Genomic DNA, 56,408 nt, shown 5'->3' with positions numbered 1-56,408 from the left:
GAACTACGGCCAGCTCACCTTCCCCTTCCGTCGCTTCCAGATCGGCAAGGTCTACCGGGGAGAGCGGGCCCAGCGGGGCCGCTTCCGGGAGTTCTATCAGGCGGACATCGACGTCATCGGAGACGGCGCCCTGGACATCAGCAACGAGGCGGAGATCCCCTCCATCATCTATCGGGCCTTCACCGCCCTGGGGCTGAAGCGCTTCCAGATCCGGGTGAACAACCGGAAGATCCTCAACGGCTTTTACGCCATGCTGGGTCTTTCCCAGCAGTCCGGCGAGATCATGCGCACGGTGGACAAGCTGGACAAGATCGGCCCGGACAAGGTGGCCGAGCTGCTGGTGCAGTCCGGCCTCTCTCCGGAGCAGGCCCGGGAGATCCTCAGCTTTACCTCCATCACTGGCACCAACGAGGAGGTCCTGACCGCCCTGGAGGGCTACCGGGGCCGGAACGAGGTCTTTGACCTGGGCCTGGATGAGCTGAACGCGGTGACAAAATATCTGGCTGCCTTCGGCGTGCCTGAGACTCACTTCGCCGTGGACCTGACCATCGCCCGGGGACTGGACTACTACACCGGCACCGTCTATGAGACCACCATGCTGGACCATCCGGAGATCGGCTCCATCTGTTCCGGCGGCCGTTATGACAACTTAGCGGAATATTACACGAATAAACAACTCCCTGGAGTGGGCATTTCCATCGGTTTGACCCGCCTGTTCTTCGTTCTGGAGGACCAGGGCTATCTCAACGACGCCCTGAACACCGCCCCCGCCGACGCCCTTATCCTCCCCATGACCGAGGACCTGGCCCCTGCCATCTCCCTGGCCACCCAGCTGCGCCAGGCAGGCATCCGCACCCAGATCCAGGCGGAGCGGAAGAAGTTCAAGCAGAAGCTCTCCTATGCGGACAAGCTCCGCATCCCCTACGCCGTCATCCTGGGAGAGGACGAGATCCGGGAGGGCCTCGCCGCCGTCAAGGACCTGGCCACCGGGGAGCAGGTGAAGCTTGCTCCCGGCCAAGCTGCCGCCCACATCCTGGCCGGGCTGGACAGGCTGAACCAGGGGACGCCGATCCTGGACAGGGTGTAAGTCCGATTTCCCATCCATGCTTTGGCTGTGCAGGAGCCGATATCCCCACCGGGCCGTCCCACGCCGTATAGATGGAATTCCCGGGCCAGCTGTCTCTGATATAGAAAGAGAAAAGCTCATGAAGAAAAATGCCAAACGCTTTTTACTGCTTTTAATCGTTTGTCTTTTGGTGTGGACGGTATTTCCCCGGCCCTTTGCCTGGATCATTCCTCAGCGGATGGTAAATGTCTCAGGAGAAAGACCGGAAATCTGCGCCGAGACAGAATTCACCGCTTCTCTCAGCTTTGGCATTGACCAAGAAGCCTTGGATGCCTTTTATGATCTCCATAGTGAGATGGAAGGCGTCCGGTTCCTGGCCGATCCCCTCTCCCTCCTGCCTTTCCTCCACCAGCCCCGGGAGCCGGTCAAGGTGAAAATCGATTACTTCCAGGAGGGCTGTTCTTCCACTGGCGACTGCCAGACCACCCTGCTGTGGGATGGTACAACCCTGTGGGTGAACTGGCTGGGCGGCCACTACCTGGGTTATCGGCCCACCGATCCCGCCGGATTTGAGGCAGCCATCCAACGGCTGGCCCTGGAATACGGCGGAACTGCAATCGTCACCTCGTAGGGACGGCACATCTGGTCCGCCTGTCCTTCCCAGAATAATAAGCCTCTAAAAATTTGACAACACGCAAAGCGGCTTTCCCTTTGACCGCGCGGCTACTATGACCATGTCATCCGCAACCAACAGGACCTTGACGAGACCGCCGGGTACATCCTTGGCAATCCCGCCCGGCGGCTGGAGCGGGAGGGATCCTTGTGAAGAAAAAATTGAGCTTTTGTCTGGTCGTTTTGGTGCTCCTGGCCGTCGGGGTGCTGCACTATTGGGCGGCCCCCACCTTCGACCATGCCTTCCAGTGCAACGGCATAGGTCCGCCCGCAAAACCCGGAGGTTCCTTTCAGGTGCTGCGCGAGGGCACCTATCCCGGCCTCAGTGACGCTCCTGTCACCTTTGATGAGGGGCGGACTTACCGTGAGCTGCTGGCCGCCCTCCGGGGGCAGAGGTATCTCCGCCTCCCCGCCCTGCTGGGGGCCCCCGACGGCGGGACCGCCTTCTATACCGCATCCGGCTGTACCCCCGAGTGCATGGCCTACTGGGACGGCACCTTTCTCTGGCTGGCCTCGAACTCCTCTCATTGGCGCCGCTTTCTCCCCCTTCCCCCCGGCCGCCTGGGGGAGAAGCTGGAGCTCATTTTTATGGACGAGCCGGAGGAAAACATTTACTACCCTTCCTCTTAGGCGCAGGTCCTTTGACCCGCCCTGCCGGTAAAAAGCAAGGAGGTGCGCCCCATGAAAAAAAGAGCCCTGCTCTCCCTGGCCTTGATTTTAGCCCTTCTGGCCGCTCTATACCTGTGGTACACCCGGCCTATTTCTTTAAGACAAGCGCTCCCACAACTGGATTGGAACCAGATTACCGCCTGCTATACTGTCCTTGTGCCCACCAATACCAACAACACAATTGAAGATGTGGAAATCCCGCTGGACGGAAGCGGCTATTCCCAACTGTGGGACCTCCTGAACAACGAGAAATTTTCTCGCCAAGTGGGTCCAGTTTCTGATGCCCAGCGCATTACCCTGGAGCCTCAGTACGCCCACCTCTCCTTCCGACAGAGTGAGACTCTAATTACCCTCACCTTTTACGGCCCTCAGGTGATAGCGGAGGTAAGCACCCCGACCGGGAGCCGAGGTATGGCCCTTCGCCCCCAGGGCGGAGAAGAATTTCAGGCCTCGGTGGTAGATCTGTTGGCCTCCCTCGCCCCCGGCGCAAAGGCGTGAGCAGCGGGACATCAAACCGGTTCCGAACCAGAAGGAGGAATGTTAGTGAAAAAGAAAATTGCTATTGGTGCGGTCTTGATTGCCCTTCTTCTGGCAGGCGGTGTTCTGTGGTACACCCGGCCCCGGAGCTTTTTGGCGATCACTGGGACCTCAGAGAACGCCGTCTGCTCCGCCGCCCTGCTTCTGTTAGAGCCCTGGGTGGATGACGGCCAAGCAGGACAGGATACCTGGGAGCTTCAGGACCTTTCCCCCGGCACCCCCGCCTTTGATGTCCTCCTTCCCCTCCTGGAAAAAAGCCGCTGGCGGGCCAGTCTGAAAAACCTGTTGGGGCTGGATGCTGGTTCTTTCAGCGGCTTCTCCAGCAGCCTTCAGGGCGTCCTGGGACTGGAGGGGAACGAGGGGGTCTTTTTCACCGCTGTGGACACAGGGCAGCTCCGTCTCTCCCTCCCCAGCTCCCCCCACTCCCTTCTGTTTACCGCCGCTGATGGATCGACCTATCAGGCGCTGGCGGAATATTTGAAGGAGTATGGGACCTTTCGGGAATGACAACAGCCCAAGTTTTTAATACTAATCACTATAATTAGATAAAATAGTACAAAATGGAGTTGATTTTATGGACAATCTGAAAAATTTCCGCCGCACCAACTACTGCGGTGACCTGCGTCTGGGCGACACGGGCAAGACGGTCTCTCTGTGCGGCTGGGTCCAGCGCCAGCGTGACCTGGGCGGTCTGATCTTCGTGGACCTGCGGGACCGTACCGGCCTCATCCAGCTCTCCTTCGACGACGGCACCGACCAGGCCGTCTTTGAAAAGGCGTCCTCTCTCCGCTCGGAATACGTCATTGCTGCCACCGGCACCGTGCGGGAGCGGGAGTCCAAGACGGACAAGATCGCCACCGGCGCCATCGAGGTATATGTCACCGAGCTGCGCCTGCTGGCCAAGGCGGAGACCCCCCCCTTCGAGATCGTGGAGCACTCCAAGGCCAACGATATGCTGCGCCTGAAGTACCGCTATCTGGACCTGCGCCGCCCCGACATGCAGAAGATGATCGCCACCCGCCACAAGGTCACGAAAATCGCCCGGGACTACTTCGACGAGCAGGGCTTCTACGAGATCGAGACCCCCATGCTCACCAAGTCCACCCCCGAGGGCGCCCGGGACTATCTGGTCCCCTCCCGGGTCCACCCCGGCAAGTTCTACGCCCTGCCCCAGTCCCCTCAGCAGTATAAGCAGCTGCTGATGCTCTCCGGCTTTGACCGCTATATGCAGATCGCCCGCTGCTTCCGGGATGAGGACCTGCGAGCAGACCGCCAGCCCGAGTTCACCCAGATCGACCTGGAGATGTCCTTTGTCAACGAGGACGACGTGATGGACATACAGGAGGGCTTCCTGAAGCGGGTGTTCAAAGAGGTGCTGGATGTGGACGTCCAGACCCCCTTCCTCCGCCTGCCCTGGCGGGAGGCTATGGACCGCTTCGGCTCCGACAAGCCAGACATGCGCTTCGGCTTTGAACTGAAGGATATCAGCGACATTGTGAAGGACTGCTCCTTCCAGGTCTTCTCCGCTCCTGTGGCGGCGGGGGGCTCCGTGCGCCTCATCAACGTGGAGGGCGGCGGCGAGCACTTCCCCCGGAAGAAGATCGATAAGCTGGCCGAGTTCGTCAAGACCTACAAGGCCAAGGGGCTGGCCTGGACCCGCCTGCACGGCGGGGAGGTCACCAGTTCCTATCAGAAGTTCCTCACCGAGGAGGAGAACCGGGCCATCCTGGAGCGGGCCGGGGCAAAGGACGGCGACCTGGTCCTCATCGTGGGTGATGCCAAGGACGAGGTGGTCTTTGCCGCCCTGGGCGCCCTGCGGTGTGAGTGCGCCAAGCAGCTGGGCATCCTGGACCCCATGGACTTCAAGTTCCTGTGGGTGACGGAGTTCCCCATGTTCGAGTACAGCGAGGAGGAGGGCCGCTATGTGGCCATGCACCACCCCTTCACCGCGCCTATGGACGAGGACTTCGACAAGCTGGAGACCGACAAGAAAAACTGTCGGGCCAAGGCCTACGACATCGTGCTCAACGGCACTGAGCTGGGCGGCGGCTCCATCCGCATCTCCGTCCCTGAGACCCAGGAGGCCATGTTCCGGGCCCTGGGCTTCTCCGACGAGGATGCCATGGAGCGCTTTGGCCACCTCATCAACGCTTTCAAGTTCGGCGCTCCCCCTCACGGCGGCTTGGCCTACGGCCTGGACCGGCTGGTCATGCTCATGGCCGGGGCCGACTCCATCCGGGACGTCATCGCTTTCCCCAAGGTTCAGAACGCCAGCGAGCCCATGACCCAGTGCCCGGACTTCGTGGACGATAAACAGTTGGACGAGCTCTCCATCAATGTCACCAGAAAAGAAGCGCCCGAAGAGAACGCCTGATCCCACGCCGTTCAGACAGAAATACAGAGGCACCCGCTGAAGCGGGTGCCTGAGACGGTCGAAAAAGTGGCTTTTCCACTTTTTCGAGAAAGCTGCAGTCTGCCGCGCGCGGGTTTTGTCGGCCGCAGGCGGACAAAACCCACACTTACAGCCTGAGAAGTGTTTTCCCCGACGCGCATGCCGCCGGGGAAAACGGATCAGAACTGGATTCGCGCCTGCGGGCGCGAACTCTGCGAGGCTTTTTTGACAAACAGAGAGGCACCCGCTGAAGCGGGTGCCTCTCTGCGTTGCCGATCACGGACGGATGATATTCTCTGAGATCTCACTCAGAGCCTTGGCCGCCTCCATGTCAAAAGCCTGACACTTCGCCAGGTCGCCCAGGGACACGATCCCCACAATCTTCCCGCCCTCTGTGACTGGCAGACGCCGGACCTGCTGGGCCGCCATCACTCGGGTGGCTTCTCTGCAGTCATCCCCCGGGGAGACCGTGGCGCAGTTGCGGGTCATGATATCCCGCACCGGCACCTGGGCCGGGTCCTCCTCCGCCGCTACACACCGCAGCACGATATCCCGGTCCGTCACGATCCCCCGCAGACGTCCGTCCCCGCCGCACACAGGAAGAGCTCCCACATTGTGCCGGCTGATCAGCCGGGCTGCCAGGGCCGCCGAGGAGCTGGGCTCCACTGTCACCACAGCGGGGTTCATCAATTCACGCACTTGCACACCAAAAACCGCCTTTCTGTCAAAGCTCTTGTATGCTCCAGTTTTCCCCAAAACAGGCGGTTTTATTCGAAAGCCCGGAGCGCAGAGCGCACTCCGGGGCTTTTTTACGGGTTTTCTTCATTTTCCAGGAAATAAGACGCCTCCATGTCCGCTGTGGCCAAGGCGAAGGCGAGCGGATATTTTTGAAACGCCTGCCCCACAGTGCGGGCGTCCTCCGGGCCGGAGAAGCCCATGTGCCAGCGGATCGCCATGGCCTCCTCCCGGGTCAGCCGGATGAAGCCGTTGGCGATGTACACGCTCTTTTCCCCGTGTCCATAGGGCAGAGGGTCATCAAAAGTAAAGGTGGGGACCCGCTCCCACTGTCCAGTGGCATCGTTCTTCACGTTCCGAAAGCTCTTTTTATAGCAGCCCACCTTGCACAGATCATGGAGCAGGGCCACCACTGCCACACTCTCCTCACTGTACTCCAGGCCATACAGCTCCTGGACCCGTTCCCGGGCCAGATAGTCCACCAGACAGTGGTAGACATTCAGGCTGTGGTCACACAGCCCGCCCGCATAGGCCCCGTGGTATCGGGCGGAGGCGGGGGCGGTAAAAAAGTCGCTCTTGTTCTCCAGATAGTCCAGCAGGGCGTCTGCCCCTGGGCGAGTGATCTTCTCTCGAAAGATCTCGATAAATTCCTCTTTGCCTGACATCATATCCCTCCATCTGCCTAACTGAACTGCCCGGCAGCCCAGCACATTTTTAACAGTAAAGCACATTGTAGCATAGAGGTGAAAAAAAAGCCATAGTAGATAGATCTCTATCTCTACTTACAAAAATTTTTATCATCCAATAAATGTAATTAAATCCAAAAAATCCACAAAAAATCTGCCGTCTATTTGTGAATTCTGAGGAATTTTTGAAAATATGTTGCATTGAACGGATTGATCGCACATAATAGGCCCATAGGAACTCAACCAGTTCCCCCGGGCACCTGTATGAGGGTTCTTAGCGGGGCATAGGAAAAGAAGGACATTATGGAGAATGGAAATGCAAAAGAGCGCCGTATCGCTCAAGAACTGGAACTTCTAAAGCAATATCAACGGGTCTCTGTAAAAGATTTGGCCGCTACACTCGAAGTCTCTGAGATGACCATCCGACGGGATCTGGATCTCCTGCGGAAAAACCATGTATTGGAACGGAGCTATGGCTATGCGACTCTCGCCAAAGGCGGCGATGGCTATGCCTATGATGGAGAAGTTTATGACCTTCGTCTGGCCCGAATTCAAAACCTCAGCGAAAAAGACCGTATTGCCAAATACGCCGCCACGCTGATTGAGCCAGGAGACTGGATTTTTTTGGATAATGGCACCACTGTGGGGCGCATTACCTCATATCTCCCCACAGATTTTGAATTTACAGTCTTATGTTATAATTTTACGATCCTCGCGGAACTGCTTAAGCGTCCAAATATCAAAATCATTTTTCCCGGCGGCTATTACCATCCGGAGGATTACAATTTTACCTCTCCGGAAGCTGTGGATTTTATTCGCCGGCACCGTGCCAACAAATCCTTTATTTCTGTCTCAGGGATCCATCGCAGTCTGGGCATTACCTGTATCAATGCTCATATTGTGGATAGTAAAAGAGCATTGATCGATTCTTCCGCACAAAATATCATGCTGGCAGATTCCAGTAAATTTGATTTGGTAAAAGCCAATCATTTTGCTGAACTTCATGATATGGATATGCTGATTACAGATAATAAACTCTCTCTGGATTGGCGGGATTTCTTAAACAACGCCCAAATAAACTTAAAATTGGTGTAGTTACATATTGTGAAAGAAGATCTCCGGCAAAGTACCACATGAGTTGGTATTTTGCTCGGAGATTTTTTGTTTGATCAAACATATATTTTGTGAAATTATTTTGCTAAATGAACAAAAATAGCTAAATTGAACTAGATAATACGCCAAAAAAGTGTTTAATATATTGACTTCGCACATTTTAGGTAGTATTATCAAACAAAAACAAAGATTATTTCTTCTTATTTATGTTCAAATAAACGTTTTAAAGGGAGAAGGAACACCATGCGCTTTACAGAAATCACAGATGATCTGACAGGTGCGGCCGACTCCGGCAGCTACTTCACTGCCCGGGGGCAGCAGCTGAAAATCTGTACCTCAGGAGAAAGCAGTTTAAACAGATCAGATAATGAACTTCTATCTGTCAATCTGTGTTCTCGAAACGTGGAAGGCGAAGTGGCCCGCAGAGTCCACAGTGCGCTGTTGAAAAGACTTTCAAAAGAGACTGGCCATATTTATATGAAAAAAATCGGCACTGGTTTTCGAGGCAACGATTCCTATGAGCTGGAAGGACTTCTGCAGGCCTGGCCCGACTACCTCGTCTTTCTCATTGACAACGCGCCGGATCTGGGTACCTTTACCCTCTATGGGCATCAGTACTGCGAGGGAGAGATCCTCCCCAAATCCCTGTATGCTAAGGATCCCATTTTCCCTCCCAAGGAATCCTATATTCCAGATATTCTTTCCCACGGGACAAAGCTCCCCATTGGGCTTGTGGACATTGATACTGTGAAAGGCGGCGATCTTGCGGGCGCTGTTCAGCAGCAGATAAGTAGGGGCTGCCGGATCCTGGTCTTTGACGCCATTACCAAACGGGACACGCTGCATATTATTCGTACGCTACAGCCTCTCTATCCAAAGGTCTTTTGGACCGGTTCTCTCGGGCTTGCGGATGGTCTGGCCGAATATCTCTATGGGCCGGAACAGCCCCTCCCTCCGGCCGCAGTCCGCCAAGTGCGCTGCCTCGGCTTCTGTGCCTCTGCATATGAAATTGCGAAAAAACAGCTTGCGTATTCTCAGTCCCGGGGGCTTACAGTGGTTCCTGTGGAAATAGACGCCTATATAGAGGGAGATCAAACTGTCCCCCATCGGGCGGCGGCAGCGGCTCTGGATGCTTTGGCGCACGGCAACGTGATCCTTGCCCCTGCGGTTGAGCGGTACTCCTATCAGCCTGGTACCAGTGTCAGGATCATGGAGTGTTTCGGAACTCTCGCCCCCCTTGTCTGCGAATCGGCTGTATTTGACCGGCTCATCATTGTAGGCGGTGAGACCTCCCAGGCCATCTTTCGCCACCTGCATGTAAATCATCTGGAACTAGGTCGGGCCTTGGAGCCCGGCGTTGCTCAAGGCAGGATTCTGGACGGCGCTCTCACTGGCAGAGAATTTGCCCTGAAGGGCGGCAGTATGGGCAGTGTTCCGGTTCTTGAAAAAATGATGTGCCGCTGGGAGGACGTCCAATGAGCTGGAAGGAATCTTACTCCGATCAAATAGAAAATCTGATCTCCTACTCCAAACTGATCTATCAGCGCGGACTGGTCAGCGCTGCCGGCGGAAACATCAGCGCCCGGTGCGGCCGACATGTGCTGATCACGGGAAGCAATATCCCTCTGCGTGCTGTTACGCCGGAGGGGCTGGTGCTCTGTGATGAAAACGGCACTGTTCTGGATGCCCCCCCTCATCTGCGTCCCTCCAAGGAGTCTGCTTTTCATCTTGGCATCTACCGAATCCGCCCCTCTGCACAATATGTTCTGCATGCTCACCCTGTGTTTTCCACGATTTGGTCCATGCAAAATCAGGAGCTTCCTCTCTACACAGAATCCGCCAAATTAAAACTTGTCCATGTCCCCCTAATCCCAGATGGACAACCGGGGTCTGCTGATCTGGCGGAGAAGGTGCTCACAGCGGTCTCTCACACCTCGGAAGATACCACAGCTTTTCTGATGGAAGCTCATGGCGTTCTGATCCTTGGAGAAACTATGGAGAACTGCTTTCATCAGGCTGAACTGCTGGAGGACAGCGCCAAAATTGCCGTCTTTCAGAAACTACTCCACCCCTAAGCGCTGTTCACCGCTCACAGGCAGAGCGGGTCAGATAAGAAGAGTAAAATGAACACACTGAAAGGAGAACCAGAAATGAAACAATTCAAAAAACTTGCCGCTCCTCTGCTTGCCGCCGCCCTTCTGATGGGTACCGCCGCCTGCGGCGGTGGAGGCGCCACATCTTCCGCAGGCACATCTTCGCCTGACTCCTCCTCCCCTTCTGCAGACGCTGTAACCTTTACTGTTACGGCAGATGTCACCGGGGACCGGGCTCCCTATGTGGAGCGCTTTGCTCAGCTGGTTGAAGAAAAAACGGAAGGCCGTTACACTGCTTCCATTATTGCAGCTGGTTCTCTGGGCACTGGCTCTGATATGGCCCAGATGCTTCAGATGGGCACGCTGGATGTGCTGATGAGCGATGACATGACCATGGACGGTGTACTGGACGGTGCGCTGGGCTTTGCTTGGCTCCCCGGACTGGTGGCGGATTATGAGGAAGCTGACGCCTACTATAATAATGGCTGGATTGCGGACAAGGTAGCGGAGATTATGGCGGAGAACGGCCTGATTCGAATCTCCTCCTTCTGCAACGGCTTCCGCCAGGTAGGCAACATTGTCCGCCCGGTCACTGAAATGTCCGATCTGGCGGGACTGAAAATCCGCACCCCCTCCGTAGAATCTGTGGTGGAATTTTACGAGAAGTGCGGTGCCCTGCCTGTGATGATCTCCGGCTCTGAGGTGCTGAATGCCCTGCAGACCGGTACAGTGGACGGGCTGGATAACGCCGTGTTTAACTACACCAACCAAGGCATCACTGATGTGATCACCCACATCACTGAGCTGAATTACTGCTATTCCGGCGGCTGCTTTATCGCCGGTTCCCCCTTCTGGGACAAGCTCAGCGATGAGGACAAGGCCATTTTTGCGGAATGTGCTCAACTCGCTTCTGATGAGTTTACCACCTTCTTCCGGGAAAAGACGGAGTCCATGACTCAGGAGGGCCTGGAAAGCGGTCAATGGACCGTGGATCAGCCTTCTGACGATATGAAGGCTGCCATGCAGGAGATTTCCGAGGAAATCTGGGAGGAGAGCCGGGAGAAATATGGTGATGAAATCATGGATGTCATCATCAGCGGCGAGTATAGAACACTGTCTGAAAGTTGATTTTCTATAATCCTGGATTGATACACTAAAACGGAGCCTGAGGTTTTCTGCGGGAGAGCTTCAGGCTCCCTCTTCCAATAACTTTTCAACTGCAAAGGAGGGAGTTTCCCCATGAAATCACAAAGCACCCTGTTTCAGGGAGCCAAGCGGCTCAACAATGTTCTGCTGGGGATTGAGACCTTTTTTATGGCCCTCATCACCATCGCATTGGTGGCGGCAATTTTTATTGAGGTAATCTGCCGTTACTTTCTGTTTATCTCCGCTGCTTGGGCTGAGGAACTCACCCGGTATCTGTTTATCTGGCTCACCTATATTGGCTCTGCCTATGCGGTCTATGAGGGCAGCCATACAGAAATTGATGTCCTCAAGCAGGTAGTTGCAAATTTCAAAGAACCCGCCCGAAGGCAGGGGCTCAGGCTGCTGGAGTTGTTTGCCATTTTGTCCACCTTTCTTTTCCTTTTGGTGTTTGGCAAGCTGTTTTTTGATTACATGATGACCATTTGGGCCACGACCCAGACCTCCCCCACCATGAGGATCCCCATGGGCCTGGTCTATCTGCCTGTATTTATCGGCGTAGTGCTTTGTGCTCTTCATGAGGTCTATCTGTTTATGGAGTGGATGGTCCGGGACCGTGAGGGCGGTGAGCCCCAGGCCACCGCACAATGACTTGAAAGAGGTGAAATTATGTCTGCCCTTACCGCACTTCTCGTCTTTCTGATTTCTTTCGCACTGGTCGCGGTGTTGTTCCGAATGCCGGTATCCTTTGCTCTGGGCACCTCTTCCCTGCTGGTTCTGGCCTATGCCGGCTTCCAGCTGGTCACGGTCCCCCAGTTTGCTTTCTCCGGTCTCGACAGCTTCGCGCTTCTGGCGATTCCCTTCTACATTTTTGCCGGTGTTATCATGGAATACAGTGGCATCTCCAAAATGCTGATCGACTGGGTAAAGTCCTTTGTAGGCCGGGTCCGGGGTGCCACTGGCATTATTACGACCTGTGCCTGCATGGCCTTTGGCGTTCTTACTGGCTCAGCTATGGCCACCATCAGCGCCATTGGAAAAATGATGGTGCCTGAACTGGAGAAAGAGGGGTATCCCCACGGCTATTCCTCTGCTCTGCTGGCCGCTACCTGTTTTCTTGGGATCCTGATTCCCCCCAGTGTCCCCGGAATCATGTATGCGCTGGCCTCCGGAGCCAAGATCACCCCCGTATGGATGTCCACCATCGGCCCTGCTTTTATTTTTGCCATTGGCTATTTTATCATCAACTATTTCCGAATCGGCCGCCACCAAGCCAGGCCGGAAAAAGTTGAATTTCATCCCACAGCCAAACTGCTGGAGATTGGAAAGTCCACTATTTACGCCATCCCCGCTCTGCTGATGCCCATTATCATCTACGGCTGTATTTACGGCGGGCTGTGCACGGTTACCGAAGCTGGTGCTGTCAGCTGCGTCTATGGAATCTTATATTTCTTTGTTCTGAAGATTATCGATAAAAAGAAAATCCAAATTACCTTCTGGCGCTGCTGTGCCATTGCCGGCGCCTCCACTGCCGTGATCGGTCTGCTGAACGCCTTCTCTGCTGTCGCAGGCAAAGTAATGACTTTGGCGGGCATTTCCAACTTTCTCTCCAACCTGATTACCGAAAATATCAGCAGCCGCGTTGGTTTTCTTTTGATGATCAATGTCATCTTCCTGTTCATGGGAACCTTTATGGATATCAATGCCACCATCCTGATTATGACCCCTCTTCTGCTGCCAGTGGCACAGACCTATGGAATTGACCCCATCCACTTTGGTGCCATCATGCTGGTGAATATGTGCGTCGGCTTTCTGACTCCTCCCTTTGCTGTTGGAATCTTTGTCAGCACTAAAATTGCTCATTCTACATTTGGAGATACTGTGCGGGAGGCAGTTCCTTTCATCGGTGTCGGCTTAATTGCCATTGTTATTACCACCTTCTGTCCTGAATATATAAATTTCTTTGTCAACCTATTTTCATAACTGTTCGTTAAGCTCTGTAGTCAAAAGAAAAGAGGAAATTCTTTATGATTGGAAAGGAAATACGCCTGAAGCGCCTGATTCCAGGCACGGATGGAAAATATTTTGGTTTAACTGTGGACCACGCCATTGCCCGCGGTGTCATGCCTGGCCTTGATACGATAGATGACACCCTGAGCAAGATGGTCGCCGGAGGTCCCAATGCCATCACTATGCATAAGGGCATTGCAGAAAAATGCTTTGCGCCCTATGCGGGCAAGGTCGCCCTCGTGCTGAAGCTCACCACCTTCGGCGTGTATCACTTTGACGAAGATGTCCAGGTAGCCGATGTGGAGGAGGGACTTCTCATGGGGGCCGATGCGGTCTCTGCCGGCTGCATTGTGGGCGGTGACAATCAGGACCAGCAGCTCAGAATGCTCGGCCGCATCAGCAAAGAGGCCCTGAGAGCGGAAATGCCTCTGATCTGTCATATCTATCCCAGAGGAAATCATATCACTGGGGCTGACCAGTACAGTGTGGAAAATGTCACCTATGCGGCCCGGGCTGCCGCGGAACTCGGAGTAGATCTGATCAAGACCAACTATACCGGTGACTTGGACAGTTTTGCCAAAGTGGTCCAGGCGGTTCCGGCCCGCGTCGCCATTGCAGGCGGATTGAAGTGTGAAACCGTAAAGGAATATTTGCAGATGACCCGAAATGTTATGGACGCAGGGGCTGCAGGGGTTACATATGGCCGGTTTGTCTTCCGCTACCGGGACATAACCGCGTTGGTCAAGACCTTGAGCCAGGTAATTCATAACGGCATCTCTGTTCAAGAGGGGCTGGAGCTGCTGGAATATTTGGAGCGGGAACATCAGAAGGGTGGGGAACCATGTACCTGAACATTGATTCCGGAAAGTTGCGGGATGTGGTCGCATTTGGGCGTGCCACCATCGACCTCTACGCCAATGAGATTGGGCCCATGGAGGACGCGGTCACTTTCCATAAATATGTGGGCGGCTCTCCGGCCAATACCGCTGTGGCCATGTCCAGGCTCGGCCTTTCTGTCGGATACATCGGTAAAGTTTCTGATGACCAGTTTGGACGATTTATTACCCGCTATCTGGCAAAACAGGGGGTGGATGTCTCCCATATCGCGCTGGCTGGCCCCGGCATTCGTTCTGGGGTGACCATGGGTGAAATTCTGCCTGACCGGTGCAGCTACCTGATGTACCGAACAAACTGCGCGGATCTGCACATCGACTGCGCCCAACTGGACGAGTCCTATCTCGCCAGCCACAAGCTGCTTCTGATCTCTGGCACATCTCTCTCCCATTCCCCGGCACGGGAGGCAGTGTTTCACGCCATCTCTTTGGCACGGCGCAATCATGTGGCAGTAGCCTTTGATCTGGATTACCGGGAGGATACCTGGGACACCGTTGAGGAAGCCAGCCTCTATCTCTCCCTTGCCGCAGAAAAAGCCGATCTGGTCCTGGGAACCCGGGATGAATTTGATGTAATGGAGCATCTTCTCCACACCGGAAATCAGGACGACGCCAAAAGCGCTGCTTGGCTTCTGGAAAAAGGCGTGTCTGTGGTCTCCATTAAAAAAGGAAAAAAAGGTTCCCATGTTTTTACGAAGGAAGGAAAAACCGTGGGTGGCATCTATCCAGCACAGGTGTTGAAAACCTTTGGCGCCGGTGACTCCTATTCCTCCGCCTTCTTATTTGGTCTGCTTCACAATATGGAGTTGAAGGATTCTCTGCGCTACGCCGCCGCCGCTTCCTCCATCACCATCTCAGGCCACAGCTGTTCTGACTCCATGCCTACTTTGGAACAGGTAGAGGACTATATTGCCCACCACGAATATGTCCTGCCGGATACACCTTAAAAAGTCCGGCTATAAACCAGAGCCACAGTGCCCTGCCGGACGGCTTTTCAGAAAAAAGGAGCCTGATATTATGACAGTTCAGGAGAAACGAGCCAATTTTAAGTCCCAGATGATGGATTCCTCCCGGATGAAGGTGCTCTGCGGAGCCTTCGACGGCATTACAGCCCGGGCCGCCCAGGCGGCTGACTTTTTTGACGGCTGTTACATGGGCGGTCAGGCAGCAGCAGCCAGCCTGCTGGGTGTGCCGGATCTGGGTCTTGTCTGCGGATGTGAACAGACAAAGCACGCCCAGGACCTTGCCTCCTGTGTGGATCTGCCCTTTCTTATCGACGCGGACACAGGCTATGGGAATGAGCTGAATGTCCGCCGCACTATGCGGGACCTGGAGGCCGCCGGAATCTGCGGCGCGCATTTCGAGGACCAGGTCACGCCAAAGCGATGCGGCGGCATGAAGGGCGTCCAAATTGAAACTGCCCAAGTCTTTATTCGAAAAATAGAGACCGCTCTGACCTTTCGGAGAGATCCCAACTTTTTAGTTATTGCCCGCTCTGATGCCGCCGAGGTAGAAGGAGAGGATGAGGCTATCCGGCGTCTCAATCTGGCAGCAGAGGCCGGAGCAGACATGGGTTTTCTTTTCTCCTCAAAGGGGGTCTTTGAGACTCTGGATTCTGTCAAACGGGCCTGCGATCAAATAAAGGTTCCCATTCTGTACTGCCTGATGGAATTTTGCCCTGAGGTCTGTTTTACTCTGGAAGAGCTGCGTCAGGCAGGGGTTCGGGCCGTCATATGGCCAAATGGTCTTCTGATGCGCTGGTGCAAAGCCGCCTCCGACCTGATTCAGCAGTTTAAGGAGACAGGGGACTGCAAAACCTTTTTTGATCAGCTCATGCCTATTGACCAGTGCAATCAGCTGCTGGGGATTCGGGACTGGAACCCGTCCGGTATGTTTTGATTTCTCCTCAGACACCAGGCCAGCGCCGTATTTGGCGCTGACCTGGTGTTTTTTTCTGATCGTCCTTATTTTCTACCGCCGCACTCTCCGGTTGTCAAATTATCTTTTTTTCTTGTTCCTTCCATTCGAACCAGGTATGATAGTTCCAGCCGCCTGGGCCATGACAGAGGGATTCCCGGATTGAAGCTGTCCCAAATTTCATATAATCTTAAGGAAATTTTTTATTTCCTTTAAAACGCCCCTGATAGGATAGTACCATCAAGAATTGGGAGGAATCACCATGCGCTTTGCCAAGACCGTTACCGCTCTCGCTCTGGCCTGTTCTCTGGCCCTGGCCATTCCCACTTTTGCCGCCCCTGCGGCGGAGGAGCAGGCTGGCAGGCAGGAAGACCTGGAGCTGCTCTATCAGACCATCCGGGATCGCCACCCCGGCCCCTTCACCAATACGCCGGAGCAGGAGTTCCTTGCCCGCATCGCTCAGATCGAGGCCCGGATAGACACAGAGGACAGCATGAGTTTTGGGCTGGATCTCCAGTCTCTGGCAGCCCTCATTGGGGATTCCCACACCACCACAAATCTTAACTCTATTCTCAGCAGCGGACATATGTTTCCCGTGTCTGTGAAGTGGATGGACGGGGACTGGGTGCTCTACCAGGTGGACGCCTCCCACCAGGGTGCTCTTGGCCAGCAGGTGACCTCCGTCAACGGCTTCTCCATGGATCAGGTACAGGAGAAGATGGCCCCTCTGATCTCCGCGGACAACGAGATCAAGCTGCGCCGGCAGCTCTCCCAGGTGTTCGGCCATCAGGAAATCATGGTCTACTGCGGACTGATCAAGCCCGAGGAGGATCTGACCCTCACCTTGGAAAACGGCACGTCTATCACCCTCTCCCCTCTCTCCATGCAGGACCAGTCCGGCTGGCCGGAGATCAATGGCCTGTCCCAGCAGCGCCAGGGCAGCGCCCCCACTGATTACCAGAAGGGGACCTACTATTTCTCTCTGCCCCTGGACAGCCGCACCTACTATATCCAATACAACCAGTGCATGGAGGACCCGGAGCTGCCCATGGAGACCTTCACTGCTCAGGTCATGGCCGACCTGGAGCAGGGGAGCTATTCCGTCCTTCTTTTGGATCTGCGGAACAACGGCGGCGGCTCCGACGGGGTCATCATCCCCCTGCTGATGGAGCTGGCCCCCCTGGTCCGCAGCGGGGAGCTGGAGCTGTGGGGGCTGGTGGGGGAGGCCACCTTCTCCTCCGCCAGCATCAACGCCCTGGAGATCCGGGAGATGGGCGGCGGGCTGGCCGGTGAGCCCACCAGCGGCAGCGTGGACCACTTCGGCTCCACCGGCTCCTTCACCCTCCCCAACACGGGGGTCCGGGTGTCCATGTCCACCAAATTTATTGACACAGGCACCCTTCTGGAGTGCGCCGCCGGGCTGGGAGTGGAGCCCATCCAGCCCGACGTGACCGTCTATCAGACTCTGGAAGACTACCTGGCGGGCCAGGATACCTTGGTGGACGCCCTGTGCGCCCGCACAGAGCCCTTCCAGCCCCAGGAGCGGCCCGATGCCCCGCTCAGCCGGGGCCGGCTGACCGAGCTGCTCCGGCAGGCTGCGGAACAGGCCGGCCTGGACACCCAGGCCCCCATGCAGAGTCTGTCTGATCTGCTCCCCTGTGCCTGGTATGCCCCGGGCGTCTGCTGGGCTCTCTCCTCGGGGGTGGCCTCCGGCACCGGGGAGGCCATGTTCCAAGCCTCCCGTCCGGTCACCCGCCAGGAGGGAGCTGCCATGGTCTGGCAGACCGCCCGGCTCCTGGGGATGTCCCCCTCCGGCACCGCCGAGCTGACGGACGCCGGCTCCATCGCCTCCTGGGCGCTGGATGCCGCCCAATGGGCGGTATCCGCTGGCGGCCTGGACACTCAAAACGGCGCCTTTCATCCCCAGGATACCCTGACCCGGGCGGAGGGGGAGGCCCTTCTCTCTCTTCTCCCCTGACCCCGGCCCTCTTGTGTCACCCCTGCCTCTCCCAGAGCAGCACCGCGTCTCCGGCCTGCGCCTGGAAGGAGGCCTCGTCCAGATCCTCCAGCTCCTCCAGGTCCCCGGCCAGATACCAGACCTGATCCGCCCCGCCGTCGAAGGGGAGGGGGATCACCGTCCCGTGTCTGGTGTCCAGAACGATGCCGTTGTTGATCCCCACACTTTCGTGGTATGGGGAGCCGGGAGAGAGATACCGGGTCCACAGGCTGCCGGTATAGCAGAGATAGACCCTTCGGATGGTCTCCCCGCCCTCCTCCGTCACCCGGAACAGGACCTCCAGGCCGGCGTGATCCCGGCCCAGATATTCCATGTGGAAAGCCGGCTCCACCTCCTGGATGCGGATATCCTGTGAATAGGGAATGGGTGTCTGGAAGCGAAAGACCAACAGCCAGACCGCCACGCCCAGGGCTGCCGCACCGGCCAGCACCCGAGCGGAGAAATACAGCTTTTTCCTTCTCAGCTGCCTTTTTACCCCGGCCAGCACTCGGGCCTTCGACTGCTCCCGGTCCTGCTCTGGCGGGGGCAGCGGGTCTTCCCGGCGCAGCTCCTCCAGCCGGGCACGGCAGAGGGGACAGTTCTCCACATGCTCCTCCACCGCCCGGCGGCTCTCCTGGCTGCAGATCTGGTCCACGTACAGGGGCAGCAGATCCTGGATCATGGGACAGGGCTGATTCATCATAATGCCTCCTTGATTTTTAGTCTGGCCCGGTGAAAAGTGACCCGGGCCCAGCTCTCCGTCTTATGGAACAGTGCTCCTATCTCCCGGAAGGACAGCTCCCCCAGCACCCGCAGGGCAAAGACCTCCCGATAGGGCTCGGGCAGGCTGTGGAGTACCTGGTGGACTTCCATGGCAGTCTCCTTCTGCGCCAGCCGCTCCTCCGGCCCCTCCTCCCGGAGCTCCGGCTCCGGCTCCCGCCTTCTCTGCCTGCGGCAGTGGGTCAGCCAGGCGTGCTTGGCGATCTGGCACAGCCAGACCCGCAGGGTGCACTCCCCCCGGAACTGGCCGATATGCTCCAGCGCCCGGAAAAAGGTCTCCTGGGTCAGCTCCTCCGCCAGTACCGGGTCCCGGCACAGGGCCAGAGAAAATCGGTAGACGTCCTCCAGATAGTCCCGGTAAACTTCTTCAAAATCGATCACGCCCTCACCTCCCTTTCCACAGATAAGACGGCATCTCCCCCATTTCGTTACAAAAGATCCACCGCCATTTTTTGGCGGTGGATCTTTCTCTTTCCAATATTTTTAATATCGCTGCTCCAGGATCTCCATGATATCCCCGATCACGCCGTCGTCGCAGTGACACAGGATATGGGCTCCCCAGTCCTTCACCTCCTGGGCACAGTTGGCAGGGGCAAAGGGGACGGCGGACAGTGCCATCATGGGGATGTCGTTCTGGTTGTCTCCCACGCAGTAGATATTTTCTCGGGCGATCCCCAGCATCTGGGCCAGCCGGGCCACCATTCCCCCCTTGTTGCACCCATGGTCGGTGATCTCCAGGTACACGTGGTTGGAAAAAATAGCCTCATACCGGCGGGGGAAGCGGTCCAGAAGCCAGCTCTGCACCTCCTTCAGCACCCCGTGGTCCTGCTGGAGGATGGCTTTGGTCCAGGGCGTAGGCATCTCCCGAATGGGACAGACGGTGTAGTCGGTGCCCACCTTTTTCATGTGCAGGTCTGTGATCCAGTTGGGTCGGAACACATAGATATCCTCCCCGTGGTAGGCCTCCATCCCCAGCTGTGGAAATGCCTCCATCACCCCATCCAAGTCCTGAGGCGCACTGGGAGACAGATAGGTCTGCACCAGAAATTCGTCTTTTTGGAAGTCATAGATGGCCGACCCGTTGGAGAGGACCACCGGGGCATTGACGGGGGCCAGATGGACATAGGGAGCGAAGGTCCGGTGGGCGCGGCCGGTGGCCACGGTAAAACGCCCCCCCTGGGCGAGGAAGCGGTCCAGGGCCTCCAAATTCCGCCGGGGCACCTGACAGTGGCTGTCATACAGCGTGTCGTCAAAATCACTGACCAGCAGGACACCGTCGAATTTTCCCAAAGAAAAAACCTCAATTCTGTTTCGTCAGCAGCTTCTGCCGCAGAGCGGGGACGGACTGAAAGATCCCCAGAACGATCAGGTTGACCACAGTCACGAGAACGATCAGCACGCCGTTAAAGATCATGGAGTAGACCCAGGGGTCCACCATGGGCAGTCCCAAAAATTCCTCCGGCATATACATATACCACAGCAGGCCGCCGGACAGGGTGAGAGATACCCACCGTCCCAGCCCGGCCAGGATGGTGCCCCACAGCCAGCCCAGCTTCTTCCCCGCGGCAAAGCCGCAGAGGAACACCAGCGTATAAGCCACCACATAGTCCAGCAGCATGGACTGCCAGGATAGAGCGATCCCTCCGCCCAGGAAGAACTGGAGCACACCGTTGACAAAGCAGCAGCTCAGGCTCCAGGCCGGGCCCCAGCGCAGGCAGTAGATCAGGATGGGCACCATGGCAAAGTCCACAGACCCCCCCTGGGGAAAGCGGTACAGCCGGAAGTAGCCCAGGATGGTGGCCAGCGCGATCATCAGCGCGGCCTCCACAAGGGCGCGGGTAGAGCGGGAATGTCGGTTCATCGTCGTTTCCTCCTGAAATCAAGATACCGCAGCACATCCGAACGGGTGCGTGCGGTATGAAGAGGACGACATATGGATCGTTCACTCCCTACGCCGGCATTACCCGGATCAGGTCAAGGGACTGGAGCTGCGATTCGCTTCCATCTCAGCCGGGAATAGCTCCCAGCGCCCCTGTGTTCGATTGTCTGCGGTCAAAGTTATTGTATCCCAAAGGGACGGGCCTTGTCAAGCGTGCTCTTTTCTTTATCCACTCCCCTCTTGTATGTGCCCTTTGAATGGGTCCATGACTGGATACTATTAGACACCTGCCGCCCTGCGTGGTATCCTGAAGACGATTTCTTGTACACTTTACACAATCCGTCAGGAGGTCTCTCTATGAAAAAGCTGCAATTCGCAATGGTCGGGGGCGGGAACGGCGCCCTGATCGGAGATATCCACCGCATCGGGGCCCAGTTCGACGACCTGGCCGAACTGAAGGCGGGCTGTTTCTCCCGCCACTGGGATAAAAATCTGGAGGCCGGAGAGAAATGGGGGGTGGAGCCCGGCCGCATCTATCCCGACTACCACACCATGCTGGAGGAGGAAGCCAAGCGCACCGGGGAGGACCGGCTGGACTTTGTGGTGGTGGCCACCCCCAACAACACCCACTACGAGATCGTCAAGGACATCATTGCCCACGGCTTCCACATTGTCTGCGACAAACCCGTCACCTTCACCAGCCGGGAGTCGGAGGAGCTGAAGGCCCTGGCCCAGGAAAAAGATCTTCTGTTCGGCGTGTCTTACAGTTATGCCCACTACGCCATTCTGGAGCAGGCCAAAAAGATGATCGCTGACGGGGTGCTGGGAAAGATCCACACCATCGCCGCCGAGTATCCCCAGGAGTGGGTGGGGCTGAACACTGCCCTCCGGGGAAAGGACGGCCTGACCTGGCGGGTCGATCCGGCCATCTGCGGCCCCTCTGGAGTGATCGCGGACATCGGCACCCATGTGGAGTATCTCATCAGCAAGGTCACCGGCCTCAAGCCCGTGCGGGTGCTGGCCCGCCTGCGCTCCATCCCGGATTATGTGCCGGTGGAGAGCGATGCCCAGGTGCTCATCGACTACGACAACGGGGCAGCGGGCATCTTCTGGACCTCCTTCGCCATGGTGGGCAAGAGCTGCTGCATGAAGGTGCGCATCTACGGCGACAAAGGGGGCATGGAGTGGAACGCCCACGATTTCATGGAACTCCGGGTGGACATCGCCGGACAGCCCACCCAGATCTGGTCGGCCAATTATGACTACTGTGATCCCCAGGCCCGGAAGTCCTGCCGCCTCCCCAAGGGGATGCCGGAGGCCTTCCACTCCCTGTTCGCCAACTTCTACCGGGGTTACTGTTCCCATCTGCTGTCCCGGAAGGAGGGCAAAGATGAGCGGCCCTTCCCCTACTCCGATATCGATGATGGCATCCAGGGGCTGAAATTTATCGAGGCCTGCCTGAAGAGCCAGGAGGACGGGAACGTCTGGACCCAGGTGTGAGCAAAGGATATCAAAAACAGGGCCCGGGAAAACCACAGGGTTTTCCCGGGCCCTCTTCTGACCCTAGAAAATTTTCCACAGGAGCCCGGTGGGCCCTGTGGAATGGTCGATGTGAAACGGCGGGCGCGCAATGCACGCCCCTACGCAAAGACCGAAGGGGACCCCGTAGGGGCGGCTTCCAGCCGCCCGAAAAGCCTTCCCCCCACAGGGGGGAAGGTGTCACGGCATATGCCGTGACGGATGAGGGGTCTTTCTACCCCCGTCCCTGTCCCAGAGGGGTTCTGTCCTGCGGGGCGGAACCCCTTTCGGGCATCCTTCGGATGAAAACGGGGGGGGGCAAGACCCGCCCCTACTAAAGACCAGGGCCGCTCGTGGAAAACGGCGGGCGCGCAATGCGCACCCCTATGCAAAGACCGGAGGGGACCCCGTAGGGGCGGCTTCCAGCCGCCCGAAAAGCCTTCCCCCCACAGGGGGGAAGGTGTCACGGCATATGCCGTGACGGATGAGGGGTTTTTCTACCCCCGTCCCTGTCCCAGAGGGGTTCTGTCCTGCGGGGCGGAACCCCTTTTGGGCATCCTTCGGATGAAAACGGGCGTAGGCAAGACCCGCCCCTACGTAAAGACCAGGGCCGCTCGTGGAAAACGGCGGGCGCACAATGCGCACCCCTACGCAAAGACCGAAGGGGACCCCGTAGGGGCGGCTTCCAGCCGCCCGAAAAGCCTTCCCCCACAGGGGGGAAGGTGTCACGGCATATGCCGTGACGGATGAGGGGTCTTTCTACCCCCGTCCCTGTCCCAGAGGGGTTCTGTCCTGCGGGGCGGAACCCCTTTCGGGCATCCTTCGGATGAAAACGGGTGGGGGCAAGACCCGCCCCTACTAAAGACNACCCCTTTTCGGCCATCCTCCGGATGAAACGGGGCGGGGGAAAGCCCCGTCCCTCCATAAAGACCAGGGCCGCTCGTGGAAAACGGCGGGCGCGCTTTGCGCGCCCGCTGGTCTCCCACCGGCCGCCCCTATTCTGCCAGGGCAGGCGCGATACCCTCGTGGGGTATGCCCGCCAATTCAACACACCCGCGGCGGCAGCACAAACGGGGGGATGGGTGTCGTCCTCCACCCGCGCCGGACACGGGCGCCATGCCAAAGGCCCGCGTCTCCCGTATCGGGGGTCCGGGGTGGGTGTGGCCTGGGGGACCTAGGCGAAGCCGTAGTCACACCGGACACACTCCCCCGGCGGCGCTTTGCCTGCTTTGCCGCCGGGGGCAAAGTAGGCCGCCCCGCAGGGCGGAATCCCTCGGAGGCGGAGACGGTGGGATGGAAGGAAGACCCCTCATCCGTCACGGCATACGCCGTGACACCTTCCCCCCTGTGGGGGGAAGGCTTTATGTTGGCCCGCCGTATATTTTGTAGAGTCCATCACGATGAAAAAATAAAATCATAACGCCTGCCTAAAAGAGGGCAGACGTTGATTTTTACACACTATATTCCGAAACAGTATATTCTAATATTTTACACACCACAATATTGTACAATAAACCAGAGCCCTTTCATCTGGGGTGTGGATCTCTGCAATTCGTCCGCCCCAGTAAATAATCCACACTTGTATGATAGAAATCCGCCAATGCGGTCAACGTAGGAATGGAGATTTCAAGTTCACCATTTTCATAGCGGGAATAGGTCGCTTGACTGACATGTAAAAACTTCGCAATCTCTTTCTGTGAAAGGTCGCTGTCCTCCCGCAAATCCCGAATCCGTAATGGCATGGTCTCACCTCGCCATTATCATAGATTATGCAAAAAGCGTATTTTGAAATTTATACTAAATTGGTATAAAAGAAATTTGGAGGTCGCTTTATGCCAATCACAGACGAAGATTATTTTGAAAAAATCAAAAAAATAGACGTCCTGGCGGATGAGCTGGAGACAGAGATCACCGCCTCCATGCAGACCTGTCTGATCCGCTTCGGGGAGATCGTCCAGATCCAGAACGCCATGATCCAGAAGATGCATGCCCTGTCTGATGAAATTTTTCAGCTCCGGGCGCAGGCTGGTCTGGAAAACGTGATATGCCGGGCCTCCGGGCAGCAGGAGGCATCAAAAGAGTGGGATGAAGCAGACCCCTCCATTCCGGAACCATAAAAACAGCCCTCTGGGATAAAAATTTATCCCAGAGGGCTGTTTTTGAACTGTTCTAAGGGGCGGCACGGGGCCGTCTTATTTGTATTTCCGGCTCTCCGCCACCGCCAGCTCGTCACAGCGGTTGTTGTATGGGTTGCTGGCGTGGCCCTTTACCCAGTGGAGCTTCACCTGGTGCCGGTCGCACAGGTCCAGCAGGCGGGCCCACAGGTCCGGATTCAGGGCGGGCTTTTTGTCCCCCTTCACCCAGCCCCGGGCCCGCCATCCCTTGGCCCAGCCCTTTTCCAGGGCATCGATGACGTACTTGGAGTCGGAGTACAGCTCCACCACACAGGGCTCATTGAGGGCCTCCAGCGCGGTGATGACGCCGGTGAGCTCCATACGGTTGTTGGTGGTCTGGGGCTCTCCCCCGGACATCTCTTTTTTGTGGGGGCCATACATCAGGATGGCCCCCCAGCCGCCGGGGCCCGGATTGCCGGAGCAGGCCCCGTCGGTGTAGATGGTGACTGTTTTCATGTTCGCCTCCTGTCCGTGTAGCCTTCCCCCCACAGGGGGGAAGGTGCCCCCGGAGGGGGCGGATGAGGGGGACCTCCGTTCCACCGCCCGGCGGATCGTGAGGCAGACCCCCTCAAAATTCTGTTTTACATCCAAATTCGTAAAACGCAGCACTTCGATTTGAAAATTTGTCTGCAAAAAATGGGACCGCATCTGGTCATACTCAAGTGCATCCTTTTCGTAATGCTGTGCTCCATCTAATTCGATCCCCAGCCTTGCCTGAGCACAGTAAAAGTCCAAAATATATGGTCCAAATGGGACCTGTCTGCGAAATTGGACTGGATGCTGCTTTAAAAATTCATACCACAGCCGCCGTTCCTCCGGCGTGGCTTCTCTGCGGAGTTTTTGGGAAAAGGCTTTGATCTCTGGGTGCATCTTACGCTTCTCCCTCTCATCCATCACGGCTTTTCCGTGCCATCTTCCCCCCTGTGGGGAGAAGGTTTTTTGATCCCCTAACCCACCCGCGTGGAATCGGCGTCCGGTCATCAATACAAATCGTAATAATACCCCTGTAACTGTACCGGGCATTATCATAAATTGGGAGTCGAACCCAACGAATGGCCCCGCTCGTTGCCAAATCTGTGTGCCCAATGGCTCCGGCACTGAGAGCTTGACGCCCGCCTTCCGCGCTGCCAAAGTGCCGGGAGAGGGCGCTCTTCCCCCTCCCGGCAGCTCTTTTTTACAGCTCCACCAGCTCGGTGGTCCAGTTTTTCTCCTGAATGGTCTCGTCCAGCTCCCGGAGTGCCTTGGCGTCCCGGTCCACCTGCTTCTGCAGCTCTCGCACATTGACCGCGCTCCTGATGCGGATCTCACCCACCGTCCGGCGGTTGACCACGGCGCTGGCGCTGTTCAGGAAGTCCCGCAGGATGCGCAGCCGGCCTGTCATGCACTCCCGGCGGGCCAGCAGGTCAGAGAGGGTCCTCCCCTCCCCCGCCTCTGTGGTGCTGTTGGTCCGGTTGATCCGGGCAATGAGCTCCTCCAGCTGGGCATAGTCCTCCTCCAGCTCTCTCAGCAGCTCCATGGGGTCCTCTGCGGGAGACTCCCCCTCCTGGACCAGGGCGTTGTTGTCCAGCCGGCTCTCCAGCTGCCGGATGCGGGTCTGGAGCTCCGAGCGCAGGGACAGCGCGTTGGCCAGTTTCATGGCATTGTCCTCCTTTTTCCGTCACAGGCGACTCAAAATCTCATGCCGCTTTTCCTGATACTCCTCCTGGGTGATGAGCCCGGCCTTTTTCAGATCCTCCAGCTGCTTCAGCCGCTCTCCCGCATCCAGGGCGGTGGAAGGGATGTGGTCGTGGGTCCCGGCGGAGGGGCGGTCCGTTTTGTCCACATCCTCCATCAGACCGGCGATGGTCTCCTCTTCGATCCCGGTCTCCACGTCATAGCCCACCCGGTGGGGCAGTCCGTTTTTCCCAACGGCGCTCAGGACCCCCATCACCACAGCCAGAGCGCCCATGGCCAGGAAAGGCAGGGAAAAGAGGGGCGACAGCGGCATGATCTGGGTGACCGCCACTACCACAAAGACAAGGCCAAAAATGACCTGTACCACTCCTGCCATGCGGCGGACTGCCCGGGTGGCCCCGGTAGGCTGGCTCTGGACGGTGATCCGTCCCCGTCTTCTCCGGCTCATGCCCTCTCCTCCTATCCTAATTGTATTTTATATTCTGGTTATTCCTCTTCGGACTGGTTTTCTTCCGAAATGGGGGCCTCCTCCGCCCTCTCCCCGGCGGGGTCTCCCTCCTCCGTCTCCTGGGTGCCGGCGGTCTCCTCCCGGTCGGTGAGGGCAAGGGAGATGACCTGGTCCCCCTCCTCCTTGAAGCGCATGACGATGACGCCCTGGGTAGCCCGGCCGGCGGTGCGGATGTTGTCCACAGGGGTGCGGATCAGGATGCCGCTCTGGGTGACCAGCAGCAGGTCCTCGCTGCCGTCCACCACCTTGATGCCCACCACGCTCCCTGTCTTCTCAGTGACCATATAGTTCTTGATGCCGATGCCGCCACGGTTGGTGACCCGGTACTCCTCCACGGGGGTGCGCTTCCCATAGCCCTTCTCGGTGATGGACAGCACCTCATGGTCCGCCTTGGCCCGGGCGGCGCCCACCACGTAGTCGCCCTCCCGCAGGCGGATGCCCCGGACGCCCACGGCCTCCCGGCCCATGGGCCGCACGTCGTTCTCGTCAAAGCACACCGCCATGCCGTCGTGGGTGGCGATGAGGATGCGCTGCTGTCCATCGGTCTCCCGCACGGCGATCAGCTGGTCCCCCTCATCCATGCGCAGAGCGCGGATTCCGTTGTTCCGCAGGTTTTTCAAGGTGTTGGCGGGCAGGCGCTTCACGGTGCCGCTTCGGGTGACCATGAAGAGGAAGCGGCCGTCGTCCTCGATGGACCGGGTGTGGATCATGGTCTGGACCCGCTCTCCCGACTCCACCTGGAGGATATTGATGATATTGGTGCCCTTGGCCGTCTTGCCAGATTCCGGGATCTGATAGCCCTTCTTCCGGTAGACCTTGCCCGTGTCGGTAAAGAAGAGGATATAGTCGTGGGTGGAGGCGGTGAACACGTCCACCACGTAGTCCTCCTCCCGGGTGGTGATCCCCTTCTTGCCCATGCCCCCCTTGGACTGGGCGGCATACTCACTGACCGGGGTGCGCTTGATGTAGCCCGCCTGGGTCAGGGTGAAGACGCACTGCTCCTCCTCGATCAGATCCTCGATGTCGATTTCGTCCTCCACATCCTGGATCTCGGTGAAGCGCTCGTCCCCATACTTGTCCCGGATGGCGGAGAGCTCGTCCTTCAGCACGCCCCGGAGCATGGACTCATCAGCCAGAAGCTGGTTATAGTAGGCGATGCGCTTCTCCAGTTCAGCGTACTCCGCCTCCAGCTTCTCTTTCTCCAGGCCCTGGAGCCGCTTGAGCTGCATGTCCAGGATGGCCTGGGCCTGCACCTCGTCCAAGCCGAAGCGGGCCATCAGGTTCTCCCTGGCGTCGTCGTAGCTCTCCCGGATGGTCTTGATGACCGCGTCGATGTTGTCCTCCGCGATGAGCAGCCCTTCCAGCAGGTGAGCCCGCTCCTGGGCCTTCTTCAGGTCAAAGCGGGTGCGGCGGATGAGGACCTGCTCCTGATAGGCGATGTACTCGTCCAGAATGTGGCGCAGGGAGAGGATGCGGGGCTGAAGCTTCCCGTTGACCTCCACCAGGGCCAGCATGTTGATGGCAAAGGTGGTCTGGAGCTGGGTCTGGGCGAACAGCCGGTTGAGCACCACCTGGGGATTGGCGTCCCGTTTGAGCTCGATGACGATGCGCATACCGTTGCGGTCGGACTCGTCCCGGATGTCGGAGATGCCCTCCAGGCGCTTGTCCTCCACCTGGTCGGCCATGTTCTTGATGAGCATCCGCTTGTTCACCTGGTATGGGATCTCAGTGATGACGATGCGCACCCGGTCCTTGCCGAACTCCTCGAATTCGTGGCGGGCCCGGACCATCAGCCGGCCCCGGCCGGTGGCGTAGGCAGAGCGGATGCCGCTGCGGCCCATGATGATGCCCCGGGTGGGAAAATCGGGGCCCTTAATGTGCTCCATCAGGTCGGAGAGCTGGGCCTCCGGATCATCCAGCACGCAGATGACAGCATTGATGACCTCCCGCAGATTGTGGGGCGGGATGTTGGTGGCCATGCCCACGGCGATGCCGCTGGAGCCATTGACCAGCAGGTTTGGGAACCGGGAGGGAAGCACCTTGGGCTCCTTCCGGGTCTCGTCAAAGTTGGGGTCCCAATCCACGGTGTCCTTCTCAATGTCCCGCAGCATCTCGTCGGCCAGCTTGGACATGCGGGCCTCGGTGTAACGGTAGGCCGCGGGGGGATCGCCGTCGATGGAACCGAAGTTGCCGTGGCCGTCCACCAGCATGTAGCGCATGGAGAAGTCCTGGGCCAGGCGGACCAAGGCGTCGTAGACGCTCTGATCCCCGTGGGGATGGTAGCGTCCCAGCACGTCGCCCACGCAGGTGGCCGACTTCTTGAAGGGCTTGTCCGCGGTGAGGCCGTCCTCATACATGGCGTAGAGGATGCGGCGGTGGACCGGCTTCAGTCCGTCCCGCACGTCGGGCAGGGCCCGGCCCACGATGACGGACATGGCATATTCAATATAGGAACTCTCCATCTCGGGCACCAGAGGGGATATCTCGATCTTCTGGTCCGGGAAACGGATCTCCTCAGGATCATATTGGGGTTTTTTGCTCATATCTTAACTTTCCTCCACCTTCATGGATTCAACCTGTACGATCAGTGCGGAGCCGCCGCGGTCAAAGTGTGGAGACAGGCCGCCCGGCGTCCACTCTTCTCAGTAATCCAGGTTTACTGCGTACTTGGCGTTGCGCTCGATGAACTCCTTCCGGGGCTCCACCTTTTCGCCCATCAGGACGGTGAACACCTCATCTGCCCGGACGGCGTCGTCCAGCTCGATGCGGCGCAGGGTGCGCTTCTCCGGGTCCATAGTGGTCTCCCACAGCTCATGGGGGTTCATCTCACCCAGACCCTTGAAGCGGCTGATATCCACCTTGGCGTTGGGATTGTCCCCTCTCAGCTCGGCGGAGATCTTATCCCGCTCTTCTTCACTGAAGGCCAGGCGGATCTGCTTGCCCCGGGTCAGCTTGAACAGAGGGGGCACTGCGGAGTAGACATATCCATTCTCGATGAGGGGGCGCATGAACCGGAAGAAGAAGGTGAGCAGCAGGGTGCGGATATGAGCACCGTCCACATCCGCATCGGCCATGATGATGACCTTGTGATAGCGCAGCTTGTTCAGGTCGAACTCGTCTCCGATGCCTGCCCCCAGGGCGGTGATGACGGGGGTGAGCTTGTCGTTGCCGTACACCTTGTCCGCCCGGGCCTTCTCCACGTTGAGCATCTTGCCCCACAGGGGGAGGATGGCCTGGAACCGGGAGTCCCGGCCCTGGGTGGCGGAGCCTCCTGCGGAGTCGCCCTCTACGATGTAGAGCTCGGTGAGCTCGGGGTTGGCCTCGTTGCAGTCCCGCAGCTTGTCCGGCATAGCGGCCCCGCCCAGAGCGGTCTTGCGGCGGATGGACTCCCGGGCCTTCCGGGCAGCCTCCCGGGCCCGGTTGGCGGTGAGGGCCTTGTCCAGGATGGCCCGGCCCACCGCCGGGTTCTCCTCCAGATAGATCTCCAGCTTCTCACTGACAATGGCGTTCACCAGGGTGCGGATCTCGCTGTTGCCCAGTTTGGCCTTGGTCTGTCCCTCGAACTGGGCGTCGGTGAGCTTGACAGAAATGACGCAGGTGAGACCCTCCCGGCAGTCGTCGCCGGAGACTTTGTCATCGTTTTTCAGCACGCCGATCTTCTTGCCGTAGGCGTTGAGCACGTTGGTGAGGGCACGTTTGAAGCCCTCCTCATGCATGCCGCCCTCCGGAGTATGGACGTTGTTGGCGAAGGAGACGATGACCTCGTTATAGCTGTCATTGTACTGGAGGGCCACCTCAGCCATGGAGTCCTCCCGGTTGCCGGACATATAGATCACGTCAGGGTGCAGCGGGTCCTTGCTTCGGTTGATGAAGGTGACGAATTCCCGGATGCCCCCCTCGTAGCACATATCGTCCTCCTGCTCCCGGCCGGGGCGCAGGTCCACGGTCTGGATGCGCAGGCCAGCATTGAGGAAGGCCTCCTCCCTCATCCGGGTGTGAAGAGTGTCATAGTTGTACTCCAGAGTCTCGAACATCTCCGGGTCTGGCTTGAAGGTGACGGTCGTGCCCGTATGGTCGGTCTTTCCCACCACCTTCATCTCCTGGGTAATCTTTCCCCGGGAAAACTTCATCTCATAGATCTGGCCGTTCTTGTGTACCTGGACCTCCAGCCACTCAGACAGGGCGTTGACCACGCTGGCGCCCACGCCATGGAGGCCGCCGGACACCTTGTAGCCCCCACCGCCGAACTTGCCGCCGGCATGGAGGACAGAGAACACCACCTCCAGCGCGGGACGCCCGGTTTGGGGCTGGATATCCACAGGGATGCCGCGGCCGTTGTCAGTGACAGTGATGGTGTTCCCGGGATTGATGGTCACCGTGATGTCGGTGCAGTAGCCCGCCAGGGCCTCGTCAATGGAGTTGTCCACGATTTCATAGACCAGGTGGTGCAGACCTGACTCCGAGGTGGAGCCGATATACATGCCCGGCCGCTTGCGCACCGCTTCCAGTCCCTCCAGCACCTGGATCTCCGAGGCGCCGTACTCGTGCTCCACCTGGGTGGAGTTCAGTTCCAATTCTTCTGCCATAATAACCTCCATATCGAAATGCAGAAGGCAGAATACAGAAGCGGGAGAGATGAGGCTCTCTCCGCTGGTCCCTGCCGTTCCGATATCCACTTGTTCCGCCCGGAGGACCGGGCTTCTTCACTCTGCATTCTGCATTCCATCATTCTGCATGATTCAAAGCAAATTGCTCTCCGCCCGCCGCAGCAGTGCGGCGGAGGACAGCTGAGAGATGTAGACTGTGGCCGTCCCCTTCTCCTCCCCTACCAGGACAAAGGAGCGGGGCAGGTCATCGCACACCGAGATGACTCGGCCCTCCTGTTCCGCCCGCTCCAGGAATTCCCGGGTCTTATAGGCCCAGCTGGCGTTGTCCAGGTCAAAGATGCCCAAAATCTCCCGATGGGGCACTGCCACCGACTGACCCAGGTGCAGATACATAAGCGCCTCTCACTTTCTTTTTTTGATCCAGGACAGGAGCCATGCCCCAGCACATCCCAAAAGGACTGCCCCCGCGGTCCAAAGGAGCAGGACCACATTCCCACCCCATCCAAACAAGAGCCCATCTGGCCGGGCAGCTGTATAATAGATCATTCCAGAGACAGGAATCATCTCCATCAGGGCAGCACCCAGAAGCCGTAGAGACAGCTGCTCCGTGGCCGAGAGAACGAGAAGCTGAATGACAAAGGAGAGCGCCAGGACAATCAGCAAAAATTCCATCTGTTCTCTCCTCTCACATCAGCCGCCCGCCCTGGATATAGAAACTCTTTCCATTCTCCAGTCCCTCTAATTTTTCCTCCTCACAGCAGGAAATAAACACCTGCCCGCCCTGGATGCGGTTGAGGACGAAGGCCTGCCGCCGGTGGTCCAGCTCGGAGAGTACGTCATCCAGCAGCAGCACCGGCCACTCGCCGGTCTCCTGAAAAAAGATTTCCCGCTGAGCCAGCTTCAGGGAGAGGGCCGCCGTGCGGGTCTGCCCCTGGGAGCCGTAGGTCTTGGCCGGGTTCCCGTCGATCTCCACTGCCAAGTCGTCCTTATGGGGGCCGGACAGACACTGACGGCTGTCCAGCTCCGCCTGCCGATGGGCCTGCTGGTGCTCCAGCAGCTGGGGCAGGATGGTTTTGGCTCCGGCCAGGGGGTCTGTGACGGTGGAGACGGTCTCATACCGCAGAGAGAGCTCCTCCTTTCCCCCGGAAAAATCCCGGTGGATGGCAGGGGCGCTCTCCTGAAGGCGCCTGATGAAGTGAGCCCGGTAGTGAACGATCAGCGCCCCGGTCTGGGCCATACGGAGATTGAAGTCGTCCAGGGTGGACAGCAGGGACAGGTTCTCCTGCCAGTCCCGGAGTATGCGCACCTTGTGGTCATAGAGGCGGTTATACTCGCTGAGTGCCTGCTCATACCGGGGCCGCAGCTGGCAGATGGCGCTGTCCAGAAAGCGGCGCCGGGCCGCCCCTCCCTCCCGGATGAGATACAGGTCCTCCGGGCAGAAAAGCACGGTATTCAAAATGCCGGACAGCTCCCCCGCCGTCTTCAGCCGCACCCCGTTGGACCACAGCTGGCGCCGGGCCCCCCGGTTCAGCCGGGCCTCCAGAGTGAAGTCCCGGGCCCGGGAGCGCACCTCTCCCTTGACAAAGGCCCCATCCACTCCCAGCATGATCATCTCCCGGTCGTACCGGGCCCGGTGGGACCGAGCGGTGGACAGATAGGCCACCGCTTCCAGCAGGTTGGTCTTGCCCTGGGCGTTGTCTCCATAGATCAGGTTCACCCGTGGATCAAAGACGGCCTCCAGATGGACATAGTTGCGGAAAAAGTCCAGCTCCAGCGACTTGACGATCATTGGACAACCAGTTCCGTCTCATCGTCAATGACCGCCCGGTCTCCCGGACGCAGCTTCTTCCCCCGCATGGTGCACACCTCACCGTTGACCGCCACCCGTCCCTCCTGGATGATGAGCTTGGCGTCTCCCCCGGTCTCCACCGCACCGGCGAATTTCAGCAGGTCCTGGAGCTTGATGAATTCGGTGTGGATCTGAATGGTCTCGCTCTGCATCAAAATCTTCCTCTCAGTTTGCCTTCAGCCGCACCGGCAGCACCATATAGACGAAATTCTCCTCCCCCTCGGCGGGCAGGATGACACAGGGGGCCACGCCGGAGGTGAACTCCAGGCGCAGGCGGTCTGCTGGGGCGGCCTTCAGTGCGTCCATCAGGTACTTGTTGTTGAAGCCGATCTCCAGCCCCTGGCCGTCCCCCGTGATGGGGCACTGGTCGGCGGCATCCCCGATGCCCGTCTTGGTGGTGATGGACAGCATCCCATCCCCGAAGACACAGCGCAGGGGGCTCTTCAGTTTGTCACTGATGATCAGGGAGACGCGCTCGATGGACTGGAGCAGGGTGCGGGCATCCCCCTCGATCTTGATGGTGTTGTTCCGGGGGATGGCATTCTTATAGGCCAGGAACTCCCCCTCCAGCCGGCGGCAGACCAGCACCGTGTCCCCCGCCTGGAACTGGATGTGCCGGGCCCCCTGGGCCACGGAGACAGCATCCTCCCCGGCGCAGATCTTTTCCACCTCGCTGAGGGCGGAGCCAGGCACCACGAAGGAGAAGGGGAGCACCCCCTGGCTGCTGTCCACAGGCTCGTGCCGAAGGGCGAGCCGGTAGCCGTCCACAGACACGACGGTCAGGCCGCTTTCGTCCACCTCGAACAGGGAGCCGGTGTGGACGGGGCGGCTCTCGTTGTCGCTCACCGCGAACAGGGTCTGGGCGATCATAGAGCGCAGCACCGGCTGGCCGATGGTCAGCCCGTTCTGCTCCTCCACCGAGGGCAGTTCGGGAAATTCTTCCGGGTCCGTCCCCAGGATGTTGAATTCCGACAGGCCGCACTTGATGTTGACCATATAGTTCTCCGAGGTGAATACCACCACGTCATCCGGCATCTTCCGGATGATCTCGCCAAACAGCCGGGCGGAGAGGACCAATGAGCCCTTCTCCCGGATCTCAGCCGGAACAGCGGCCCGGATGCCGGTCTCCAGGTTGTAGCCGGTGAGCCTCAGCTGTTCTCCGGCTTCAATGAGGATGCCTTCCAGGGCAGGAATGGAGCTTTTGACCGCCACCGCCCGGGACGCCGTGGACACGGCTCCCAGGAGCAGTGCCTTCTCACAGGAAAATTTCATGGGGGACCTCCTTCTGACTCCCGCCTCTTTCTGGGAAAGGACAGGATTTTTGTCGTAATAGTAGCCCGTAGGCAAAAAAAATGTGGAAAACCGCTGTAAGCCTTACGGCCCCATGGGTTTGGCCCTCCACAGGGGATGTGAACGAATCTGGAGGGTTTTCCACATGGGGCAAAAAACCTAAAAATCATCCACAGGGAGTTTTCCACATATCCACAAAATTCGGTGGAATGGTGGAGAAAACTTTATTCGTAGCGAATGTTGATGTTGGCGGTGATGTCCTTAATGATCTCGGCGGTCTCCGGGCTCTCCTTCACCATCTTTTCAATGCGCTCGATGGAGTGGAGCACGGTGGTGTGGTCCCGGCCCTCAAACTCCCGGCCGATCTCCTTCAGGGAGAGGTTGGTCATGCGGCGGATCTGATACATGGCGATCTGCCGGGCCAGGGAGATGTCCTTGGTGCGGCCCTGTCCCCGAAGGGAATCGGGCTCGATGTTATAGAATTTGCACACCTCATCAATGATCACGTCGGCGGTGGGGACGATGTCGGATTTGTCCTTGAACATGTCCTTCACCGCCCGGACGACGGTGTCCTTATCCACTGTGTCCCCCATCAGGTCCTGATAGGCCATGATCTTATTCACAGTACCTTCGATCTGGCGCACGTTGGCGGTAATGTTTTCCGCGATGAGCTGGAGCAGGAACTCGGGCAGCTCGATGCCCATGCGGATGGACTTGTTTTTGATGATGGCCATGCGGGTCTCGTAGTCTGGGGGCTGAATATCGGCCAGCAGGCCCCATTCGAACCGGGTCTTCAGACGGTCATCCAGCCGCAGCATCTCTTTGGGCGGCCGGTCGGAGGTGAAAACGATCTGGCGCTTGGCCTCATACAGCGTGTTGAAGGTATGGAACATCTCCTCCTGGGTGGAAGCCCGTCCGGCCACGAATTGCACGTCATCCATGAGGAAGATGTCGGCGGAGCGGTACTTGTCCCGGAACTCCTGGTTGCGTCCCTCCCGAATGGCCTGGATCAGCTCGTTGGTGAAGGTATCCCCTTTTACGTAGACCACCGACAGGCCGGGTTTGTTCTGATGGATAGAGTTGGCGATGGCGTAGAGCAGGTGGGTCTTGCCCAGACCGGACTCCCCGTAGATGTAGAGGGGGTTATAGCTGTGCCCTGGATTATCGGCCACCGCCCGGGCGGCGGCATGGGCAAATTTGTTGGAGGAGCCCACCACGAAGCGCTCAAAGGTGTACTCCTCCGTTCCAGGGATCAAATCGTTTTTTTTCGGCTGCTGGTATCGGTCAAGCTCCCCCTCGGTGAGCACAGTCACCTGAAATTCGGCGGAGAACAGCTCCCGCAGGGCGTTCTGGATGGCGGGAAGATACCGGCTGGCGATGATATCCCGTTTGAAGGGGGTGGGGGAGTAGAGGACGAAGCGGTCCCCCTCCAGTTCCACCGCAGTGGTGTCGTCAAACCAGGTGTTGATGGTGGTGGTGGTCATCTCGTTCTGCATCAGGGCCAGTACCTTGGCCCAGATATCAGCGGCTGGGTTCATGGAACTCCTCCATTCCTGTGGATTGAGATCCGGCGCCGGAAAACAGGGCCGGGAGAGGGCGGGCCCGCCGGAGAGCGGCCCCCTGGGAAGGAGCCGGCGGCATCAAAAAACAGCGGATCGCATTACACTTTATTATATCAAAAAAGGGACCAAATCGCAAGGTTTTGGCCCATATTTTATTTATAAGAGTATCTGTGAGTTGTGGAGATGGGAAAGAAAATACACAAGATATTGTGAATAAACGGGAGTTGAAAAAAATAAGGAGGATTTTGCGCAAAAATTCATTGACACAGCTGGATTTCTTAGTCTATAATAGGTGACGCTGTCCTGTGAGAGCGGGTCTTTCTGCCCTTTTTTGCGGGACTGTTTGTGTACAGACCGCAGCCGAAAGGCTGTTGCTGGACCGGAACGCCGGTCTGAATGCGCCGTCCAATGGACGGTGTCTGAACTTGAACGAGGAGGTGTCCCCCATGCTTCGTACCTATCAGCCTAAGAAGCGCCAGCGCTCTAAGGAGCACGGCTTCCGCAAGCGTATGGCCACCGCGAATGGCCGCAAGGTCCTGGCCCGCCGCCGTGCCAGGGGCCGTGCTCGTCTGACCCACTGATGTGGGGAAAGGGGAGGCATTCCGCCTCTCCGGACGAGGATCGAGATCTCCTATGAGATACGGCAGCGAGGACACAATCGACCGATATGCAGCTTGAGGGGCGTGGGAGAAATTCCCCCGCCCCTGCGGTGCATATGGGAAAAAGCGGGGCATCGATGCCCTATTGGACCGGGTCGGTGCCCGGGTGGAGGGATGACCGTGAAGCATACCGTGGCATTGAAACAGAATCACGAGTTCCGCCGCCTGTACAGCAAGGGCCGCAGTGCGGTCAGCCCCTATTTTGTCCTCTACTGCCGGCCCAACCGCCGGTCATACAGCCGCCTGGGCATCACCACCGGCGTCAAACTGGGCAACGCAGTCAAGCGCAACCGGGCCCGCCGCCGGATCCGGGAGCTCTACCGGGGGGAGGAGCAGGCTCTGCTCCCCGGCTATGACATTGTAGTGGTGGCCCGCACCCGGGTGATCTATGGCAAATACGCCGACCTTCAGCGCAGCTTTCGGAGATTGACGGAAAAGCTGGAGCTGCGCCGGGGCCGGGAGGCGGGTGAAGCGCTGTGAAGCGTATCCTCATCGGACTGATCCGATTTTATCAGAAGGCCATATCCCCCATGCGGCCGCCCTGCTGCCGCTTTATCCCCACCTGCTCGGCCTATGCCGTGGAGGCGGTGGAGAAGTACGGCGCGTGGAAGGGCGGCTGGCTGGCCCTGCGCCGGGTCCTTCGGTGCAATCCCTTCCATCGGCAGAAGTCCATCCAATACGACCCTGTCCCGTGAGAGGGGCTCCCACGAAAGAATTTGAGACGGAGGCACATCATCAATGGGCGTTATGTACTACATCCTGTCCCCTTTCAGCTGGTTGCTGAACTTTTTTTACAGCTTTACCGACAGCTACGGTATTTCCCTGATCCTTTTTGCACTGGTCATCAAGATCATCCTCTTCCCTCTGACCATCAAGGGCAAAAAGGGTATGATCCAGATGAACCTGCTCTCCGGCAAGATGCAGCAGCTGCAGAAGCAGTACGGCAAGGACCGGGAGCGCTACAATATGGAGGTCCAGCGCCTCTATGAGCGGGAGAAGGTCAACCCCATGAGCGGGTGTCTGTGGTCCTTCCTTCCCATTCTGATCCTGCTGCCCCTGTATGCCATCATCCGCCAGCCCCTGCTCTACCTGATGGGGCTGGACAGCAATCAGATCGCCCAGGTGGCCGCCTCCGTGGACTGGCAGACGCTGGCCGTGAACCACGGCTGGGTCACTGCCGATGCCATGGCCAAGCTGGTGGAGCAGTTCAACGCGGGGGAGATCGCCACCGTGTTCCAGAATGTGGGCTATAACCAGCTGTATCTGGCCTCTCTGGTCAATGAGAACACCCTGCCCGCCATCACCGCCGCCCTGGGAGAGGGCACCCGGGTCTTTGTGATGAACTTTGATTTTCTGGGACTGGATCTGGCTATGCTGCCCACCTGGAAGATCTGGGAGCACCTGAACTGGCAGTACATCGGCGCCTTCCTGCTCATCGTGATATCCGCTTTCTCCAGCATCTTCATGTCCAAAATCTCCATGAAGACCAACCAGATGAACAACCAGAGCGGCAACGAGCAGGTGGAAAAGACCAATCGGATCATGATGTGGACCATGCCTTTGATGTCCCTGTGGATCGGCTTTATGATGCCGGTGGCCATGTGTGTCTACTGGATCGCCAACAGCCTGTTCTCCGTCATCCAGGAGCTCATTGCAGGAAAGATACTGAAAAAGGACTATGAGGCCGCCCGAGCCGCCGCCGCCGAGCGGGAGCGCCAGGAGAAAGAAGAGGAGAAGCGCCGCAAGGAGGAGGCCCGCCTGGAGCGTCAGCGCCGCCTGGAAGAGGAGAAGAAAAACCGTGGCAAAAAGAAGCCCGGCCAGAAGAAGAGCGACTCCGATCAGCCTGGCATCCGAAAGAGCGACAGCCGGGTGGGGATGCGGACCTATGCCCGGGGCCGTGCCTATGATCCCAACCGCTTCGGCGGCGTGACTCCCTACCACGACCCCAACGCCCCGGAGATCCCGGAGGATGCGGTGGAACAGGCGCGCAGGGAGAAGGGAGAACAGGCGGAAAACGCCCTGGCCGGAGAGGAGCTGGCCTCCGCCCTTCCAGAGACCAGCCCGATTGAGGAAGAGAAGGAGACCGCCGCCCTGGAGTCCGTCAGTGAGGCTATAGACGGCTCTGAAGAGGAACTGTCCGGGGAAGAAGCGGAAGAGGCTGAGCAGGATGAGTCCGGGGAGGAGCCTGACGAGGACAAGTCCAAGGATCAGGCCGAATAAGGAGGGTTCTGACAATGTTGAAATGGATTGAGACCACCGGCCGTTCGGAGGAGGACGCCATTGCTGCGGCCCTGTTTCAGCTGGGCATGGACCGGGATGACGTCTCGGTGGAAGTGATCGAGCGGGCCAAATCCGGCTTTTTGGGATTTGGCGGAAACCCCGCCAAGGTTCGGGTGAGCTATGAGGTCCCGGACGAGGAGCAGACCGCCCCTGCGGCCGCGGAGGAGACGGTTCAGGAGGCCGCTGCCTCCGCAGCGGAGGAGCAGGAGCCGGCTCCCGCACCCCAGAGGGAGGATGCCAACCGTCTCCTGCCCGGGGATGAGGTGCTGATCGCCGCTGAGGAGCCCGCCCCTGTTCAAGGGGATGACGGGAAGGCGGAGCAGATCCGGACCTTTCTCACTGGGCTGATGGAACACCTCCATGTGCAGGCCGTCCCTGAGATCACTCTGACCCCTGAGGGAAGCTATAAGGTGGTCCTTCAGGGCCAGGGCCTGGGGGCTATCATTGGCCGCCGGGGCGAGACTCTGGATGCCATTCAGCAGCTGACCAATTACTCTGTGAACCACGGCCAGTCTAAGCGGGTGCGCATCCATGTGGATGCCGAGGGCTATCGGGCCAAGCGGGAGGAGTCTCTCCAGCGGCTGGCGGTAAAGGTGGCCGGCAAGGTGGTCAAATACCGGAAGAATGTGACCCTGGAGCCCATGAACGCCTACGAGCGCCATGTGATCCACACCGCACTCCAGGATCACCCCAACGTGACCACCTACTCCACCGGGACCGAGCCCAACCGCCGCACGGTCGTGGCCTATGCCCCCGGACAGAAAAAGTAGAGACTCACAGGCGCGGCGGGATTTCATTCCCGCCGCGCCTTCTTACACCGGAAAGGAGGCCAGTCATGCCCACACCGCTCTATGATGCCCTGAGAGGATACGCTGCAAAAGCTCCCCTCCGCTTCCATATGCCCGGCCACAAGGGAGCCTTTCTTCCCTGCCCCGAGCTGGCCCCCCTGGCGCGGCTGGATGTGACAGAGATCCCGTCTACAGGGAATCTGTATGAGGATCTCTCTCCTATCCGGGAGGCCCAGGCCCTGTGGGCCCGCCGCATGGGAGCGGAGTACTGCCAGTTTCTCACCGGCGGCTCCACCATGGGTATCCATACCGCTCTGACCCTGTGCTGTCCCCCGGGGAGCCGGGTGTTGGTGGACCGGAGCTGCCACCGCTCCACCTTCCACGCCCTGGCTCTTCTGGATCTGGACCCGATATTTCTTCCACGCCCCTGGCTGGCGGAAGAGGGGGTGGCCGGCCCGTTTTCCCCCCTGGATGTGAAAAAAATGCTGGATCAAGATCCAACTATCAAAACTGTTTGTATTACATCACCAACTTATTGCGGATTGTTGTCGGATATTCCCGCCATTGCGGGAGTAGTCCACGCCCACGGTGGAAAACTGGTGGTGGACGGTGCCCACGGAGCCCATCTGAAATTTTTGGGGATGGATGCCTACCGGGGAGCGGACGCGGTGGTGGTGAGCGCCCACAAGACCCTGCCCGCCATGGGGCAGGCGGCCCTGCTGTTCACCAACGGCATCGACCCGGGACAGGTGCGGCGAACTGCCGCCATCTACGGCACCTCCAGCCCCTCCTACCCCATCCTGGCCTCCCTGGACACGGCCCGTGAGTGGCTGGAGGGACCGGGTGCCGGAGAGTATGGGCGGGTGGCCCGGCGGACCGCCGCCCTGCGGTGCCGGTTCCCATCCCTGTGCCCTCCCCTGCCCCTGGACCCCACCCGCTTTACTCTGAAGGTGAAGAACGGGCCGGCCTTCACCGGGCAGCTGGAGAGCCGATGCAATATCTGGCCGGAGATGGAGGACGGGGGCCATGTGGTCTTTATCCTCACCGCCTGCGACGGGGAGGAGGTTCTGGACCGCCTGGAGTCCGTCCTGGAAGGGATGGAGGAGCAGATGGGGGACAGTGCGCCCCTGCCGCCCCCTCCCCTGCCGGAGCGGGTGCTCTCCCCCCGGCAGGCCCAGTTCGCCCCAGCGGAGGTCCTTCCTCTGGAGCGGACAGAGGGGCGGGTATGCACCTGCCAGCTGGCCCCCTATCCCCCAGGTGTGCCGGTGGTGGCCCCCGGGGAACGAATTGGGAAAAAAGAGCTGGCCTATTTCAGACAAATAGGCTATAATAATCGGGAAGTAACCGTCGCGGCCATGCCATGAAAAGGGGGGCGGCGGCGCAAGTGAGGAAGCGACCATGGAATTGACAGCCCTGGCGGGCAATGCCCAGATCAAGGCCCAGCTGGCCCACCGGGAGGGGGACCTGGCCCACGCCTATATCGTCGCCGGCCCGGCGGGCAGCGGCCGGCATACCCTGGCCGCCCAGATGGCGGCGGCCCTGGTGTGCTCCGCCCAGCCTCAGCTCCGGCCCTGCGGCCGTTGTTCCCATTGCAGAAAGGCCGCCGGGGGCATCCATCCCGACATCACCGTGATTGCTGGCAGCGGCGGAAAACCCATCACCGTGGATCAGGTCCGTGCCCTGCGCACCGACGCCTATGTCCGTCCAAACGAGGCGGAGCGGAAGGTGTACCTGTTGGAGCGGGCAGATCGGATGAACGCCAGTGCCCAGAACGCCATGCTCAAGCTGCTGGAGGACGGCCCCGCCTATGCGGTCTTTTTCCTTCTGGCGGAGAACGGCTCCGCCCTGCTGCCCACGGTGCGCTCCCGATGTGAGACCCTGGAGCTGGCCCCCGTCTCCCCGGCTCAGGCGGAGGAGTGGCTGGCCAAGGCATTTCCCGGGAGAACGGCGGAGGAGATCCACCGGGCCGCTCTGGAGTGCCAGGGCATCCTGGGCCGGGCCGCGGCGCTGCTGGAGGGCGGTCAGGAGGAGGACGGACTGGAGGAGACGGCCCGCTCCCTGTCCGCCGCTCTGGAGGGGGAAGATGAGCTGGCCTTCTTCGAGGCCACCCAGGCCCTGGACAAACTGAGCCGGGAAGAGCTTACCGCTGTACTGGACCGGACATTGATCCAGATCGGGGCCCGCCTGCCCGGCTCCCAGCGGCCCCGCCGTCTGCTGGCGGCCGCCGAGCTGCTGCGCCGCCTGCGGGACGGGGCGGACCTGAACGCCAACCCGGGCCAGGTGGCCGGATGGCTGTGCGCGGGGATGTTTCTGCGCCCGTGACTCCCTCGCGCCGGGGTGCCGTTCCCACCCCGTGCGATCCCCAATATAGCAACAGGAGGACCTTATGGTAGAGATCATCGGCGTCCGCTTCAAAAGCGGCGGAAAGCAATATTATTTTGACCCCGCCGGGCTGGAGGTGCAGCCTGGACAGGGAGTGATCGTGGAGACCTCCCGGGGCCTGGAATACGGAGAGTGTGCTCAGGGGAACACCCAGGTGGAGGAGGAGACTGTGGTCCAGCCCCTGCGCCCACTGGTGCGCATCGCCACGGAGGAAGACGAGAAGACGGTGGAAAAAAACCGGGAGAAGGAGGCAAAGGCCTTCCAGATCTGTCAGGAGAAGATCGCCGCCCACGGCCTGGAGATGAAGCTGGTGGAGGCGGAGTACAGCTTTGAGGGAAACAAGGTGCTCTTCTTCTTCACGGCGGAAGGCCGGGTGGACTTCCGGGCCCTGGTGAAGGACCTGGCCAGCACCATCCATGCCCGCATCGAGCTGCGGCAGATCGGTGTGCGGGACGAGGCCAAGATGCTGGGCGGCCTGGGCATCTGCGGCCGGCCCTTCTGCTGTGCCCAGTTCCTGGACGAGTTCCAACCGGTATCCATTAAGATGGCAAAGACCCAGAACCTCTCCCTCAATCCCACCAAGATCTCCGGCACCTGCGGGCGGCTGATGTGCTGCCTGAAGTATGAACAGGAGGCCTATGAGGACCTGGTAAAGCATACCCCTAAGCAGGAGTCCTTTGTGGAGACGCCGGACGGGGCGGGGACAGTTTCCTCGGTGAACCTGCTGCGCCAGCAGGTCCAGGTCCGGCTGGACTCCGCGCCCGATACCCCCAAGTGCTACCACAACTGCGAGATCTGCGTAGTGCGCAATGGAAAGGGCAAGCGCCCCGAGGGCTATGTGGAGCCGCCGCTGGAGGAGCTGGCCAAGCTGCGCCGGGCGCCTGAACCGGAGGCCGCCCCGGAGCCCACTTCCTCCAACCCACTGGCCGCCGCCCTGGAGGCGGTGTTCAACGGGGAGCGTCCCCCGGAGCCGGAGGGAGAGCGTCCCAGAGGCGAGGGCGAGGGGCGCCGCCGCCGCCGCAGAGGCGGCCGGAGCGAGGGTGCGTCCGGCGGGGAGAGCCGTTCCCAGGGTGAGGGCCAGCAGCGCTCCAGAAGAGAGTGGGAGCGCCGGCCGGAGAAGCCGAGGGACAAGGAGCCCGGGACAGCGGAGGCGGAGGGCGTCCAGGAGGGCGGAGAGCGGAAGCCCAGCCGCCGCCGGCGCCGCCGGCCCAGAGGGAACCGGCCCGCTCCGGGACCAGAGGGGAATGGCTGAAAGAGAAAAAAAGCCCCGGACATCATAGGAGAGAGGATGTCCGGGGCTGACCCATCTTGGATCGATAAAGTGAGGTGTCCCGGATGCTGGGAGAATTTTTAAATGCGGTCTCCGCCGTGGTGGTCCTGCTGATGCTTATGGCGGTGGGCTATTTTATGGGGACCAAGGGCTGGATGAAAGCGGAGGAGAAAAAGTTCCTGAGCAAGTACATCATCAACATCGCGGTCCCCTGCAACTGCATCAACGGCCTGCTGAACAATCTGGACCAGAGCATGCTGGCCCAGGCGGGGCTGATGCTGGTATCCGCCATCATTGGAGTGGTCATCACCATCCTGCTGGGCATGGGGCTGGCCACCCTGCTGCGCCTGCCCAAAAACCGGTGGGGCGTCTTTGCCGCCATGGTGGGGGTGTCCAACACCCTGTTCGTCGGGCTGCCCCTGTCAACCCAGCTGTTCGGGGACGTGTGCGTCCCCTACGTCATGATCTACTATCTGGCCAACACCATCTTCACCCAGTCGGTAATTCTGATGCTGGTGGAGCGGTCGGGCACCGCCTCCCACAGCCGGGGAATCAAGGGCTTTTTGAAGGATGTGTTCACCAAACCCCCCATCCTCACTGTGATCGCCTCGGTGCTGATGCTGATAGTGGGCTTCCGTCCTCCCGAGGTGTTCATGAGCTTTGCCAAGTACATCAGCGGCTCCGTCTCCCCCCTGGCGCTGATCTACTGCGGCTTCATCATCTATGAGCTGGGGCTGAGCAACCTGCGGCCCAGCCAGCTGCGGCAGATGAAGGGCCTGCCAACCATGCTGGCGGCCCGGCTGGTGATCTCACCGCTGATCTGTGCGGGCATGTGCCGCCTGTTCGGCATTACCGGCCTGGCCTATCAGGTCTTTGTAGTGGAGAGCGCCCTGCCGGTGGTCAGTCAGGTGACCGTAATGGCGGGGGACTTCGGGGCGGACGACAAGTATGCCGCCACCGGTGCCACCCTGTCCACCCTGGCCTGCTTTATCACCATCCCTGTGCTGATGGTGCTGATGGGGTGAGTGGATGGGATGGACACTTTTGACCGTGGCCGCCGCGGCGGGGGGCGGCCTGCTGCTGATGAGGCTGCGGGTCCCCGGCGGGATGCTGGTAGGTGCCATCCTGGGCGCGGTACTGGTGAACCTGTCTACAGGACAGGCGTACATCTGGCCTCAGACCCGGGTGGTGGCCCAAGTGCTGACCGGGGCCTACATCGGCTGTCTGGTGACTACGGAGGACCTGAGACATCTGCCCCGGGTCATCCGGCCCTATCTGGCGGTGATGTCCACCTTTCTCGCCCTGAATCTGGCGGTGGGATTTTTCATCTGGCGGGTAACAGACCTGGATCTGCTCACTTCCCTGTTTTGTGCCGCTCCCGGCGGTATGACGGACACCCCGCTCATCGCCCTAGACATGGGGGCGGACGCCTCCATGGTGGCGGTGATGCAGTTCGTGCGGATGGTATTCGGCATGGCCTGTCTGCCCTCCATCATTGTCCTGGCCGACCGGAAGATAGAGGGGGACCAGATGGTGCCGGAGGAGGGTCAGGGAACGCACTCCCTGGAAAGAAAAAAGGCGCATGTCAGCCTGCGGAAGTTTCTTCCTACCTTCGCTGTGGCGCTGGCAGCGGGCATCCTGGGCAAGCTGTCCGGTGTGCCGGCGGGTACCCTCAGTGCCTCTCTGATCGCAGTGATCGTGCTGAAATTTGCGGGCAGCGCGCCCCCAATGCCCATGTGGGTGCGGCGGCTGGCCCAGGTGGTGTCGGGCTGCTGCATCGGTGCCGGAATCACCCGGGATCAGATCTTCCAGCTGCGCCAGCTGATCCTGCCCGCCCTGATGCTGATCGCCGGGTATATCCTAGTCTGTGTGTGGATGGGCCGGGCGATCTCCAGGGCGTTTCGGATGGACTTGAAGGAGTCCATGCTCTCCCTCTCCCCCGCAGGAGCCACGGAGATGGCTCTCATTGCCGCCGACCTGGGGGTCCACAGCACCAATCTGGTGGTGCTCCAGATCTGCCGCCTGCTTGGAGTGACGGTCATCTTTCCCCAGATCTTCGCCCTGCTCTCCAATTTGATAGGATAAAATATGCTGTGTCCGCCTCCATAGGAGGCGGGCACAGTTTTTCCGCGGAGCAAAAGGACAGGCCCGTCATAAATCTCCCCGTCTGGGCATAGGATGCTTCAGGCTTGCTTACAAAAGGAGTGATCGCATGGGCGGTAAGAGGAGGGAGAGCGGACTGCGCGCTCTGCGCCGGGGAGCGGCCCTGGGGCTGGCGCTGACGGCACTGTGGATCTTTGGATTGACGGCAGATATGTCCGGGGCCTGGGACGCCCTGGGGCGGCTGGGACAGACCCCCTCCTTCGTTCTGGGCGCGCTGAGTCAGGAACTGGAGGGGGCCCCAGCGGGGGACGGGCTCTCTCCCGACCTGGACCGATGGGGCCGGCTGCTGCTGGCCCAGTCCGCCCTGCTCTCCGGCGGCCGCCCGGCGGTGGACGCCTTTCTGGCAGAGCAGGCGCAGGCGGAGGAGCCGCCCGCCGAGCCCATCGACCAGGAGGAGAACGACCAGGAGGAGCCGGAGCTCTCCCCGGTCCAGCACGGCGAGGTGGTGGAGTACACCAATCTGGGGAAGGACGACGGCAGCTACCTCACCACCGACCAGATCTATGTGAAGAACAGCACCCAGGGCCAGGAGGTGGACGTGGCTGCCTTGGCCAGCCAGCCGGTGGACCTGAAACTGGGGGCGGGGCCCCAGATCCTGATCGTCCACACCCACGGCAGCGAGGCCTATACTCAGGACGAACAGGACGTCTATGTGGAGAGCGACCCCTACCGCACCACCGACTGCACCAAAAACGTGGTCCGGGTGGGAGAAGAGATGGCCCAGGTGTTCCGAAGCCAGGGCTTTGAGGTGGTCCACGACACCACCCTGTACGACTACCCCGCCTATAACGGGGCCTATGAGCGCTCCTGCGCAGGGGTGGAGAAGTGGCTGGAGCAGTATCCCACGATCAAACTTGTTTTGGATGTCCACCGGGACGCCCTGGTGTCGGCAGACGGGGCGGCCTATAAGCTGGTGAGCGAGGTGGAGGGGCAGAAGGTAGCCCAGGTGATGCTGGTGGTGGGCAGCAACGACTCCGGGATGGAGCACCCCAACTGGCGGGAAAATCTGGCCCTGGCCGTCAAGCTCCAGCTGGAGCTCACCCGGGACTGGGGACAGCTGGCCCGGCCCATCACCCTCCGCTCCAGCCGCTACAACCAGCACCTCTCCCCAGGTTCCCTTCTGGTAGAGGTGGGGGGACATGGAAATACGCTCCAGGAGGCCATCGCCGGGGCACGCCTCTTCGCCCAGAGCATAGGGCAGGTGCTCAAAACCATGGAGGAGCCGTAAAAAGGGCTGAGGGCCCCCGCTTAATGGCGGGGGCCCTCAGCATGTCAAAAAAGTTACAGTCTGCCGTGCGCAGGGTTTGTCCGCCGCAGGCGGACAAACCCTGCGCACGCGAACTCTGTGAGGCTTATTCCACAAGCTAAAGGCCGCCTACTCCGGGGGGCGGCCCCTTGCTTTAATCCCTGGGGGCCCGGTAGAACCGGCCGGCCACCTGGTCCGTGCGCATCACGTTGACGAAGGCGTGGGGGTCAGTCTGGCGCACCCGGTGGATCAGGGCCCGCACCTGGTTGCCCCCCACCACGGAGTAGAGCATCACCCGCTCCTCACCGTCATAGAGGCCGGTGCCCTGGAACAGCGTGGCGCTGTGGTGGGTGTCCCGGATCTGCTGCCAGACCGCCTGGGCGGTCTCCCGCCGGGTGACGATGAAGAGGGTGGCCCGCCGGCCGCTGGGGTCCAGCAGCTTGATCACCTGGGTGGAGGCAAACTGAAAGAGGATGGAATACAGGGCCTTGTCCCAGCCGAACAGAGCGCCTGAGACGGCCAGCATCACCACATTGCCCATAAATATATAATTCCAGGCATCCACATCGTACTGCTGGGAGAGGGCGATGGAGATGAAATCGGTGCCTCCGCTGGTGGCTCTCCCCCGGAGGCACAGGCTGATGGCAAAGCCGTTGATGAGGCCGCCGAAGATGCAGATGAGCAGCACATCGTCGGTAATGGGCATGGGGGGGATCAGATCAGTGAGCAGGCTGGTGCACAGGATGACCACGCAGGAGAACAGGGTGAACCGCTTGCCGATGAGTTTGAAGCTGATGACGGCGGGCACCGCATTGAGCAGGAAGTTGATGGCGGAGAAGGGGACGGACAGGCCCCAGAACCGCAGCGCCACCCGCTGGATCAGCAGGGTCAGGCCGTTAAAGCCTCCCGGCACCAGGTCCCCGGCCTGGACAAAGCTCTTCAGGTTGACGGCCATGATGACAGAGGCCAGCACCATCAGGGCCAGCCGCCCCAGGTCGTCCAGGAGCTGGGATTTGGAGTAAGAGACAGTTTTTTTCATGGCGTGACCTCCTGCGTGTTTCCCGGGGAATGTGCTCCCATTGTATCCGCTCCCGGTCCCTTTGGCAAGGGGGAAGGGCGGAAAAGACCGGGAATGTGGGAAGTATCCGACATCCCCCCTCCCCCGCAGAGAGGGAGCAGCCGCTCCGCATCCCCGGACGGGGAGATGTGGGGTGGAGGGAAATGTGGAAAAATCAGCAGGAGCGGTTCTCCTTGGCGGCGGCGATGAAGGCGCGGAACAGGGGGTGTGCCTTATTGGGCCGGGATTTCAGCTCCGGGTGGAACTGTACCCCAACGAACCAGGGGTGGCCGGGCAGCTCCACGATCTCCACCAGCCGCCCGTCGGGGGACAGGCCGGCCAGCTCCAGCCCCGCCTGGGTCAGGGCATCCCGGTATTCGTTGTTGAACTCGTAGCGGTGACGGTGCCGCTCGGAGATCTCCTCGGCTCCATAGGCCTGATAGGTGCGGGAGCCGCGGCTGACCACTTTGCAGGGGTAGGCCCCCAGGCGCATGGTACCGCCCTTGGCGGTGACCCCCCGCTGGTCGGGCATCAGGTCGATCACCGGATGGGTGGTGGCGGGGTCCAGTTCGCTGGAGTGGGCGTCGGCCCAGCCGCACACGTGACGGGCATACTCCACCACCGCCATCTGCATGCCCAGGCAGATGCCCAGGAAGGGGACCCGGCTCTCCCGGGCCCAGCGCACGGCGGCGATCTTCCCCTCAATGCCCCGGCTGCCGAAGCCTCCAGGGACCAGGACGCCGTCCGCCCCGTCCAGCAGTTCCGCCGCGTTCCCGTCGGTGACGGTCTCCGAGTCCACCCAGCGGATGTTCACCTTCACGTCGTTCTCGATGCCCCCGTGGGTCAGGGCCTCCGCCACCGACAGATAGGCGTCGTGGAGGGCCACATATTTGCCAACCAGGGCGATCTCCACACTGCCCTGTGGATGCTTGGCACGGTGGACCATGGTGGCCCACTCCGTCAGGTCGGGCATGTGGCAGATCAGCCCCAGCCGGCGGACCACCACGTCGGCCAGCCCCTCCCGTTCCAGCATCAGGGGAACCTCGTACAGCACCGGGGCGGTGAGGTTGGGGATGGCGTTCTCCACCGGGATGTTGCAGAACAGGGAGATCTTCTCCAAAATATCCCGGGGCACCGGCGCGTCGCTGCGGCAGATGATGACATCGGGCTGGATGCCCAGGGAGAGCAGCTCTTTGGCGGAGTGCTGGGTGGGCTTGCTCTTCAGCTCCCCGGTGCCGGGGATGGATACGATGAGGGAGACATGGAGAAACATGACGTTGTGGCGTCCCCGCTCGGCGGCTATCTGGCGGATGGACTCCAGGAAGGGCTGGGACTCGATATCGCCCACGGTGCCGCCGATCTCCACGATGGCCACGTCAGTGTCCGGGGTGTCCAGAGAGTAAATGTTCCGCTTGATCTCATTGGTGATGTGGGGGATGATCTGGACCGTGGCTCCCAGATAGTCCCCGGTCCGCTCCCGGTTGAGCACGTTCCAGTAGACCTTCCCCGAGGAGACGGAGGAGTGGACGGTGAGGTTTTCGTCGATAAAGCGCTCATAGTGGCCCAGGTCCAGGTCGGTCTCGGCCCCATCGTCGGTGACGAAGACCTCCCCGTGCTGGTAGGGGCTCATGGTGCCCGGGTCCACGTTCAGATACGGGTCCAGCTTCTGGACCTTTACCCGCAGGCCCCGCTGCTTCAGCAGGCGGCCCAGAGAGGCCGCCGTGATGCCCTTGCCCAGGCCGGAAACCACGCCGCCGGTGACAAAAATGTACTTCACTGCCATGTTGATCCCTCCATCAAAGTTTGATCCTGTTGAAAAAAATACCGGTTTATTTTATGCTTGTCTGGGGTGCGAGTCAAGAAAAAAATCGGACAGATGGGCGAAAAATGGGTGCGGTCCACAGCCCCGGCGGGGGCGGCCTCTGTGCCGCAGTCTCTGACGGCGGCTGAAGCTGCGCTGGACCGAGCCTCTGGTGGTGGCCGTGCCCCAGGAGGAGCCGGTCCTGCGGCAGGTGATGGAGCTGAAGGCCGGGGAGCGGGAGCTCCTCTATCTTATTTACTACGCCGGGAGGCGGCGTCCCTGCTGGGGATCAGCCAGACGGCGGTCACCCTACGCTTCCAAGAGCCGAGTAAATTAAAACTTACATTACAAAAAATTTTTTATTATTAAAATTGATTATAGAGCAAATAGACAAGCGCCCCTGGGAGATCCTTCTCCCGGGGGCGCCTCTTTGCGCTTATCGGTGATAGAGCTTGTTGGTCTGATACTTGGGCTCGCAGGTGAGCTGAATACCCAGCTTGCGGTAAGTCCCCTCGTCGGCGGGGGACAGGATGACGGAGCAGTGGGCCTGACAGCCCTGAAGATGGGCCAGGGCCTCCAGCGCCCGGGCGGCCTTGGGGTCCAGATTGGCGGAGGCGGCCAGGGCGATGAGCACCTCGTCGCTGTGCAGCCTGGGGTTGTTTGACCCCAGATACTGGACCTTGACAGTCTGGATGGGCTGGATGGCGGACTGGGCGATCAGATGCACGCCATGGCCCCCCAGCCCGGCCAGGGACTTCAGAGCGTTGAGCAGGGCGGCGGCGGAGCAGCCCATCAGCTCGGAGGTCTTGCCGGTGACCATCCTGCCGTCGGGCAGTTGGATGGCCATGGCAGGCTCGCCGGTCTCCTCCTCCAGCCGATTGGCCTGGTCCACTACGGGGCGGATAGCGGGGGTGATGCCGGCCTGCTGCATCAACAGCTCCAGTTTATAGACCGGGTCGTCCCCTCCCCTGCCCTGCCGGCGGTCGGAGAGCACATCATAGTAGCGCCGGACGATCTCCTGACAGGCAGCCTCCCGGCAGGCACCGTCGTCGGTGATGCAGTTGCCGGCCATGTTCACCCCCATGTCGGTGGGGGACTGATAGGGGCAGCTGCCGGTGATCTTCTCAAAGGTAGCAGCCAGGACGGGAAAGACCTCCACGTCCCGGTTGTAGTTGACGGTGGTCTCGCCGTAGGCCTGGAGATGGAAGGGGTCGATCATGTTCACGTCGTCCAGGTCGGCGGTGGCTGCCTCGTAGGCCAGATTGACCGGGTGCTTCAGGGGGAGGTTCCAGATGGGGAAGGTCTCGAACTTGGCGTAGCCCGCCGTCACCCCCCGGCGGTAGTGGTGATAGAGCTGGCTGAGGCAGGTGGCCATCTTGCCGCTGCCGGGGCCGGGTGCGGTGACCACCACCAGAGGGCGGGAGGTCTCGATATAGTCGTTCTTGCCGTACCCCTCATCGCTGACGATGTGGGCGATGTTGTGGGGGTAGCCCTGGATGGAGTAGTGGCGGTAGACCCGCACCCCCAGCTTCTCCAGCCGCAGGCGGAAGGAATCGGCGGCGGCCTGCCCGGTGTACTGGGTGACTACCACGCTGCCCACATACAGGCCCTTGGAGCGGAAAGCGTCGATGAGGCGAAGGACGTCGCTGTCATAGGTGATGCCCAGGTCGCCCCGCACCTTGTTCTTCTCGATGTCGCCGGCGTTAATGACGATGATGATCTCGGCCTTGTCCTTCAGCTGCTCCAGCATGCGGATCTTGCTGTCCGGCTGAAAGCCGGGCAGCACCCGGCTGGCATGGAAGTCGTCGAACAGCTTGCCGCCGAACTCCAGATACAGCTTACCGCCGAACTGGTCGATGCGGTCCCGGATGTGCTGGGACTGCATGGTCAAATATTTCTGATTGTCAAACCCTTCCCTGGCCACGACGGCCACTCCCCTCTCACAACACAATACCAATTTATTTTACAAAGGTTTAGGCGGCACGTCAAGGGAGAGGGTAAAGAAAATTGGAGAACTTTGACGGGCGGGACGGAAGATCTTGTCCGCTCCATGTGGATTCCAGGCAGAAGCTGTGGTACAATAGTCAGGCGGCCACAGGCCGGGAACAGGAGAGATGAACATGGAATGGGACGAGCTGATCCGCATCTGGATCATTGTCTGTCCGCTGGTCTTTCTGGGCGGACTGATCGACGCGGTGGCCGGCGGCGGGGGACTGATCACCCTGCCCGCCTATCTGCTGGCAGGACTGCCCCCGCACCTGGCCTCCGGCACCAACAAGTGCGGCAACTTCTTCGGCACACTGATAGCCACCGGGCGTTTTCTGAAGCGGGGGGACGTGCATCTGCCCTCCGCCCTGGCCGGGGGCGCCGGGGCGCTGGTGGGTGCTTGGCTGGGGGCGCGTTTGAACATGATCATGCCGGAGCAGGCCCTCTACTACCTGATGCTGGCTGTAGTGCCGGTGATGGCGGTCTTCCTGCTGTTTAAACGGGACTTCGGGACGGAGGACCGGTCCGGGGAGCTGGGAGTGGGGAAGCTGGTGCCTCTCTCTCTGGCCATCGGACTGGTGATCGGGTGCTACGATGGATTTTTTGGTCCGGGGGCTGGGACCTTTCTCACCCTGGCCTTTACCGGCCTGTGCCGGTTCGACCTGCTTACCGCTGCGGGCAATACCAAGGTGGCCAACGCCACCTCCAACCTGGCCAGCCTGGTGACCTTCGCCCTGGGGGGGAAGGTGCTGTGGGCGGTGGGCATCCCCGCCGCCCTGTTCGGCATCGCGGGGGGCTATGTGGGGGCCGGGCTGGCCCTGAAGGGCGGCGCAAAGGTGATCCGCCCCATGTTCTTCGTGGTGCTCACCCTGCTGGTCGTCCGGCTGGTCTGGGACCTGCTGGCGTGATAAAAAACAGTGGAAAAAGAGAGGGAAGGGATATGAATCGCATCTCGCTGGTAGGCCGGCTGCGCACCCAGAAGCTGCTGGGGAGGACCGTCCTCATCCTGCTGGCCTTCTCCCTGCTCACGGTGGGGGGCTCCTACCTCTTTGTCCGGGGAGAGATGGTGTCCCGCTACCGGGAGCAGGGGATGGAGGGCACCATGTCCATGCTCCAGCGAACCAGCACCTCCCTGGACCGGACCATCCAGGCCCTGGAGCTTCAGATCCAGACCTTCTGGAAGGACGATGACGTCTCCAGCCTGCTGGTGGCACCGGAAAAGCCGGATTTCTCCAGGACCTCGGGGGCAGCCGCCCAGATCCAGGGGCTGCGGGAGGGGAACGAGCTGATCGAGCGGTGCTGGCTTTACCTCTATCAAAGTGGGCAGATCCTCACCGACCGGCAGCTGCTGCTGGAGGCGGGAGACCCGGAGCGGCCTGGGCAGCTGGAACGGTGGTCCGCGGCGGCGGAGAGCGGGACCCCCTCCCTGTGGTGTGAGGACGGAAAGATATATCTGCTGGTCGCCTTCCCACAGCCCAAAAAGCTGGGACTGCTCATCGTCCAGCTCAGCGCCAGAGACCTGTTTGAACAGTTCCAGGAGGGCTGGAGCGGCCTGTCCGGAGACCCGGTGTACGTCTATGACGGGGCGGGAGAGCCCGTCTTTCCCAACCGGATGACCTACCCGGAGCGGGAGGAGCTGATGGTGACCGGGGAATCTCCCCGGGAAGGCGTGTACGCTTTGAGCGGACAGAGAGACACTGTAGTTTGTGTGGCCAGGTCCCAGACGGCCGGGTGGTACTGCCTGACCTATTGGAACAGCGGGGACTGGCTGCCCTCTCCCCAGGAGATCCTCACCGCCTTCCTCCCTGCGGCGGCGGTGCTGCTCCTGCTGATCCTGATCCTGTCCCTGGTGATCCTCCAGGTGATCTACCGGCCAATCCAGCGGATCGTGGAATCCATGCTCACAGGGCAGGAGACGGAGGCGGGCCAGGACGAGGCCGGGCTCATCAGCGCCGCCCTGGCCCGGGGACAGCGGGAGAACCAGCGGCTGACCGGACTGCTCTCCGATGTGCGCCCGGCGCTGGCCCAGCGGTTCTTCCAGTCCCTGCTGGAGGGGGGCCAGACGGAGCCGGAGGAGGTGTCCAGGATGCTGGCTGCTCTGGAGAGCCCCTTTCCCCTGGAGGGGACTTACCTGGTGCTGGCGGTGGAGGCGGTGCCGGAGAGGAGCGCCTCGGCGGTGGAGGGGGAGATCTACACCCGGAGCCTGTGGAGAAGCCTGAAGCGGTTTTGGGAGGGGCGCTGCCTTGCCCAGATCCAGCCCGCCCCGGGCGGAGGGCTGTCGGCGGTGCTGTGCGCTTCCCCACCGGTCCCAGGCGGATTCGCCATCCCCCTGGAGGACTGCCGGCAGGCGCTGGAGCGGGAGACCCGGGACTTCCCATTCTCTGCCGCGGTGGGGGCCAGCCAGGCCAGAGGAAGCCTGCTGGAGCTCTCCGCCGCCTGGCAGGAGGCCAGACAGGACCTGAATTACCGGAAATATTGCTGCGGGGAGGCCGGGCAGCCCGGCCCCGGTCCGGTAGGTGCGGGCGTATATGATGCCCAGGTGCGGGAGATGCTCCAGAAGGCGCTGAGCGGAGAGCTGGAGGGGGCCAGGGCCCAGCTGGCGGACCTGCGTCAGGCAGTAGGACGCGCTCAGTCCCCGGTGCAGATGCGCTCTATGCTGCGGGGCTGCGTGCTGACCCAGGTGCTGAAGGTCCAGCGGGAACTGGGGGAGCGATACTCCGCCGCCTGCGCTGCGGACTCCCCCGACTTCTGGCAGGAGCAGGAGCGGCTGCTGGCTGAGCTGGACGAGTGGGGACACAACAGCCAGCGTGGCTATATGGACCGGGCCCGGGACTACATCGCCGCCCACTTCTCGGACAGCGGGCTGTCCCTCAACGAGGTGAGCGGCCACGTGGGGCTGAGTGTGTCCTATCTGTCCAGCCTGTTCAGCAAATACCAGCCGCCGGGCTTCTCCCACTACCTGCGGCAGTACCGGGTGGAGCAGGCCCGCCTGCTGCTGGAGTCCACCGACGCCAGTGTGACGGAGATCGGCTACCAGACGGGATTCAACTCCTCCAACAGCTTCATCCGGACCTTCAAGAGTCTGGTGGGCGAGACGCCGGGCAGGTATCGGGAGCGCTGTCAGGGCGGAAAATATGAAAACGGAAAGGATGATGATACATGAAAAAGGTGGACAGATGGGCGGCGCTGACAGCGGCGCTGCTGCTGACGGTCTCCCTGGCACCCGCCTCCCAGGCGGCGGAGGCGGGAGAGAAGATCGTGATCCTCCACACCAACGACGTCCACTGTGCCCTGGACGACGCCATCGGCTATGCCGGCCTGGCGGCCTATGCCGGGGCACTGGAGGAGCAGTACGGGGCGGACCGGGTGACCCTGGTGGACGCGGGAGATGCCATCCAGGGCCAGGCGGTGGGCACCCTCTCCCAGGGGAAGTACATCATCTCCCTGATGAACGCGGCGGGCTATGACCTGGCGGTGCCGGGCAACCACGAGTTCGACTATGGGGTGGACCGGCTGATGGAGCTGGCGGCCGGGGCGGAGTTCCCCTATCTCAGCTGCAACTTCACCGGCCTGGCGGCGGGCGAACCGGTGTTCCAGCCCTATGCTCTCCTGGACTACGGGGACACCACCGTAGGCTATGTGGGGATCTGTACCCCGGAGAGCCTGACCAAGACCGACCCCACTTACTTCCGGGACGAGGCCGGGGAGGCGGTGTACGGCTTCCGGCAGGGAGGAGACGGACAGGAGCTGTATGACTGCGTCCAGGCCGCAGTGGACCAGGCCCGGGCCGGGGGCGCGGACTATGTGGTGGCGGTGGGCCATCTGGGTAATGAGGGCATCTCTGCCCAGTGGTCCTCCCAGGCTGTCATTGCCCACACCACCGGCATCGACGTGTTCCTAGACGGCCACTCCCATGAGCAGTATGAGCGGACACTGCCCAACCGGGAGGGGAAGGACGTGGTGCTGGCCCAGACGGGCACCGGCCTGACCGCCATCGGCCAGGTGATCTTGGACCCCGTCACCGGGGAGATCCAGGCGGAGCTGGTGGCCGGCTATGCCGGCAGGGACCCGGAGATGGAGGAGGAGATCGCCGCTGTCCAAGCCCAGTATGAGGAGCAGCTGAGCCAAGTGGTGGGCAGCACGGACGTGGCCCTGGTCACCACCGACCCGGCCACCGGGGAATACTGGGTCCGGAGCCGGGAGACCAACCTGGGGGACTTCTGCGCCGACGCCTACCGGGCGGTGATGGGGGCGGATATCGCCTTTGTCAACGGCGGCGGCATCCGGGCGGAGCTGGCGCCGGGGGAGGTCACTTATGGGGACATCCTGGACCTGCACCCCTATGGCAACGCCCTGTGCCTGGTGGAGGCCACCGGACAGCAGATCCTGGACGCCTTGGAGATGGGGGCACGGAAGTATCCCCAGACCAGCGGAGGTTTCCTCCAGGTGTCCGGCCTGACCTATACCATTGACGCCGCTGTCCCCTCCTCCGTAGTGGTGGACGAGAACGGGGCCTTCCAGTCTGTGGACGGCCCCCGCCGGGTGACCGGTGTGAAGGTGGGAGGGCAGCCGCTGGAGCTGGACCGGGTCTATACCCTGGCCTCCCACAACTATATGCTCAAAAGCGGCGGGGACGGCTACACCATGTTTCAGGGCTGCACCCTGCTGAAGGATGAGACGGTGCTGGACAATCAGGCACTGATCCGTTACCTGGGCCAGATCCTGGAGGGGGACCTGAGCGCCTACTCCGCTCCTGGGGGACAGGGCCGCATCCAGATCGCGGAGACGGCGGAGGAGACCGGCGGGGCACCTGCGGAGCCGGAAGAGCCCGCGGCCGGGGCGCGGATCTATGTGGTTCAGCCCGGGGACTGCCTGTGGACCATCGCCCGGCAGGAGCTGGGCGGCGGCCTGCGGTGGGTAGAGATCTATGACGCCAACCGGGACCAGATCCAGGACCCGGACCGCATCCAGGCGGGAATGGAGCTGGAGCTCCCCGCCTGAGGAGGAGCGGGG

Annotated in this window: 53 protein-coding genes, 1 pseudogene and 1 riboswitch (1 of these 55 running past the window's edge); of the genes and pseudogenes, 32 read left to right on the top strand and 22 right to left on the bottom strand. The window is 60.3% G+C overall.

Going from position 1 to position 56,408, the window contains the following annotated elements:
* The 6 genes from hisS to aspS form a co-directional block, all read left to right on the top strand.
* Positions 1 to 1,087, top strand: partial view of a histidine--tRNA ligase gene (gene hisS / locus BN1969_RS03750; RefSeq protein ID WP_050623075.1) — the 3' portion only. The gene continues 272 nt to the left of window position 1, outside the view; only the last 1,087 of its 1,359 coding nucleotides appear in the window; the start codon falls outside the window, past its left edge; it ends in the stop codon at positions 1,085 to 1,087.
* Positions 1,088 to 1,205: 118 nt separating this feature from the next.
* Positions 1,206 to 1,697, top strand: coding sequence for a hypothetical protein (locus tag BN1969_RS03745; protein ID WP_050623074.1), 492 nt, complete (start codon positions 1,206 to 1,208; stop codon positions 1,695 to 1,697).
* 191 nt (positions 1,698 to 1,888) lie between these two features.
* Positions 1,889 to 2,368, top strand: a complete 480-nt coding sequence (locus tag BN1969_RS03740) for a hypothetical protein (RefSeq protein WP_050623073.1) — start codon at positions 1,889 to 1,891, stop codon at positions 2,366 to 2,368.
* A 51-nt stretch (positions 2,369 to 2,419) separates the two neighbouring features.
* On the top strand, positions 2,420 to 2,905 hold the full coding sequence (locus BN1969_RS03735) for a hypothetical protein (RefSeq protein ID WP_050623072.1): 486 nt from the start codon (positions 2,420 to 2,422) through the stop codon (positions 2,903 to 2,905).
* 45 nt (positions 2,906 to 2,950) lie between these two features.
* Positions 2,951 to 3,451 (top strand): hypothetical protein, encoded by a 501-nt coding sequence (locus BN1969_RS03730; protein ID WP_050623071.1) that lies wholly within the window; start codon positions 2,951 to 2,953, stop codon positions 3,449 to 3,451.
* Between the two features lie 67 nt (positions 3,452 to 3,518).
* Positions 3,519 to 5,318, top strand: a complete 1,800-nt coding sequence (aspS, locus tag BN1969_RS03725) for an aspartate--tRNA ligase (RefSeq protein WP_050623070.1) — start codon at positions 3,519 to 3,521, stop codon at positions 5,316 to 5,318.
* A gap of 294 nt (positions 5,319 to 5,612) precedes the next feature.
* Here aspS and BN1969_RS03720 read toward each other — a convergent pair whose 3' ends face one another.
* Positions 5,613 to 6,041 carry a CBS domain-containing protein gene (locus BN1969_RS03720; protein ID WP_050623069.1) on the bottom strand — a complete coding sequence of 143 codons (429 nt, stop codon included), beginning with the start codon at positions 6,039 to 6,041 and terminating at the stop codon, positions 5,613 to 5,615.
* Between the two features lie 104 nt (positions 6,042 to 6,145).
* On the bottom strand, positions 6,146 to 6,736 hold the full coding sequence (locus BN1969_RS03715; RefSeq protein ID WP_050623068.1) for a 3'-5' exoribonuclease YhaM family protein: 591 nt from the start codon (positions 6,734 to 6,736) through the stop codon (positions 6,146 to 6,148).
* A gap of 324 nt (positions 6,737 to 7,060) precedes the next feature.
* Between BN1969_RS03715 and BN1969_RS03710 the strand changes: the two genes are divergently transcribed.
* The 10 genes from BN1969_RS03710 (at position 7,061) to BN1969_RS03665 (ending at position 17,904) form a co-directional block, all read left to right on the top strand.
* The gene (locus BN1969_RS03710; RefSeq protein ID WP_050623067.1) at positions 7,061 to 7,852 is read left to right on the top strand and encodes a DeoR/GlpR family DNA-binding transcription regulator; all 792 of its coding nucleotides are present in this window, start codon (positions 7,061 to 7,063) and stop codon (positions 7,850 to 7,852) included.
* A 261-nt stretch (positions 7,853 to 8,113) separates the two neighbouring features.
* On the top strand, positions 8,114 to 9,349 hold the full coding sequence (locus BN1969_RS03705; RefSeq protein WP_050623066.1) for a four-carbon acid sugar kinase family protein: 1,236 nt from the start codon (positions 8,114 to 8,116) through the stop codon (positions 9,347 to 9,349).
* On the top strand, positions 9,346 to 9,945 hold the full coding sequence (locus tag BN1969_RS03700; protein ID WP_050623065.1) for a class II aldolase/adducin family protein: 600 nt from the start codon (positions 9,346 to 9,348) through the stop codon (positions 9,943 to 9,945). The genes BN1969_RS03705 and BN1969_RS03700 overlap by 4 nt, the downstream gene beginning before the upstream one ends.
* Positions 9,946 to 10,020: 75 nt before the next feature.
* Entirely contained in the window at positions 10,021 to 11,091 is a 1,071-nt protein-coding gene (locus tag BN1969_RS03695) for a TRAP transporter substrate-binding protein (RefSeq protein ID WP_050623064.1), read from the top strand.
* Between the two features lie 111 nt (positions 11,092 to 11,202).
* Entirely contained in the window at positions 11,203 to 11,757 is a 555-nt protein-coding gene (locus BN1969_RS03690; protein WP_050623063.1) for a TRAP transporter small permease, read from the top strand.
* 18 nt (positions 11,758 to 11,775) lie between these two features.
* Complete coding sequence (locus BN1969_RS03685) at positions 11,776 to 13,089, top strand: TRAP transporter large permease (RefSeq protein WP_050623062.1); 1,314 nt, start codon at positions 11,776 to 11,778, stop codon at positions 13,087 to 13,089.
* A 44-nt stretch (positions 13,090 to 13,133) separates the two neighbouring features.
* A complete protein-coding gene (locus BN1969_RS03680; protein ID WP_050623061.1) occupies positions 13,134 to 13,967 on the top strand; it encodes a class I fructose-bisphosphate aldolase in 834 nt (277 codons plus the stop codon).
* Positions 13,958 to 14,956, top strand: a complete 999-nt coding sequence (gene iolC, locus BN1969_RS03675; protein WP_050623060.1) for a 5-dehydro-2-deoxygluconokinase — start codon at positions 13,958 to 13,960, stop codon at positions 14,954 to 14,956. The genes BN1969_RS03680 and iolC overlap by 10 nt, the downstream gene beginning before the upstream one ends.
* Before the next feature lie 70 nt (positions 14,957 to 15,026).
* Complete coding sequence (locus BN1969_RS03670) at positions 15,027 to 15,908, top strand: isocitrate lyase/PEP mutase family protein (RefSeq protein ID WP_050623059.1); 882 nt, start codon at positions 15,027 to 15,029, stop codon at positions 15,906 to 15,908.
* Between the two features lie 280 nt (positions 15,909 to 16,188).
* Positions 16,189 to 17,904, top strand: coding sequence for an S-layer homology domain-containing protein (locus BN1969_RS03665; protein ID WP_050623058.1), 1,716 nt, complete (start codon positions 16,189 to 16,191; stop codon positions 17,902 to 17,904).
* A gap of 16 nt (positions 17,905 to 17,920) precedes the next feature.
* Here the strand turns inward: BN1969_RS03665 and BN1969_RS03660 are convergent, their stop codons facing one another.
* From BN1969_RS03660 to BN1969_RS03645, 4 genes are all read right to left on the bottom strand, one after another.
* Positions 17,921 to 18,622, bottom strand: coding sequence for an anti-sigma factor family protein (locus BN1969_RS03660; protein WP_050623057.1), 702 nt, complete (start codon positions 18,620 to 18,622; stop codon positions 17,921 to 17,923).
* Positions 18,622 to 19,083: an RNA polymerase sigma factor gene (locus tag BN1969_RS03655; protein WP_050623056.1), complete on the bottom strand. Its 462-nt coding sequence runs from the start codon at positions 19,081 to 19,083 to the stop codon at positions 18,622 to 18,624. Before BN1969_RS03655 ends, BN1969_RS03660 begins: the two co-directional genes overlap by 1 nt.
* A 102-nt stretch (positions 19,084 to 19,185) precedes the next feature.
* Entirely contained in the window at positions 19,186 to 19,992 is an 807-nt protein-coding gene (locus BN1969_RS03650) for an HAD-IIB family hydrolase (RefSeq protein WP_050623055.1), read from the bottom strand.
* A 10-nt stretch (positions 19,993 to 20,002) separates the two neighbouring features.
* Positions 20,003 to 20,563 (bottom strand): energy-coupled thiamine transporter ThiT, encoded by a 561-nt coding sequence (locus BN1969_RS03645; RefSeq protein ID WP_050623054.1) that lies wholly within the window; start codon positions 20,561 to 20,563, stop codon positions 20,003 to 20,005.
* A gap of 68 nt (positions 20,564 to 20,631) precedes the next feature.
* Positions 20,632 to 20,746: riboswitch (TPP riboswitch) on the bottom strand.
* A 192-nt stretch (positions 20,747 to 20,938) separates the two neighbouring features.
* Here BN1969_RS03645 and BN1969_RS03640 point away from each other — a divergent pair.
* Positions 20,939 to 22,081, top strand: coding sequence for a Gfo/Idh/MocA family protein (locus tag BN1969_RS03640; RefSeq protein WP_050623053.1), 1,143 nt, complete (start codon positions 20,939 to 20,941; stop codon positions 22,079 to 22,081).
* Between the two features lie 1,544 nt (positions 22,082 to 23,625).
* Here BN1969_RS03640 and BN1969_RS16940 read toward each other — a convergent pair.
* Positions 23,626 to 23,841 carry a type II toxin-antitoxin system RelB family anti-toxin gene (locus BN1969_RS16940; RefSeq protein ID WP_077138687.1) on the bottom strand — a complete coding sequence of 72 codons (216 nt, stop codon included), beginning with the start codon at positions 23,839 to 23,841 and terminating at the stop codon, positions 23,626 to 23,628.
* Positions 23,842 to 23,931: 90 nt separating this feature from the next.
* Here BN1969_RS16940 and BN1969_RS03635 point away from each other — a divergent pair, with 90 nt between their 5' ends.
* A complete protein-coding gene (locus BN1969_RS03635; RefSeq protein ID WP_050623052.1) occupies positions 23,932 to 24,216 on the top strand; it encodes a hypothetical protein in 285 nt (94 codons plus the stop codon).
* Between the two features lie 75 nt (positions 24,217 to 24,291).
* Here the strand turns inward: BN1969_RS03635 and rnhA are convergent, their stop codons facing one another.
* The 12 genes and pseudogenes from rnhA to dnaA all read right to left on the bottom strand — a co-directional run bounded on the left by rnhA (position 24,292) and on the right by dnaA (position 35,739).
* A complete protein-coding gene (rnhA, locus tag BN1969_RS18445; protein ID WP_242850381.1) occupies positions 24,292 to 24,729 on the bottom strand; it encodes a ribonuclease HI in 438 nt (145 codons plus the stop codon).
* A 93-nt stretch (positions 24,730 to 24,822) separates the two neighbouring features.
* Positions 24,823 to 25,143 (bottom strand): annotated as a pseudogene (locus tag BN1969_RS18440) (endonuclease domain-containing protein); the annotation flags it as partial.
* 304 nt (positions 25,144 to 25,447) lie between these two features.
* Positions 25,448 to 25,909, bottom strand: a complete 462-nt coding sequence (locus BN1969_RS03625; protein ID WP_050623050.1) for a DIP1984 family protein — start codon at positions 25,907 to 25,909, stop codon at positions 25,448 to 25,450.
* 21 nt (positions 25,910 to 25,930) lie between these two features.
* Positions 25,931 to 26,395 carry an SHOCT domain-containing protein gene (locus BN1969_RS03620; protein ID WP_050623049.1) on the bottom strand — a complete coding sequence of 155 codons (465 nt, stop codon included), beginning with the start codon at positions 26,393 to 26,395 and terminating at the stop codon, positions 25,931 to 25,933.
* Between the two features lie 38 nt (positions 26,396 to 26,433).
* Complete coding sequence (gene gyrA, locus BN1969_RS03615; protein WP_050623048.1) at positions 26,434 to 28,998, bottom strand: DNA gyrase subunit A; 2,565 nt, start codon at positions 28,996 to 28,998, stop codon at positions 26,434 to 26,436.
* 99 nt (positions 28,999 to 29,097) lie between these two features.
* A complete protein-coding gene (gene gyrB, locus BN1969_RS03610) occupies positions 29,098 to 31,041 on the bottom strand; it encodes a DNA topoisomerase (ATP-hydrolyzing) subunit B (RefSeq protein ID WP_050623047.1) in 1,944 nt (647 codons plus the stop codon).
* A 153-nt stretch (positions 31,042 to 31,194) separates the two neighbouring features.
* Positions 31,195 to 31,455, bottom strand: a complete 261-nt coding sequence (gene remB / locus BN1969_RS03605) for an extracellular matrix regulator RemB (protein WP_050623046.1) — start codon at positions 31,453 to 31,455, stop codon at positions 31,195 to 31,197.
* 9 nt (positions 31,456 to 31,464) lie between these two features.
* Positions 31,465 to 31,734, bottom strand: coding sequence for a hypothetical protein (locus BN1969_RS03600; RefSeq protein WP_050623045.1), 270 nt, complete (start codon positions 31,732 to 31,734; stop codon positions 31,465 to 31,467).
* A gap of 13 nt (positions 31,735 to 31,747) precedes the next feature.
* Entirely contained in the window at positions 31,748 to 32,851 is a 1,104-nt protein-coding gene (gene recF / locus BN1969_RS03595) for a DNA replication/repair protein RecF (protein ID WP_050623044.1), read from the bottom strand.
* Complete coding sequence (locus BN1969_RS03590) at positions 32,848 to 33,063, bottom strand: RNA-binding S4 domain-containing protein (protein ID WP_050623043.1); 216 nt, start codon at positions 33,061 to 33,063, stop codon at positions 32,848 to 32,850. Before BN1969_RS03590 ends, recF begins: the two co-directional genes overlap by 4 nt.
* Positions 33,064 to 33,076: 13 nt before the next feature.
* Positions 33,077 to 34,183: a DNA polymerase III subunit beta gene (dnaN, locus tag BN1969_RS03585; protein WP_050623042.1), complete on the bottom strand. Its 1,107-nt coding sequence runs from the start codon at positions 34,181 to 34,183 to the stop codon at positions 33,077 to 33,079.
* 242 nt (positions 34,184 to 34,425) lie between these two features.
* Positions 34,426 to 35,739, bottom strand: coding sequence for a chromosomal replication initiator protein DnaA (dnaA, locus tag BN1969_RS03580; protein ID WP_050623041.1), 1,314 nt, complete (start codon positions 35,737 to 35,739; stop codon positions 34,426 to 34,428).
* A gap of 470 nt (positions 35,740 to 36,209) precedes the next feature.
* Here dnaA and rpmH point away from each other — a divergent pair, with 470 nt between their 5' ends.
* The 11 genes from rpmH (at position 36,210) to spoIIP (ending at position 46,533) form a co-directional block, all read left to right on the top strand.
* Complete coding sequence (gene rpmH, locus BN1969_RS03575; RefSeq protein ID WP_050623040.1) at positions 36,210 to 36,344, top strand: 50S ribosomal protein L34; 135 nt, start codon at positions 36,210 to 36,212, stop codon at positions 36,342 to 36,344.
* A 198-nt stretch (positions 36,345 to 36,542) separates the two neighbouring features.
* Entirely contained in the window at positions 36,543 to 36,902 is a 360-nt protein-coding gene (rnpA, locus tag BN1969_RS03570) for a ribonuclease P protein component (RefSeq protein WP_050623039.1), read from the top strand.
* The gene (yidD, locus tag BN1969_RS03565; RefSeq protein WP_050623038.1) at positions 36,899 to 37,117 is read left to right on the top strand and encodes a membrane protein insertion efficiency factor YidD; all 219 of its coding nucleotides are present in this window, start codon (positions 36,899 to 36,901) and stop codon (positions 37,115 to 37,117) included. The genes rnpA and yidD overlap by 4 nt, the downstream gene beginning before the upstream one ends.
* A gap of 43 nt (positions 37,118 to 37,160) precedes the next feature.
* On the top strand, positions 37,161 to 38,642 hold the full coding sequence (locus BN1969_RS03560) for a YidC/Oxa1 family membrane protein insertase (protein WP_050623037.1): 1,482 nt from the start codon (positions 37,161 to 37,163) through the stop codon (positions 38,640 to 38,642).
* A 14-nt stretch (positions 38,643 to 38,656) separates the two neighbouring features.
* Complete coding sequence (gene jag, locus BN1969_RS03555) at positions 38,657 to 39,472, top strand: RNA-binding cell elongation regulator Jag/EloR (protein ID WP_050623036.1); 816 nt, start codon at positions 38,657 to 38,659, stop codon at positions 39,470 to 39,472.
* Between the two features lie 65 nt (positions 39,473 to 39,537).
* A complete protein-coding gene (locus BN1969_RS03550; RefSeq protein WP_050623035.1) occupies positions 39,538 to 40,854 on the top strand; it encodes an aminotransferase class I/II-fold pyridoxal phosphate-dependent enzyme in 1,317 nt (438 codons plus the stop codon).
* A gap of 34 nt (positions 40,855 to 40,888) precedes the next feature.
* Positions 40,889 to 41,812 (top strand): DNA polymerase III delta subunit-related protein, encoded by a 924-nt coding sequence (locus BN1969_RS03545; RefSeq protein WP_050623034.1) that lies wholly within the window; start codon positions 40,889 to 40,891, stop codon positions 41,810 to 41,812.
* 64 nt (positions 41,813 to 41,876) lie between these two features.
* On the top strand, positions 41,877 to 43,124 hold the full coding sequence (locus BN1969_RS03540) for a PSP1 domain-containing protein (protein WP_050623033.1): 1,248 nt from the start codon (positions 41,877 to 41,879) through the stop codon (positions 43,122 to 43,124).
* Between the two features lie 83 nt (positions 43,125 to 43,207).
* Positions 43,208 to 44,167, top strand: a complete 960-nt coding sequence (locus tag BN1969_RS03535; RefSeq protein ID WP_050623032.1) for an AEC family transporter — start codon at positions 43,208 to 43,210, stop codon at positions 44,165 to 44,167.
* Positions 44,168 to 44,171: 4 nt separating this feature from the next.
* Complete coding sequence (locus BN1969_RS03530) at positions 44,172 to 45,227, top strand: AbrB family protein (protein ID WP_077138686.1); 1,056 nt, start codon at positions 44,172 to 44,174, stop codon at positions 45,225 to 45,227.
* A 127-nt stretch (positions 45,228 to 45,354) separates the two neighbouring features.
* The gene (gene spoIIP, locus BN1969_RS03525; RefSeq protein WP_050623030.1) at positions 45,355 to 46,533 is read left to right on the top strand and encodes a stage II sporulation protein P; all 1,179 of its coding nucleotides are present in this window, start codon (positions 45,355 to 45,357) and stop codon (positions 46,531 to 46,533) included.
* Positions 46,534 to 46,705: 172 nt separating this feature from the next.
* On the opposite strand, the gene BN1969_RS03520 is transcribed toward spoIIP, so the two are convergent.
* The 3 genes from BN1969_RS03520 to BN1969_RS03510 all read right to left on the bottom strand — a co-directional run bounded on the left by BN1969_RS03520 (position 46,706) and on the right by BN1969_RS03510 (position 51,333).
* A complete protein-coding gene (locus tag BN1969_RS03520) occupies positions 46,706 to 47,590 on the bottom strand; it encodes a YitT family protein (protein WP_050623029.1) in 885 nt (294 codons plus the stop codon).
* A gap of 193 nt (positions 47,591 to 47,783) precedes the next feature.
* Complete coding sequence (locus BN1969_RS03515) at positions 47,784 to 49,391, bottom strand: CTP synthase (protein ID WP_050623028.1); 1,608 nt, start codon at positions 49,389 to 49,391, stop codon at positions 47,784 to 47,786.
* Between the two features lie 454 nt (positions 49,392 to 49,845).
* Positions 49,846 to 51,333: a DUF1846 domain-containing protein gene (locus BN1969_RS03510; RefSeq protein WP_077138685.1), complete on the bottom strand. Its 1,488-nt coding sequence runs from the start codon at positions 51,331 to 51,333 to the stop codon at positions 49,846 to 49,848.
* Positions 51,334 to 51,529: 196 nt separating this feature from the next.
* Between BN1969_RS03510 and BN1969_RS03505 the strand changes: the two genes are divergently transcribed.
* The 3 genes from BN1969_RS03505 to BN1969_RS03495 are packed head-to-tail and all read left to right on the top strand — an operon-like array spanning position 51,530 to position 56,396.
* Positions 51,530 to 52,303, top strand: a complete 774-nt coding sequence (locus BN1969_RS03505) for a TSUP family transporter (protein WP_050623027.1) — start codon at positions 51,530 to 51,532, stop codon at positions 52,301 to 52,303.
* Positions 52,304 to 52,335: 32 nt separating this feature from the next.
* On the top strand, positions 52,336 to 54,558 hold the full coding sequence (locus BN1969_RS18820) for a helix-turn-helix domain-containing protein (protein ID WP_050623026.1): 2,223 nt from the start codon (positions 52,336 to 52,338) through the stop codon (positions 54,556 to 54,558).
* Positions 54,555 to 56,396 carry a 5'-nucleotidase C-terminal domain-containing protein gene (locus BN1969_RS03495; RefSeq protein ID WP_077138684.1) on the top strand — a complete coding sequence of 614 codons (1,842 nt, stop codon included), beginning with the start codon at positions 54,555 to 54,557 and terminating at the stop codon, positions 56,394 to 56,396. Before BN1969_RS18820 ends, BN1969_RS03495 begins: the two co-directional genes overlap by 4 nt.
* The last annotated feature ends 12 nt before the right edge of the window (positions 56,397 to 56,408 follow it).

This window comes from Clostridium phoceensis, assembly GCF_001244495.1.
In the GTDB taxonomy this organism is placed as follows: domain Bacteria; phylum Bacillota; class Clostridia; order Oscillospirales; family Oscillospiraceae; genus Lawsonibacter; species Lawsonibacter asaccharolyticus.
The sequence above is the reverse complement of the archived record's forward strand: the minus strand, read 5'-3'. Positions and strand labels throughout refer to the sequence as shown.

Excerpts from the sequence above, each read along its gene's own strand:
- BN1969_RS03495 (WP_077138684.1), top strand. The coding sequence starts at position 54,555 with ATGAAAAAGGTGGACAGATGGGCGGCGCTGACAGCGGCGCTGCTGCTG.
- BN1969_RS03640 (WP_050623053.1), top strand. The coding sequence starts at position 20,939 with ATGAAAAAGCTGCAATTCGCAATGGTCGGGGGCGGGAACGGCGCCCTG.
- iolC (WP_050623060.1), top strand. The coding sequence starts at position 13,958 with ATGTACCTGAACATTGATTCCGGAAAGTTGCGGGATGTGGTCGCATTT.
- BN1969_RS03715 (WP_050623068.1), bottom strand. The coding sequence starts at position 6,736 with ATGTCAGGCAAAGAGGAATTTATCGAGATCTTTCGAGAGAAGATCACT.
- BN1969_RS03670 (WP_050623059.1), top strand. The coding sequence starts at position 15,027 with ATGACAGTTCAGGAGAAACGAGCCAATTTTAAGTCCCAGATGATGGAT.
- BN1969_RS03695 (WP_050623064.1), top strand. The coding sequence starts at position 10,021 with ATGAAACAATTCAAAAAACTTGCCGCTCCTCTGCTTGCCGCCGCCCTT.
- aspS (WP_050623070.1), top strand. The coding sequence starts at position 3,519 with ATGGACAATCTGAAAAATTTCCGCCGCACCAACTACTGCGGTGACCTG.
- gyrB (WP_050623047.1), bottom strand. The coding sequence starts at position 31,041 with ATGGCAGAAGAATTGGAACTGAACTCCACCCAGGTGGAGCACGAGTAC.
- remB (WP_050623046.1), bottom strand. The coding sequence starts at position 31,455 with ATGTATCTGCACCTGGGTCAGTCGGTGGCAGTGCCCCATCGGGAGATT.
- BN1969_RS03590 (WP_050623043.1), bottom strand. The coding sequence starts at position 33,063 with ATGCAGAGCGAGACCATTCAGATCCACACCGAATTCATCAAGCTCCAG.
- BN1969_RS18820 (WP_050623026.1), top strand. The coding sequence starts at position 52,336 with ATGAATCGCATCTCGCTGGTAGGCCGGCTGCGCACCCAGAAGCTGCTG.
- BN1969_RS03680 (WP_050623061.1), top strand. The coding sequence starts at position 13,134 with ATGATTGGAAAGGAAATACGCCTGAAGCGCCTGATTCCAGGCACGGAT.
- BN1969_RS03600 (WP_050623045.1), bottom strand. The coding sequence starts at position 31,734 with ATGGAATTTTTGCTGATTGTCCTGGCGCTCTCCTTTGTCATTCAGCTT.
- BN1969_RS03690 (WP_050623063.1), top strand. The coding sequence starts at position 11,203 with ATGAAATCACAAAGCACCCTGTTTCAGGGAGCCAAGCGGCTCAACAAT.
- BN1969_RS03635 (WP_050623052.1), top strand. The coding sequence starts at position 23,932 with ATGCCAATCACAGACGAAGATTATTTTGAAAAAATCAAAAAAATAGAC.
- BN1969_RS03710 (WP_050623067.1), top strand. The coding sequence starts at position 7,061 with ATGGAGAATGGAAATGCAAAAGAGCGCCGTATCGCTCAAGAACTGGAA.
- gyrA (WP_050623048.1), bottom strand. The coding sequence starts at position 28,998 with ATGAGCAAAAAACCCCAATATGATCCTGAGGAGATCCGTTTCCCGGAC.
- jag (WP_050623036.1), top strand. The coding sequence starts at position 38,657 with ATGTTGAAATGGATTGAGACCACCGGCCGTTCGGAGGAGGACGCCATT.
- dnaN (WP_050623042.1), bottom strand. The coding sequence starts at position 34,183 with ATGAAATTTTCCTGTGAGAAGGCACTGCTCCTGGGAGCCGTGTCCACG.
- BN1969_RS03700 (WP_050623065.1), top strand. The coding sequence starts at position 9,346 with ATGAGCTGGAAGGAATCTTACTCCGATCAAATAGAAAATCTGATCTCC.
- BN1969_RS03705 (WP_050623066.1), top strand. The coding sequence starts at position 8,114 with ATGCGCTTTACAGAAATCACAGATGATCTGACAGGTGCGGCCGACTCC.
- BN1969_RS03735 (WP_050623072.1), top strand. The coding sequence starts at position 2,420 with ATGAAAAAAAGAGCCCTGCTCTCCCTGGCCTTGATTTTAGCCCTTCTG.
- rpmH (WP_050623040.1), top strand. The coding sequence starts at position 36,210 with ATGCTTCGTACCTATCAGCCTAAGAAGCGCCAGCGCTCTAAGGAGCAC.
- BN1969_RS03515 (WP_050623028.1), bottom strand. The coding sequence starts at position 49,391 with ATGGCAGTGAAGTACATTTTTGTCACCGGCGGCGTGGTTTCCGGCCTG.
- BN1969_RS03550 (WP_050623035.1), top strand. The coding sequence starts at position 39,538 with ATGCCCACACCGCTCTATGATGCCCTGAGAGGATACGCTGCAAAAGCT.
- BN1969_RS03530 (WP_077138686.1), top strand. The coding sequence starts at position 44,172 with ATGGGATGGACACTTTTGACCGTGGCCGCCGCGGCGGGGGGCGGCCTG.
- rnhA (WP_242850381.1), bottom strand. The coding sequence starts at position 24,729 with ATGAAAACAGTCACCATCTACACCGACGGGGCCTGCTCCGGCAATCCG.
- BN1969_RS03745 (WP_050623074.1), top strand. The coding sequence starts at position 1,206 with ATGAAGAAAAATGCCAAACGCTTTTTACTGCTTTTAATCGTTTGTCTT.
- BN1969_RS03685 (WP_050623062.1), top strand. The coding sequence starts at position 11,776 with ATGTCTGCCCTTACCGCACTTCTCGTCTTTCTGATTTCTTTCGCACTG.
- recF (WP_050623044.1), bottom strand. The coding sequence starts at position 32,851 with ATGATCGTCAAGTCGCTGGAGCTGGACTTTTTCCGCAACTATGTCCAT.
- BN1969_RS03625 (WP_050623050.1), bottom strand. The coding sequence starts at position 25,909 with ATGAAACTGGCCAACGCGCTGTCCCTGCGCTCGGAGCTCCAGACCCGC.
- BN1969_RS03660 (WP_050623057.1), bottom strand. The coding sequence starts at position 18,622 with ATGAATCAGCCCTGTCCCATGATCCAGGATCTGCTGCCCCTGTACGTG.
- BN1969_RS03620 (WP_050623049.1), bottom strand. The coding sequence starts at position 26,395 with ATGAGCCGGAGAAGACGGGGACGGATCACCGTCCAGAGCCAGCCTACC.
- BN1969_RS03535 (WP_050623032.1), top strand. The coding sequence starts at position 43,208 with ATGCTGGGAGAATTTTTAAATGCGGTCTCCGCCGTGGTGGTCCTGCTG.
- BN1969_RS03560 (WP_050623037.1), top strand. The coding sequence starts at position 37,161 with ATGGGCGTTATGTACTACATCCTGTCCCCTTTCAGCTGGTTGCTGAAC.
- BN1969_RS03665 (WP_050623058.1), top strand. The coding sequence starts at position 16,189 with ATGCGCTTTGCCAAGACCGTTACCGCTCTCGCTCTGGCCTGTTCTCTG.
- BN1969_RS03540 (WP_050623033.1), top strand. The coding sequence starts at position 41,877 with ATGGTAGAGATCATCGGCGTCCGCTTCAAAAGCGGCGGAAAGCAATAT.
- BN1969_RS03545 (WP_050623034.1), top strand. The coding sequence starts at position 40,889 with ATGGAATTGACAGCCCTGGCGGGCAATGCCCAGATCAAGGCCCAGCTG.
- BN1969_RS03645 (WP_050623054.1), bottom strand. The coding sequence starts at position 20,563 with ATGAACCGACATTCCCGCTCTACCCGCGCCCTTGTGGAGGCCGCGCTG.
- BN1969_RS03505 (WP_050623027.1), top strand. The coding sequence starts at position 51,530 with ATGGAATGGGACGAGCTGATCCGCATCTGGATCATTGTCTGTCCGCTG.
- spoIIP (WP_050623030.1), top strand. The coding sequence starts at position 45,355 with ATGGGCGGTAAGAGGAGGGAGAGCGGACTGCGCGCTCTGCGCCGGGGA.
- BN1969_RS03520 (WP_050623029.1), bottom strand. The coding sequence starts at position 47,590 with ATGAAAAAAACTGTCTCTTACTCCAAATCCCAGCTCCTGGACGACCTG.
- BN1969_RS16940 (WP_077138687.1), bottom strand. The coding sequence starts at position 23,841 with ATGCCATTACGGATTCGGGATTTGCGGGAGGACAGCGACCTTTCACAG.
- dnaA (WP_050623041.1), bottom strand. The coding sequence starts at position 35,739 with ATGAACCCAGCCGCTGATATCTGGGCCAAGGTACTGGCCCTGATGCAG.